This is a genomic window from Streptomyces nogalater (assembly GCF_039532885.1).
GTDB lineage: Bacteria > Actinomycetota > Actinomycetes > Streptomycetales > Streptomycetaceae > Streptomyces > Streptomyces nogalater.
Genome location: NZ_BAAASM010000010.1, coordinates 1 through 48,556 on the forward strand (window position 1 = coordinate 1; position 48,556 = coordinate 48,556).

36 protein-coding genes and 1 tRNA gene are annotated in these 48,556 nt (G+C 71.9%); 23 read left to right on the forward strand and 14 right to left on the reverse strand.

Annotated elements, in window-relative coordinates; translation table 11 throughout:
- The first annotated feature begins 175 nt into the window (after nucleotides 1–175).
- Complete coding sequence (locus tag ABD350_RS09750; protein ID WP_344347641.1) at nucleotides 176–838, forward strand: DegT/DnrJ/EryC1/StrS family aminotransferase; 663 nt, start codon at nucleotides 176–178, stop codon at nucleotides 836–838.
- Nucleotides 839–921: 83 nt separating this feature from the next.
- Nucleotides 922–994, forward strand: a tRNA-Thr gene (locus ABD350_RS09755).
- A 47-nt stretch (nucleotides 995–1,041) separates the two neighbouring features.
- Here ABD350_RS09755 and ABD350_RS09760 read toward each other — a convergent pair.
- On the reverse strand, nucleotides 1,042–3,801 hold the full coding sequence (locus ABD350_RS09760; RefSeq protein ID WP_344347459.1) for a SpoIIE family protein phosphatase: 2,760 nt from the start codon (nucleotides 3,799–3,801) through the stop codon (nucleotides 1,042–1,044).
- A 411-nt stretch (nucleotides 3,802–4,212) separates the two neighbouring features.
- On the opposite strand from ABD350_RS09760, the gene ABD350_RS09765 reads away from it, so the two are divergent.
- The 10 genes from ABD350_RS09765 to ABD350_RS09810 all read left to right on the forward strand — a co-directional run bounded on the left by ABD350_RS09765 (nucleotide 4,213) and on the right by ABD350_RS09810 (nucleotide 19,056).
- The gene (locus ABD350_RS09765; RefSeq protein ID WP_344347460.1) at nucleotides 4,213–9,666 is read left to right on the forward strand and encodes a HAMP domain-containing protein; all 5,454 of its coding nucleotides are present in this window, start codon (nucleotides 4,213–4,215) and stop codon (nucleotides 9,664–9,666) included.
- A gap of 283 nt (nucleotides 9,667–9,949) precedes the next feature.
- Entirely contained in the window at nucleotides 9,950–10,630 is a 681-nt protein-coding gene (locus ABD350_RS09770; RefSeq protein ID WP_030785604.1) for a response regulator, read from the forward strand.
- A 123-nt stretch (nucleotides 10,631–10,753) separates the two neighbouring features.
- Entirely contained in the window at nucleotides 10,754–13,513 is a 2,760-nt protein-coding gene (locus ABD350_RS09775; RefSeq protein WP_344347461.1) for a DNA translocase FtsK, read from the forward strand.
- 279 nt (nucleotides 13,514–13,792) lie between these two features.
- Nucleotides 13,793–14,635 (forward strand): helix-turn-helix domain-containing protein, encoded by an 843-nt coding sequence (locus ABD350_RS09780; protein WP_344347462.1) that lies wholly within the window; start codon nucleotides 13,793–13,795, stop codon nucleotides 14,633–14,635.
- A gap of 92 nt (nucleotides 14,636–14,727) precedes the next feature.
- Complete coding sequence (gene rimO / locus ABD350_RS09785; RefSeq protein ID WP_344347463.1) at nucleotides 14,728–16,200, forward strand: 30S ribosomal protein S12 methylthiotransferase RimO; 1,473 nt, start codon at nucleotides 14,728–14,730, stop codon at nucleotides 16,198–16,200.
- A complete protein-coding gene (pgsA, locus tag ABD350_RS09790; protein ID WP_344347465.1) occupies nucleotides 16,197–16,958 on the forward strand; it encodes a CDP-diacylglycerol--glycerol-3-phosphate 3-phosphatidyltransferase in 762 nt (253 codons plus the stop codon). The genes rimO and pgsA overlap by 4 nt, the downstream gene beginning before the upstream one ends.
- Nucleotides 16,955–17,500 carry a CinA family protein gene (locus ABD350_RS09795; RefSeq protein ID WP_344347466.1) on the forward strand — a complete coding sequence of 182 codons (546 nt, stop codon included), beginning with the start codon at nucleotides 16,955–16,957 and terminating at the stop codon, nucleotides 17,498–17,500. The genes pgsA and ABD350_RS09795 overlap by 4 nt, the downstream gene beginning before the upstream one ends.
- Before the next feature lie 109 nt (nucleotides 17,501–17,609).
- Nucleotides 17,610–17,975, forward strand: a complete 366-nt coding sequence (locus ABD350_RS09800) for a helix-turn-helix domain-containing protein (RefSeq protein ID WP_030608842.1) — start codon at nucleotides 17,610–17,612, stop codon at nucleotides 17,973–17,975.
- 202 nt (nucleotides 17,976–18,177) lie between these two features.
- The gene (locus ABD350_RS09805; RefSeq protein WP_344347467.1) at nucleotides 18,178–18,648 is read left to right on the forward strand and encodes a Dps family protein; all 471 of its coding nucleotides are present in this window, start codon (nucleotides 18,178–18,180) and stop codon (nucleotides 18,646–18,648) included.
- Between the two features lie 129 nt (nucleotides 18,649–18,777).
- Entirely contained in the window at nucleotides 18,778–19,056 is a 279-nt protein-coding gene (locus tag ABD350_RS09810) for a hypothetical protein (RefSeq protein ID WP_344347468.1), read from the forward strand.
- A gap of 402 nt (nucleotides 19,057–19,458) precedes the next feature.
- Here ABD350_RS09810 and ABD350_RS09815 read toward each other — a convergent pair whose 3' ends face one another.
- Both ABD350_RS09815 and ABD350_RS09820 read right to left on the reverse strand, forming a co-directional pair.
- Nucleotides 19,459–20,310: an Fpg/Nei family DNA glycosylase gene (locus tag ABD350_RS09815; protein ID WP_344347469.1), complete on the reverse strand. Its 852-nt coding sequence runs from the start codon at nucleotides 20,308–20,310 to the stop codon at nucleotides 19,459–19,461.
- Nucleotides 20,311–20,468: 158 nt separating this feature from the next.
- Nucleotides 20,469–25,610: an ATP-dependent helicase gene (locus ABD350_RS09820; protein WP_344347470.1), complete on the reverse strand. Its 5,142-nt coding sequence runs from the start codon at nucleotides 25,608–25,610 to the stop codon at nucleotides 20,469–20,471.
- Nucleotides 25,611–25,956: 346 nt separating this feature from the next.
- Between ABD350_RS09820 and ABD350_RS09825 the strand changes: the two genes are divergently transcribed.
- The 3 genes from ABD350_RS09825 to ABD350_RS09835 are packed head-to-tail and all read left to right on the forward strand — an operon-like array spanning nucleotide 25,957 to nucleotide 27,973.
- Nucleotides 25,957–26,862 (forward strand): AraC family transcriptional regulator, encoded by a 906-nt coding sequence (locus ABD350_RS09825; RefSeq protein WP_344347471.1) that lies wholly within the window; start codon nucleotides 25,957–25,959, stop codon nucleotides 26,860–26,862.
- Entirely contained in the window at nucleotides 26,859–27,668 is an 810-nt protein-coding gene (locus ABD350_RS09830; RefSeq protein ID WP_344347472.1) for an AzlC family ABC transporter permease, read from the forward strand. The genes ABD350_RS09825 and ABD350_RS09830 overlap by 4 nt, the downstream gene beginning before the upstream one ends.
- On the forward strand, nucleotides 27,665–27,973 hold the full coding sequence (locus ABD350_RS09835; protein ID WP_344347473.1) for an AzlD domain-containing protein: 309 nt from the start codon (nucleotides 27,665–27,667) through the stop codon (nucleotides 27,971–27,973). The genes ABD350_RS09830 and ABD350_RS09835 overlap by 4 nt, the downstream gene beginning before the upstream one ends.
- Before the next feature lie 44 nt (nucleotides 27,974–28,017).
- On the opposite strand, the gene ABD350_RS09840 is transcribed toward ABD350_RS09835, so the two are convergent.
- Nucleotides 28,018–28,962: a hypothetical protein gene (locus tag ABD350_RS09840; RefSeq protein WP_344347474.1), complete on the reverse strand. Its 945-nt coding sequence runs from the start codon at nucleotides 28,960–28,962 to the stop codon at nucleotides 28,018–28,020.
- Between the two features lie 79 nt (nucleotides 28,963–29,041).
- Between ABD350_RS09840 and ABD350_RS09845 the strand changes: the two genes are divergently transcribed.
- The 5 genes from ABD350_RS09845 (at nucleotide 29,042) to ABD350_RS09865 (ending at nucleotide 35,703) form a co-directional block, all read left to right on the forward strand.
- A complete protein-coding gene (locus ABD350_RS09845) occupies nucleotides 29,042–29,236 on the forward strand; it encodes a DUF3046 domain-containing protein (RefSeq protein ID WP_344347475.1) in 195 nt (64 codons plus the stop codon).
- Between the two features lie 153 nt (nucleotides 29,237–29,389).
- Nucleotides 29,390–30,664, forward strand: coding sequence for an AI-2E family transporter (locus ABD350_RS09850; protein ID WP_425584185.1), 1,275 nt, complete (start codon nucleotides 29,390–29,392; stop codon nucleotides 30,662–30,664).
- A gap of 233 nt (nucleotides 30,665–30,897) precedes the next feature.
- Nucleotides 30,898–32,028 carry a recombinase RecA gene (gene recA, locus ABD350_RS09855; protein WP_344347476.1) on the forward strand — a complete coding sequence of 377 codons (1,131 nt, stop codon included), beginning with the start codon at nucleotides 30,898–30,900 and terminating at the stop codon, nucleotides 32,026–32,028.
- A gap of 3 nt (nucleotides 32,029–32,031) precedes the next feature.
- A complete protein-coding gene (gene recX / locus ABD350_RS09860; protein WP_344347477.1) occupies nucleotides 32,032–32,982 on the forward strand; it encodes a recombination regulator RecX in 951 nt (316 codons plus the stop codon).
- Nucleotides 32,983–33,174: 192 nt separating this feature from the next.
- Nucleotides 33,175–35,703, forward strand: a complete 2,529-nt coding sequence (locus tag ABD350_RS09865) for an ABC transporter permease (protein ID WP_344347478.1) — start codon at nucleotides 33,175–33,177, stop codon at nucleotides 35,701–35,703.
- A 69-nt stretch (nucleotides 35,704–35,772) separates the two neighbouring features.
- On the opposite strand, the gene ABD350_RS09870 is transcribed toward ABD350_RS09865, so the two are convergent.
- The 8 genes from ABD350_RS09870 to ABD350_RS09900 all read right to left on the reverse strand — a co-directional run bounded on the left by ABD350_RS09870 (nucleotide 35,773) and on the right by ABD350_RS09900 (nucleotide 42,565).
- The gene (locus tag ABD350_RS09870; protein WP_344347479.1) at nucleotides 35,773–36,213 is read right to left on the reverse strand and encodes a rhodanese-like domain-containing protein; all 441 of its coding nucleotides are present in this window, start codon (nucleotides 36,211–36,213) and stop codon (nucleotides 35,773–35,775) included.
- Nucleotides 36,210–36,752 (reverse strand): cupin domain-containing protein, encoded by a 543-nt coding sequence (locus ABD350_RS09875; protein WP_344347480.1) that lies wholly within the window; start codon nucleotides 36,750–36,752, stop codon nucleotides 36,210–36,212. The genes ABD350_RS09870 and ABD350_RS09875 overlap by 4 nt, the downstream gene beginning before the upstream one ends.
- A gap of 68 nt (nucleotides 36,753–36,820) precedes the next feature.
- Nucleotides 36,821–36,934, reverse strand: coding sequence for a putative leader peptide (locus ABD350_RS37940; protein ID WP_382466787.1), 114 nt, complete (start codon nucleotides 36,932–36,934; stop codon nucleotides 36,821–36,823).
- Nucleotides 36,935–37,350: 416 nt separating this feature from the next.
- On the reverse strand, nucleotides 37,351–39,081 hold the full coding sequence (locus ABD350_RS09880) for an FAD-dependent monooxygenase (protein WP_344347481.1): 1,731 nt from the start codon (nucleotides 39,079–39,081) through the stop codon (nucleotides 37,351–37,353).
- Nucleotides 39,082–39,258: 177 nt separating this feature from the next.
- Nucleotides 39,259–40,155, reverse strand: coding sequence for an amino acid ABC transporter permease (locus ABD350_RS09885; RefSeq protein WP_344347482.1), 897 nt, complete (start codon nucleotides 40,153–40,155; stop codon nucleotides 39,259–39,261).
- Nucleotides 40,152–40,820 (reverse strand): amino acid ABC transporter permease, encoded by a 669-nt coding sequence (locus ABD350_RS09890; protein WP_344347483.1) that lies wholly within the window; start codon nucleotides 40,818–40,820, stop codon nucleotides 40,152–40,154. Before ABD350_RS09890 ends, ABD350_RS09885 begins: the two co-directional genes overlap by 4 nt.
- Before the next feature lie 75 nt (nucleotides 40,821–40,895).
- Nucleotides 40,896–41,723, reverse strand: coding sequence for a glutamate ABC transporter substrate-binding protein (locus tag ABD350_RS09895; RefSeq protein WP_344347484.1), 828 nt, complete (start codon nucleotides 41,721–41,723; stop codon nucleotides 40,896–40,898).
- 65 nt (nucleotides 41,724–41,788) lie between these two features.
- The gene (locus tag ABD350_RS09900) at nucleotides 41,789–42,565 is read right to left on the reverse strand and encodes an amino acid ABC transporter ATP-binding protein (RefSeq protein ID WP_318200929.1); all 777 of its coding nucleotides are present in this window, start codon (nucleotides 42,563–42,565) and stop codon (nucleotides 41,789–41,791) included.
- Between the two features lie 297 nt (nucleotides 42,566–42,862).
- Here ABD350_RS09900 and ABD350_RS09905 point away from each other — a divergent pair, with 297 nt between their 5' ends.
- Together ABD350_RS09905 and ABD350_RS09910 are read left to right on the forward strand one after the other, a co-directional pair.
- Nucleotides 42,863–43,549, forward strand: coding sequence for a response regulator transcription factor (locus tag ABD350_RS09905; protein WP_344347485.1), 687 nt, complete (start codon nucleotides 42,863–42,865; stop codon nucleotides 43,547–43,549).
- 9 nt (nucleotides 43,550–43,558) lie between these two features.
- Nucleotides 43,559–44,989 carry a sensor histidine kinase gene (locus ABD350_RS09910; RefSeq protein WP_344347486.1) on the forward strand — a complete coding sequence of 477 codons (1,431 nt, stop codon included), beginning with the start codon at nucleotides 43,559–43,561 and terminating at the stop codon, nucleotides 44,987–44,989.
- 306 nt (nucleotides 44,990–45,295) lie between these two features.
- Here the strand turns inward: ABD350_RS09910 and ABD350_RS09915 are convergent, their stop codons facing one another.
- Nucleotides 45,296–46,294: a TAXI family TRAP transporter solute-binding subunit gene (locus tag ABD350_RS09915; RefSeq protein WP_344347487.1), complete on the reverse strand. Its 999-nt coding sequence runs from the start codon at nucleotides 46,292–46,294 to the stop codon at nucleotides 45,296–45,298.
- Nucleotides 46,295–46,393: 99 nt separating this feature from the next.
- Here ABD350_RS09915 and ABD350_RS09920 point away from each other — a divergent pair, with 99 nt between their 5' ends.
- Nucleotides 46,394–46,804 carry a pyrophosphohydrolase domain-containing protein gene (locus ABD350_RS09920; RefSeq protein ID WP_344347488.1) on the forward strand — a complete coding sequence of 137 codons (411 nt, stop codon included), beginning with the start codon at nucleotides 46,394–46,396 and terminating at the stop codon, nucleotides 46,802–46,804.
- 304 nt (nucleotides 46,805–47,108) lie between these two features.
- Here the strand turns inward: ABD350_RS09920 and ABD350_RS09925 are convergent, their stop codons facing one another.
- Nucleotides 47,109–48,368 (reverse strand): cation:proton antiporter domain-containing protein, encoded by a 1,260-nt coding sequence (locus tag ABD350_RS09925; protein WP_344347489.1) that lies wholly within the window; start codon nucleotides 48,366–48,368, stop codon nucleotides 47,109–47,111.
- Nucleotides 48,369–48,556 lie beyond the last annotated feature (188 nt).

The following is a 48,556-nucleotide window of genomic DNA, read 5'->3' on the forward strand; positions in this document are numbered from 1 at the left end:
CCTCACAGCGCCGATGGTACTGCAGGGGGGACCCTGTGGGAGAGTAGGACGCCGCCGAACAATTTTTGATAAAGGTCGGATCCTGAACTTCGGTTCAGGGTCCGACCTTTTTCTGTTCTGCGTAACGTGTCGTTCACGTTCCGAGCACAGCATCCCGGACATGGGAACTTCAGCGATGCTCAGGGCCGCCGGAGTCGGAGTCGGTGACGAGGTCGTCGTACCGGCCTTCGGGAACGTCGAAGTCGCCGAGGCCGTGGTCCTGGCGGGCGCGCTCCCGGTGTTCGCCGACATAGACCCGGTGACCTACTGCCTCGCCCCGGACGCGGTCGAGGCTGCCGTAACTTCCCATACCGTGGCGGTCGTTGTCGTGCACCGCTTCGGACGGCGGGCCGACATCGGACGGTTGCGCGAGCTGGGGCGGCGGCACGGACTGCTGGTGCTGGAGCAGGGCGAGTCCGAGGCGCCGTACGACGAGATAGCCCAGCGCCGGCAGCGGGCCGCCTATCTCGACGCCAAACTCAAGGGCGTGGACACGCCGGACGGCGGGGACGGGCACACCTACCAGCAGTACGTCGTGCGGGTACCGGGGAACGGCCGGCCGGACCGTGACGCCTTCGCACGTGCGCTGCGGGCCAGGGGAGTGGAGTGCCGGGTGCCCGTGAAGACGCCCGTGCACCGGCTGCCGGCCTTCCGCCGGTACGTATCGCTGCCGGAGACCGAGCGGGCCGCCGACGAGACACTCGCGCTGCCCGTGGACGCCGCGCTCACCAAGCGCGACATGCAGCGGACGGCCGCCGCCTGCAACGCCCTCGGCGGCCTGCTTCAGCCGGCCTTCTGACCAGGCCCGAACGAATTTGGGAACCAAGCCCTGTTCGGGGTACAGTTTCTCTGTCGCCGCGAGGGAAACCTCGAAAACGACAGGCCCCTATAGCTCAGTCGGCAGAGCGTCTCCATGGTAAGGAGAAGGTCAACGGTTCGATTCCGTTTGGGGGCTCCGCAAAAAGGCCCCGCCCTTCCGGGTGGGGCCTTTTCCGTGCTTCCTCACACCTCCTGATGAATGCCCGGGACGCGCATTGCCAGAATCGCCATGTCGTCGGACGGAGCGTCCGAGGCGAAACGCTCGACGGCGCGCATGATGCGTGCCGCGACCGCACCCGCCGTCAGACCCGTGCAGGTGGTGAGGACATCGGCGAGGCCGTCGTCGCCCAGCATGCGCGACCCCTCACGGCGTTCGGTGACCCCGTCCGTGACGCAGAGCAGCACATCCCCCGGGTCGAGGGTGACCGTCTCCTCGTACAGCTCCAGGTCCTCGATGACGCCCAGCAGCGGCTGCGGTTCGGCCGCGGCCGTCACCGTGCCGTCCTGGCGCAGGCGCAGCGGCAGCGGGTGGCCGGCGCAGACCACCTTCAACTCGGCGCTGCCGTCCACCTGGGTCCGCAACTCGCCGTAGAGCAGCGTCAGGAAGCGGCTGCGGTCCCCCTCGTCGAGGATCGCGGAGTTCAGGCGCTGCAGGACCGCCGGGCCGGACAGGCCCTCGCGGGCCAGCAGGCGCAGGGCGTGCCGGGCCAGGCCGGTGACCGCCGCCGCGTTGGGGCCCGTACCGCAGACGTCTCCGATGGCGAAGCCGTACGCGCCGTTGCCGATGGGGAAGACGTCGTAGAAGTCGCCGCCGACCTCGTTGCCCTCGCCCGCCGCGCGGTAGATGACCTCCACCTCGACGCCGTCGATGTGCGGCAGGCCCGGCGGGAGCAGGCTGCGCTGGAGGGACTGGCTGATGGCCGTCCGCTCCGAGTACAGGCGGGCGTTGTCCAGGGCGAGGGCGGCCCGGCGGCTCAGGTCCTCGGCCAGTTCCAGGATCTCCTGGCGGAAGTGCTCGTCGGTGGGCTTGCCGAGGGTCAGCATGCCGATGACGCGGTTGCGGGCGACGAGCGGCAGGACCACCGTCTCCCCGCCGACCGCGGACGCCGTCGCGAGCGTCGGGCCGATGCCGGAGGCGATCCGGTGGGTGGGCCCGCCGGCCAGGCCCAGGCTCCGCATGGAGGAGCGCAGGGCCGCCTGGTGGGCGACCTCGCCCGGGGCCGTCCAGACCCGGGCGCCGGGCGTCGGCACCGGGTCCGGCGGCGGGATCTTCGACAGCAACGACTTGATGCCGTCGATGAGTTCCTCGTCCTCGTGCAGGACGTACGACAGATACGGTTCGGACGCCTGGTCGGCGATCGTGTACACCGCGCACCAGGTGGCCAGGGTCGGGACCGTCATCTGGGCCATCAGGGCCAGCGTCTGGTCCCGGTCCAGGGTGCCCGCCAGCAGGTCTGAGGCCTCCACCAGGAAGCTGAGCGAGCCGCGGCGCAGCCGTTCCAGCTCGCCGAGGCGGGCCGACTCGACGGCCAGGGCGATCCGGTCGGCGGCGAACTGCAGGCGCAGCGCCTCCTCGTTGGTGTACCGGCCGGGGGCCTCGGCGGCGACGCCCAGGGAGCCGGTGAGGCGGCCCTCGACCTTCAGTGGGACGGTGACGACCGAGCGCATGCCGGTGCCGGCGAGCAGTGGTACGGCTCCGGGGACGGCGGCCAGGTCGTCGTGGACGGCGGGCATGCGGGCGGAGCCGTAGCGGCCGGGGCCCGCCTCGACCGGCACGCGCGCGAAGCGCTGGCGGGCGGAGGGCAGTCCGGTGGAGGCGCGGACCTCCAGCTCGGTCTCGTCGTCGGTGGCCAGCAGCAGGAAGGCGGAGTCGCCGTCGAGCATGTCGCGGGCGCGTTCCACGGTGCGCTGGAGCAGTCCGTCGAGGTCGTCCGGGGCGGGGGAGCCGATGAACACCTCGAAGGGGTCGGTGCTCTGGCCGTCGGAGGACGGGTTCTGGTCGCCGGCCGGGACGCGGGGCGGCGTCTGCAGGACGGCGCGTTCGTGGTCGCGGACCAGCAGGCAGACGGTCGAGGGTTCGCCGCCGGTGTCACGGACCCGCAGATGGGAGGCGTACACCTGGGCCACCCGGCCGTCGGCGCGGCGGATGCCGTAGGTGCCCTCCCAGCGGGAGAGCTGGAGCGCCTCGGCGATGCCGGTGCCGGTGCCGGGGGTGTGCGGCCAGGCGGCCAGCTCGGTCAAGGGTTTGCCGATGACGTCGGAGGCCGGGTAGCCGAACAGCTCCTCGGCGTCCTCGTTCCAGGCGCTGATGCCGCCCTTGCGGTCGATCTGGAGGACGGCGACGCGGACCCGGCCGTCGGCCAGCGGCAGCAGGTCGGCGGGCAGGGCGGGCCCGGCGGTGCGGGTGCCGACCGGGCGTTCCGGCAGGTTGAGCTGGAACCAGACGCTCTTGTGGGTGGGGGTGTAGTCGACGCCCCAGCGGGTGGCCAGGGCCGCGCAGAGCTGGAGCCCCCGGCCGCCCTCGCGGTCCGGGCTGCCCATGGAGACGGCGGAGCTCTGGAGGGGGACCTCGCGCTCCGGGTAGCGGTCGGAGACCTCGACGCGCACGCCGTCCTCGGTGCGCAGGCACAACACGTCCGCGTGCGTGCCCGCGTGGACGACGGCGTTGGTCACCAGCTCGCTGGTCAGGACGACCGCGTCGTCGACGATGTCGGCGAATCCCCAGCCCTGGAGGGTGTCGCGGACGAAGGACCGGGCGGTCGCGACGGATCGCCCGACGGGCTCGAAACTGGCGGCCGCACGCGCGGTGATCACAGAACTCCTCGGCCGGTTGTCGGCATGCAGGGCTGTCCCGACGGCCGGCTCGCGCCGCTGCTGCGGCATCGGCTCGCCCGTCGGCTGTGACTCCGGGGGCTGCCCCCCGGGGATCAGTCCGGTGGTCATGATGTCCGGCCGCCCCTCCGATGCCCGCTCGTACTCGTGCCACCGCCCAGGCCGGACGGACCGGTGCGGCTGGACAGCCGCATGCAAGGTTACTTACCTTCGCGGTCCGAGCGGATGCCGGTCTTCGGTGTTTACGCCCTCAGGGTGTGCGGACGATGTGCGAAGCTGCCGAACTGTTATGGCCGGGTTCGGCCGGGGTGAAACACTGGGCAAGCTTCTGATGAAGGTCGGGCCGGGCCGCGTGTGCCGGGCACACGGCGGGCAGCAGCCCTTGGTGTGGCCGGATCCCGTCTGGCGGACATGCGCAGAAGCAACCGGTACGCGGACGCGGTCGGTATGCCGGTGACCGGCACACCGGGGCCGAAGCGGCCGGGTACAGCAGCAATGGTCTACCCCTCCGGGAGGGACACAGTGGAGTCTGGCGCGGCGACGCGAGGCACGAAGACGCGCGCGAAAGGCGGACCGTCCCTGGGCAGGAGCGGCGGCACCACCACGGTGGACACGGCCGCCCTGAACCGGCTGCTGGCGGCCCTCGTGTCGATGCGGGACGGGAACTTCCGCAAGCGGCTGACGGTCTCCGGGGACGGCGTGATGTCGGAGATCGCGGCCGTCTTCAATGAGGTGGCCGACCGGAATCTGCATCTGACCGGTGAGCTGTCCCGGGTGCGGCGCATGGTGGGGCGTGAGGGAAAACTCACGGAACGGCTGGAGACGGGTGCCTGCGAGGGCTCCTGGGCCACCGCCATCGAGCATTCCAACGCGCTGGTGGACGATCTGGTCTGGCCCGTCTCGGAGGTCAGCCGGGTGCTCACGGCGGTCGCCGAGGGTGACCTGTCGCCGCGCATGGAGCTGCGGACGCAGGCGCCGGACGGCGGTACGGGGCATCCGCTGCGCGGGGAGTTCCTGAAGGTCGGCCGGACCGTCAACAACCTGGTGGACCAGTTGTCGACGTTCACGGACGAGGTCACGCGCGTGGCCAGCGAGGTCGGCACCGAGGGCAAGCTCGGCGGGCAGGCCCGGGTGCGCGGGATGTCGGGTTCGTGGAAGGACCTGACCGAGTCGGTCAACACGATGGCGGACCGGCTGACCGCCCAGGTGCGGGACATCGCCCTGGTGACCACGGCGGTCGCCAAGGGCGATCTGTCCCGCAAGGTGACCGTGCACGTGGCCGGCGAGATGCTGGAGCTGAAGAACACCGTCAACACGATGGTGGACCAGCTTTCGGCCTTCTCCTCCGAGGTGACCCGGGTGGCCCGGGAGGTGGGCACCGAGGGCATCCTGGGCGGCCGGGCGCAGGTGCCCGGGGTGGCCGGCGTGTGGAAGGAGCTGACCGACTCCGTCAACACCATGGCGGGCAACCTGACCGCGCAGGTGCGGGGGATCTCGCAGGTCACGACGGCCGTCGCGAGCGGTGACCTGTCGCAGAAGGTGACGGTGCCGGCGCGGGGCGAGGTGGCGCGGCTCGCCGAGACGATCAACCAGATGACCGAGACGCTGCGGATCTTCGCGGACGAGGTCACCCGGGTGGCGAACGAGGTCGGTGCGGAGGGCCGGCTCGGCGGGCAGGCGAACGTGCCGGGCGCGGCCGGTACCTGGAAGGACCTGACGGACTCCGTCAACACGGTCTTCCGGAACCTGACGACGCAGGTGCGGGACATCGCCACGGTGACGACGGCGGTGGCCAACGGTGATCTGTCGCAGAAGGTCACCGTGGACGTGGCCGGCGAGATGCTGGAGTTGAAGAACACCGTCAACGGCATGGTGGACCAGCTGTCGTCGTTCGGTGCCGAGGTGACGCGGGTCGCGCGGGAGGTCGGTGTCGAGGGTGAGCTGGGCGGCCAGGCGCAGGTGCCGGGCGCGGCGGGCACGTGGAAGGACTTGACGGACTCCGTCAACACCGCGTTCCGCAACCTGACCGGTCAGGTGCGCAACATCGCCCAGGTGACGACGGCGGTGGCGAACGGTGATCTGTCGCAGAAGGTCACCGTGGACGTCTCGGGTGAGATGCTCCAGCTGAAGAACACCGTGAACACCATGGTGGACCAGCTGTCGAGCTTCGCCGACCAGGTCACGCGGATGGCCCGGGACGTGGGTACGGAGGGCCGGCTGGGCGGTCAGGCCCGGGTGGACGGCGTTTCGGGTACGTGGAAGGAGTTGACGGATTCCGTCAACTTCATGGCCGGCAACCTTACGTCGCAGGTGCGGCAGATCGCCCAGGTGACGACGGCGGTGGCGCGCGGTGACCTGTCGCAGAAGATCGATGTCGACGCGCGCGGCGAGATCCTTGAGCTGAAGAACACGATCAACACGATGGTGGACCAGCTGTCCGCCTTCGCCGACCAGGTGACCAGGGTCGCGCGGGACGTGGGTACCGAGGGGCGTCTCGGCGGGCAGGCGCAGGTCCCCGGTGTCGCCGGTGTCTGGCGGGACCTGACCGACTCCGTGAACGGCATGGCGGGCAACCTGACGGCCCAGGTGCGCAATATCGCGCAGGTCGCCACCGCCGTGGCGCGCGGTGACCTGTCCCAGAAGATCACCGTGGACGCGCGCGGGGAGATCCTGGAGCTGAAGAACACGCTGAACACGATGGTGGACCAGCTGTCGTCGTTCGCCGACCAGGTCACCCGGGTGGCCCGTGAGGTGGGTACGGAGGGCATTCTCGGCGGTCAGGCCGAGGTGCAGGGGGTCTCCGGCACCTGGAAGGACCTCACGCAGTCCGTGAACTTCATGGCGAACAACCTGACGATCCAGGTGCGCAACATCGCCGAGGTCACGACGGCGGTCGCGAAGGGTGATCTGTCGAAGAAGATCACTGTTGACGCGAAGGGCGAGATCCTTGAGCTCGTCACGACGGTCAACACCATGGTTGATCAACTCTCAAGCTTCGCCGAGCAGGTGACCCGGGTGGCCCGTGAGGTGGGCACCGAGGGCATCCTGGGCGGCCAGGCGCACGTGCCCGGAGTCACGGGCATCTGGAAGGACCTCAGCAACAACGTCAACCTGATGGCCAACAACCTGACCATGCAGGTGCGCAACATCTCGCAGGTGGCCGCGGCCGTCGCCAACGGCGATCTGACGCGGCAGGTGACGATCGAGGCGCGCGGTGAGGTGGCGCAGCTCGCCGACACCATCAACACCATGGTCAAGACGCTGAGTTCGTTCGCCGACCAGGTCACCAAGGTGGCCCGCGAGGTGGGCACGGACGGCATCCTGGGCGGTCAGGCGCATGTCCCGGGTGTGGCCGGTACCTGGAAGGACCTCACCGAGTCGGTGAACCAGATGGCGTCCAACCTGACCGGTCAGGTGCGCAACATCGCCATGGTCACCACGGCCATCGCCAAGGGTGACTTGACGAAGAAGATCGACATTGACGCCCGCGGCGAGATCCTCGAACTGAAGACGACGATCAACACGATGGTTGACCAGCTGTCCAGCTTCGCCGAGGAGGTCACGCGGGTGGCCCGCGAGGTGGGCACGGAGGGCCAGCTGGGCGGCCAGGCACGCGTGCGCGACGTGGACGGCACCTGGCGCGACCTGACCGAGTCCGTGAACGAGATGGCCGGGAACCTGACCCGGCAGGTGCGGGCCATCGCGCGCGTGGCGACGGCGGTGACCCGGGGCGACCTGAACCTGAAGATCGACGTGGACGCGGCCGGCGAGATCCAGGAGTTGCAGGACTACATCAACAAGATGATCGCCAACCTGCGCGACACCACGATCGCCAACAAGGAGCAGGACTGGCTCAAGGGCAACCTGGCCCGTATCTCCGCCCTGATGCAGGGCCGCCGGGACCTGGAGGACGTGGCCTCGCTGATCATGAGTGAGCTGACGCCGGTGGTGTCCGCGCAGCACGGCGCGTTCTTCCTGGCGATGCCGCTGATGGAGGGCAAGGGCGTCGGCAACGGCGAGGACGACTACGAGCTGCGGATGCTGGGCTCGTACGGCTACTCGATGGGCTCCATGCCGACGTCGTTCCGGCCCGGTGAGGCGCTGATCGGCACGGCCGCCCAGGAGAAGCGCACGATCCTGGTGGACAAGGCGCCCAACGGCTATCTGAAGATCTCCTCCGGGCTCGGCGAGGCCCCGCCCGCGCAGGTGATCGTGTTGCCGGTGCTGTTCGAGGGCAAGGTGCTCGGTGTGATCGAGCTGGCGTCGTTCACGCCGTTCACGCAGATCCAGCGGGACTTCCTCAACCAGATCGCCGAGATGATCGCGACCAGCGTCAACACCATCTCGGTCAACACCAAGACCGAGAAGCTGCTCAAGCAGTCGCAGGAGCTGACCGAGCAACTGCGAGAGCGGTCGGCCGAGCTGGAGAACCGGCAGAAGGCGCTGCAGGCCTCCAACGCCGAACTGGAGGAGAAGGCCGAGCTGCTGGCCCGGCAGAACCGGGACATCGAGGTGAAGAACACCGAGATCGAGGAGGCCCGGCAGGTCCTGGAGGAGCGTGCCGAGCAGCTCGCGGTGTCGATGCGCTACAAGAGCGAGTTCCTCGCCAACATGTCGCACGAGCTGCGCACGCCGCTCAACTCGCTGCTGATCCTGGCGAAGCTGCTCGCGGACAACGCCGAGGGCAATCTCTCGCCGAAGCAGGTGGAGTTCGCCGAGACCATCCACGGCGCGGGCTCCGACCTGCTCCAGCTGATCAACGACATCCTGGACCTGTCGAAGGTCGAGGCGGGCAAGATGGACGTCTCCCCGACCCGGATCGCGCTCGTCCAGCTCGTGGACTACGTGGAGGCCACCTTCCGGCCGCTGACAGCGGAGAAGGGCCTGGACCTGTCCGTGCGGGTCTCCCCGGAGCTGCCGGCGACCCTGCACACCGACGAGCAGCGGTTGTTGCAGGTGCTGCGCAACCTGCTGTCCAACGCGGTGAAGTTCACCGACTCCGGTTCGGTGGAGCTGGTGATCCGGCCCGCCGGCGCCGATGTGCCGGATTCCATCCGTGAGCAGTTGCTGGAGGCCGGTTCGCTGGCCGATCCGGACGGCGAGCTGATCGCGTTCTCGGTGACGGACACCGGCATCGGCATCGCGGCCAGCAAGATGCGGGTCATCTTCGAGGCGTTCAAGCAGGCGGACGGCACCACCAGCCGCAAGTACGGCGGTACCGGACTCGGGCTGTCGATCTCGCGGGAGATCGCGCAGTTGCTCGGCGGTGAGATCCACGCGCAGAGCGAGCCCGGGCGCGGCTCGACGTTCACGCTCTACCTGCCGCTGCACATGAGCGAACTGCCGCCGCAGGGCTACCAGCAGTCCGCGCCCGCGCTGGAGGCCGGCGACCTGGTCGCCTCCGAGGCGCATCTGTCCTCGGAGCTGTCCGCGGTGGAGATCGAGACGCCGGCCGAGGTGAAGTCGTACCAGGAGACGCAGCACGGTCCCGCCGCGCTCTTCCGGCGCCGGCGGCGCACCCTGCCGCGCGAGACGCAGCGGGCCGAGCAGTGGACGGCCGTCCCCGAGCAGGAGCAGCCCGCGCCGCCGACGGTGCGGTTCGGCGGGGAGAAGGTGCTGATCGTCGACGACGACATCCGTAACGTGTTCGCGCTCACCAGCGTGCTGGAGCAGCACGGGCTGTCGGTGCTGTACGCCGAGAACGGACGGGAGGGCATCGAGGTCCTGGAGCAGCACGACGATGTGGCGGTGGTGCTGATGGACATCATGATGCCGGAGATGGACGGGTACGCGACGACCACGGCGATCCGCCGGATGCCGCAGTTCGCGGGCCTGCCGATCATCGCGTTGACCGCGAAGGCGATGAAGGGCGACCGGGAGAAGGCGATCCAGTCGGGCGCCTCCGACTACGTCACCAAGCCCGTCGACCCCGACCACCTGCTGTCGGTGATGAGTCAGTGGATGAGGCCGGAGTGAGCCGGGCGGGACGGCCCGGCCGGGTGCGCCGGGACGCCGGGGGAACCCGCGGCGCGTGCGGGGAGTTGCTGCATGATGGGGGTCGGGACCACGCGGGAGTCCGGGATTCCGGGAACCATTCGGGATCTCGCCGCGTTTCCGGTACGTGCACAGTGACATCGCGGTGACAGGGTGTGGCGACAGGCGGGGTGCGGCTACGATGACCGGCACAAGGACGGGCGACGAAAGGGAGTCGTCCCCTGGGGCGGCGCCCGGTGTACCGCCGGGGCGAGGAGGGCGGGCCATGGTGCAGAAGGCCAAGATCCTCCTGGTCGATGACCGGCCGGAGAATCTGCTGGCGCTGGAGGCGATCCTCTCGGCGCTCGATCAGACACTGGTGCGGGCATCGTCCGGGGAGGAAGCGCTCAAGGCACTGCTCACGGACGATTTCGCGGTCATCCTGCTGGATGTCCAGATGCCGGGCATGGACGGTTTCGAGACCGCCGCGCACATCAAGCGGCGGGAGCGGACGAGGGACATCCCGATCATCTTCCTCACGGCCATCAACCACGGCCCGCACCACACTTTCCGGGGCTACGCGGCGGGCGCGGTGGACTACATCTCCAAGCCGTTCGACCCGTGGGTGCTGCGCGCGAAGGTCTCGGTGTTCGTCGAGCTGTACATGAAGAACTGCCAGCTGCGGGAGCAGGCGGCGCTGTTGCGGCTCCAGTTGGAGGGCGGCGGCAAGGGCGGGGTGGCCGGCAAGGAGTCGGCCGGGCTGCTCGCCGAGCTGTCCGCGCGGCTCGCGGCCGTCGAGGAGCAGGCGGAGGCGCTGTCCAAGCAACTGGACGACGATTCCGCGGACGCGGCGGCGGTGGCGACGGCGGCCCATCTGGAGCGCAAACTCACCGGCTTGCGCCGTGCCCTGGACGCGCTGGAGCCGGGCACGGGCGGCAGCGGTGCCTCGGTGCCCTCGCAGAACTGACCGAGCCCGTTCCGCAGATGCGGCTGAGTGCGCGTCAATTTCGCTCCTCCGCAGGCACGACACGAACGGGTGAAGCTATGGGCACACGTGTCCGCTGTCGTCTCCCCCGGTAACCTCACACCCATGGCCTCACGTCCCTCCGCAGCCAAGAAGCAGCCCGCCAAGAAGGCGGCCGCTCCCGCGAAGGCTCCGGCGAAGAAGGCCGTCGCGAAGAAGGCACCGGCCAAGAAGGCGCCCGCGAAGAAGGCCGTGGTGCGGAGGTCCGCGCCGCCGAAGCCGGTGCCCAGCCCCACGGGGGGCGTCTACCGGGTGGTGCGCGCCCTGTGGCTGGGCCTCGCGCACGCCGTCGGCGCCGTCTTCCGCGGCATAGGGCAGGGCGCGAAGAACCTCGACCCGGCCCATCGCAAGGACGGTGTCGCGCTGCTGCTGCTCGGCATCGCGCTGATCGTCGCCGCGGGTACCTGGGCGGACCTGCGCGGACCCGTCGGCGACCTGGTGGAGATCCTGGTCACCGGCGCCTTCGGCCGGCTCGACCTGCTGGTGCCGATACTGCTCGCGGTGATCGCCGTACGGTTCATCCGCCACCCGGAGAAGCCGGAGGCCAACGGACGGATCGTGATCGGCCTGTCCGCGCTCACCGTCGGCGTGCTCGGCCAGGTCCACATCGCCTGCGGCTCACCCGCGCGCAGCGTCGGCATGCAGGGCATAAGGGACGCCGGCGGCCTCATCGGCTGGGCGGCGGCCACTCCGCTGACGTACGCCATGACCGAGATGCTCGCCGTACCCCTGCTGGTGCTGCTGACGATCTTCGGGCTGCTCGTGGTGACCGCCACCCCGGTCAACGCCGTCCCGCAGCGGCTGCGGCGGCTCGGCGTAGTGCTGGGCGTGCTGCACGACCACGAGGCGGACCGGTTCGCCGCCGAGGAGGGGTCCTACGACGAGCAGTGGCGGGAGGAGGCGCCCGCGCGCCCGCGCAGGCGCTCCGGCGGCCCTCGGGCGTACGACCCCGAAGGCGCCGAGGCCGCGGCCCTCGCGCAGCGCCGCGGGCGCCCCAGGCGCTCCGCGGTGCCCCAGCCGGATCCGCGGCGGCACCCGGACGCCGTGGACGTCGCCGCGGCGGCCGCCGCCGCGCTGGACGGTGCCGTGCTGCACGGCATGCCGCCCTCCCCGCTGGTCGCCGACCTCACCCAGGGCGTGGGCGAGCGCGAGGACACCACCCCGGTGCCCGCCTCCGCCCCCGCCGCCGTACCCGAGCCGGCGCCGGTGCCCGCCGCCCGCCCGAAGCGGGAGAAGTCCGAGCCCGCGGCCGTACCCGACCTGACCAAGGCCGTACCCGACCTGACGAAGAAGGCCCCCGAGGCGCCCCGGGAGCTGCCCGCGCGCGCGGAGCAGCTCCAGCTGTCCGGGGACATCACTTATGCGCTGCCCTCCCTGGAGCTGCTCCGGCGGGGCGGTCCCGGCAAGGCGCGCAGCGCCGCCAACGACGCGGTCGTCGCCTCGCTCACCCAGGTCTTCACCGAGTTCAAGGTCGACGCGGCCGTCACCGGCTTCACCCGGGGCCCGACGGTCACCCGCTACGAGGTGGAGCTGGGCCCCGCCGTGAAGGTCGAGCGGATCACCGCGCTGACCAAGAACATCGCCTACGCGGTGGCCAGCCCGGACGTGCGGATCATCAGCCCCATCCCCGGCAAGTCCGCGGTCGGCATCGAGATCCCCAACACCGACCGGGAGATGGTCAACCTCGGCGACGTGCTGCGCCTGGCGGAGTCCGCCGAGGACGACGACCCGATGCTGGTCGCCTTCGGCAAGGACGTCGAGGGCGGGTACGTCATGCACTCGCTGGCGAAGATGCCGCACATGCTGGTCGCCGGTGCCACCGGCTCCGGCAAGTCGTCCTGCATCAACTGCCTGATCACCTCGGTGATGATGCGGGCGACCCCCGAGGACGTCCGAATGATCCTGGTCGACCCCAAGCGCGTGGAGCTGACCGCCTACGAGGGCATCCCGCACCTGATCACGCCGATCATCACCAACCCCAAGCGGGCCGCCGAGGCGCTGCAGTGGGTGGTCCGCGAGATGGACCTCAGGTACGACGACCTGGCCGCCTACGGCTACCGGCACATCGACGACTTCAACCGCGCGGTGCGCGAGGGCAAGGTCGAGTCGCCGCCGGGCAGCGAGCGCGAGCTCCAGCCGTACCCGTACCTGCTGGTGATCGTGGACGAGCTGGCGGACCTGATGATGGTCGCCCCGCGCGACGTCGAGGACGCCATCGTGCGCATCACGCAGCTCGCGCGCGCGGCCGGCATCCATCTGGTGCTCGCCACCCAGCGCCCGTCGGTCGACGTGGTCACCGGTCTGATCAAGGCCAACGTGCCCTCCCGGCTGGCGTTCGCCACCTCCTCGCTGGCCGACTCGCGGGTCATCCTCGACCAGCCGGGCGCCGAGAAGCTGATCGGCAAGGGTGACGGCCTGTTCCTGCCGATGGGCGCGAACAAGCCGACCCGTATGCAGGGCGCGTTCGTGACCGAGGAGGAGGTCGCGGCCGTCGTCCGGCACTGCAAGGAGCAGATGGCGCCCGTCTTCCGGGACGACGTCACCGTGGGCAGCAAGCAGAAGAAGGAGATCGACGAGGACATCGGCGACGACCTCGACCTGCTGTGCCAGGCCGCCGAGCTGGTCGTCTCCACCCAGTTCGGGTCGACGTCGATGCTCCAGCGCAAGCTGCGCGTCGGCTTCGCCAAGGCGGGGCGGCTGATGGACCTCATGGAGTCCCGCAACATCGTGGGACCGAGCGAGGGCTCCAAGGCGCGGGACGTCCTGGTGAAACCGGACGAGCTGGACGGTGTGCTCGCGATGATCCGCGGGGAGACCGAGGGGTGACACCAAGGGCCGTTCGGCCCAGCCCGGTTACGCCGGGTGGCCGAGCGGCCGTGACCCACCCGTTAGGGCGCATGGGGCAACCGTTTGGGTTTGGCGTACGTCCAGTTGAGCGAAAGGTCAGGTAAGGACCTCGCCCTGGGGTACCTGCTTGTCCGACCATCGGCATGTCGTGCCAATCCGTTGGCGTACAAAGTCATACCGTCCGGTTGCCCCACCCTTTCGTCACCCCCCTAGACTGAGCTTCCAGCACAGGTGGCTACACGCTCGAAAGGCGCCCCCGTGTCCATCGGCAACTCCCCTGAAGACGAGCGTCCGTTCCAAGACGAGTCCCAGGAAGCCCGACCCTCCGTGGGCCGCGTCCTGAAGCAGGCGCGGATCGCGGCCGGGCTGACCGTGGACGACGTCAGCACCGCCACTCGTGTCCGTATCGCCATCGTGCACGCCATCGAGGCGGACGACTTCGCCCCCTGCGGCGGCGACGTGTACGCCCGTGGGCACATCCGCACGCTGGCCAGGGCCGTCCACCTCGACCCCGAGCCGCTGATCGCGCAGTACGACGCCGAGCACGGCGGCCGTCCCGCGCCCACCCCCGCCGCGCCGCTGTTCGAGGCGGAGCGGATCCGGCCCGAGCGGCGCGGCCCGAACTGGACGGCGGCGATGGTCGCCGCCATCGTCGTCGTGATCGGGTTCGTCGGGTTCACCGCGTTCAAGGGCGGCTCCTCCTCCGGCGACTCCAAGTCCCAGGTCGCCGAGGGCGCCCCGGCCGGCGCCGGCGAGAGCGCCACGGCCCCGCCGAAGAAGGACAAGCCGGCCGAGCCATCCGGCGAGCCCTCCGACAGCGCCATCGCCGCCGCGCCCCAGGACAAGGTGACCGTCCAGGTCAGCGCGCCCAACGGACGCAGCTGGATCTCCGCCAAGGACCACAACGGCCGGATGCTCTTCGACGGGTTGCTGAAGCAGGGCCAGTCCAAGACCTTCCAGGACAGCTCCAAGATCAACCTCATCCTCGGCGACGCGGGCGCGATCGAGCTGTACGTCAACGGCAAGAAGATCGAGGACACCTTCCGGCCCGGTGCGGTGGAGCGTCTCACCTACACCAAGGGCGACCCCGTGGCGGGCTGACCGGCTGTGTTTCGCCGGGTGTGACGGAGTCGGCCGGGCCCGGCCAACCCCGTCGACGAGGGCTGTCGGCGAGACAAAGTAGTCTTGAGCACATGCCTGAACGCCGTACCGTCGCACTCGTCACTCTCGGCTGCGCTCGTAACGAGGTGGATTCCGAGGAGCTCGCAGGCCGTTTGGAGGCGGACGGCTGGCAGCTCGTGGACGACGCCGCGGACGCCGACGTCGCCGTGGTCAACACCTGTGGCTTCGTGGAGGCCGCCAAGAAGGACTCCGTCGACGCCCTGCTGGAGGCCAACGATCTCAAGGGCCACGGGAGAACCCAGGCCGTCGTGGCGGTGGGCTGCATGGCCGAGCGGTACGGCAAGGAACTGGCCGAGGCGCTGCCCGAAGCCGACGGTGTGCTCGGCTTCGACGACTACACGGACATCTCCGACCGCCTGCAGACCATCCTGTCCGGCGGCATCCACGCCTCCCACACCCCGCGCGACCGGCGCAAGCTGCTGCCGATCAGCCCGGCCGAACGACAGGAATCGGCCGCGTCCGTGGCGCTGCCCGGGCACGCCCCGGCCGACCTGCCCGAGGGCGTCGCCCCCGCCTCCGGGCCCCGCGCGCCGCTGCGCCGCCGCCTGGACGGCTCCCCGGTCGCCTCGGTCAAGGTCGCCTCGGGCTGCGACCGGCGCTGCTCCTTCTGCGCCATCCCGTCCTTCCGCGGTTCCTTCATCTCCCGCCGCCCCAGCGACGTCCTGAACGAGACCCGCTGGCTGGCCGAGCAGGGCGTGAAGGAGATCATGCTGGTCTCCGAGAACAACACCTCCTACGGCAAGGACCTGGGCGACATCCGTCTGCTGGAGTCCCTGCTGCCGGAGCTGGCCGCCGTGGACGGCATCGAGCGGGTCCGGGTGAGCTACCTCCAGCCGGCCGAGATGCGCCCCGGGCTGATCGACGTGTTGACCTCGACGCCCAAGGTCGCCCCGTACTTCGACCTGTCCTTCCAGCACTCCGCGCCGAACGTGCTGCGCGCCATGCGCCGCTTCGGCGACACCGACCGGTTCCTGGAGCTGCTGGACACCATCCGCGGCAAGGCGCCCGAGGCCGGCGTGCGGTCCAACTTCATCGTCGGCTTCCCCGGCGAGACCGAGTCGGACCTGGCCGAACTGGAGCGCTTCCTGAACGGCGCCCGGCTGGACGCCATCGGCGTCTTCGGCTACTCCGACGAGGAGGGCACGGAAGCGGCGACCTACGACACCAAGCTGGACGAGGATGTCGTCGCCGAGCGCCTGGCCCACATCTCCCGACTGGCCGAGGAACTCGTCTCCCAGCGCGCCGAGGAGCGCGTCGGCGAGACCGTGCGGGTCCTGGTGGAGTCGGTGGACGAGGAGGAGGGCGTCCACGGCCGTGCCGCGCACCAGGCGCCGGAGACCGACGGCCAGGTGCTGCTCACGAGCGGCGAGGGCCTGAGCGTCGGACGTATGGTCGAGGCGAAGGTGGTCGGTACGGAAGGTGTCGACCTGGTGGCCGAGCCGCTGGCCGGCTCGCTCGCGTGTAGTGAGGAGGCGGGCAGATGACCGGAGTCCCGGCATCCGCCGCGGGCGGCTCCTCCGGCGCGCACCGCGCCCGGGGTTCCGCCGCCGCTGCCGACGGCGCCCGGACCGAGGTCCCCGGTTCTGCTTCCGATCCCGCCGACGAGGGCGGCAAGGCCGCCCGTGGCGGCAAGATCACGGCTGCGGCCGTCAACCAGGCCAGTGTCTGGAACGTCGCCAACCTGCTGACCATGCTGCGGCTGCTGCTGGTGCCCGGCTTCGTGGCGCTGATGCTGGCGGACGGCGGCTACGACCCGGCCTGGCGCTCGCTGGCCTGGGCCGCCTTCGCCATCGCCATGATCACCGATCTGTTCGACGGGCATCTGGCGCGGACGTACAACCTGGTCACCGACTTCGGGAAGATCGCCGACCCCATCGCCGACAAGGCGATCATGGGGGCGGCGCTCGTCTGTCTGTCGGCGCTGGGCGATCTGCCCTGGTGGGTGACGGCCGTGATCCTCGGCCGGGAACTCGGCATCACCCTGCTGCGTTTTCTGGTCATTCGCTACGGCGTGATCCCCGCCAGCCGCGGCGGCAAGCTGAAGACCCTCACCCAGGGCGTGGCCGTCGGCATGTACGTCCTGGCGCTGACGGGCTGGCTGGCCACTCTGAGGTTCTGGGTGATGGCCGCGGCGGTCGTCCTCACGGTCGCAACGGGCCTCGACTACGTAAGACAAGCCATTGTGCTGCGCCGGCGGGGAATCGCCGAGCGCGCGGCGGCGTTGGAGGAGAAGGACGCGTGAGCTCCCAGGCCACCGAACTGGTGCGACTACTGACCGTGAGGGGCGAGACCCTTGCCGTCGCCGAGTCGCTGACCGGTGGCCTGGTGGCGGCGGAGATCACTGGGGTACCCGGGGCGTCCCGGGTGTTCCGGGGCTCGGTCACCGCCTACGCCACCGAGCTGAAGCACGGCCTGCTGGGTGTCGACGGTTCCCTGCTGGCCCAGCACGGTGCGGTGGATCCGCAGGTCGCGGGCCAGATGGCGGCCGGAGTCCGCACGCTTCTCGGCGCCGACTGGGGGATCGCCACCACCGGAGTGGCAGGCCCCGACCCGCAGGACGGCAAGCCCGTCGGGACGGTCTTCGTGGCCGTGGACGGGCCCCTTGCCGACCGGTCCGGTTCTGCCGGTGGCGGAAAAGTCCGGGCCCTGCGGTTGAACGGCGGCCGTGCGGAAATTCGTATGGAGAGTGTACGGAGCGTACTCGCAGTGCTTCTGGAGCAGCTTGCGGGCGAACAGACTGGGAATGAGCGGGCACAGGATACGGAACGGAACGGGGGGTTTTGATGTTTGCAGCCCTGAGTGAACACGACATCGCTCCCCGCACGGCCGCGGCGCGAGGCGGTACGGTGGGGCGAGAAGGATGCGGCTACGCGGTCCGAGGAGGGAGCCACCGATGATTCTGCTCCGTCGCCTGCTGGGTGACGTGCTGCGTCGGCAGCGCCAACGCCAGGGCCGTACTCTGCGCGAAGTCTCCTCGTCCGCCCGAGTCTCACTCGGCTATCTCTCCGAGGTGGAGCGGGGGCAGAAGGAGGCTTCCTCCGAACTGCTCGCCGCTATCTGCGACGCGCTGGACGTACGGATGTCGGAACTCATGCGGGAAGTGAGCGACGAGCTGGCGCTCGCCGAACTCGCCCAGTCCGCCCGCGCCACCGAGCCTGTGCCCACGCCGGTCCGACCGATGCTGGGCTCCGTGTCGGTGACCGGTGTGCCACCGGAACGGGTGACCATCAAGGCGCCCGCGGACGTGGTCGCCGCGTGAGCTACGCGCGCGCGGCCTGACGACCCCGAACGAACGAAGCCCCGGCCGGGCCTCTCCGGATTCCTCCGGACAGCCCGGCCGGGGCTTCTTGCCTGCCAGTGCGGCTTTTCTTCCCATATTTTCTGTAGTTCCCGTTTGCCGGGGTTGTGTGGTGCGGTCATCGTGGGAGGGACGTGACGGCGCCGAAGCACCGGAGGAAGCGATGTACGTCGTGAAGAGCCCGTTGGCCGACGCGGACCTGAAGATCGTGGCCGAGGCGCTCCAGGGCGCCCTCATGGACCTGGTGGACCTCGCGCTGACCGGCAAGCAGATCCACTGGAACATCGTCGGCCCCCGGTTCCGCTCCATCCACCTCCAGCTGGACGAGGTCGTCGCCTCCGCCCGCGCCCACTCCGACACGGTAGCCGAGCGGGCGTCGGCCCTGGGCGTACCGCCCGACGGCCGTGCCACCACGGTGGCCTCCGGCAGCGGCATCAAGACGGCACCGGCGGGGTGGATCAAGGACACGGACGCGGTCTCCGCGATGGTGGACGCGCTGGGCTCGGTGATCACCCGGATGCGTGAACGGGTGACCGCGACCGAGGCGCCCGACCCGGTCTCCCAGGACCTCCTCATCGCGATCACCGCGGACCTGGAGAAACACCACTGGATGTTCCAGGCGGAGAACGCCTAGCGGGGGAGGCCGGGGCGCTCCACGGTTTCCCCGCGCCCGAGTGGTCCGGTGGTGCATCGGTGAGCCCGTGGTGCGCCTCCCGCGCGGGGCGGGCGGCGGTCTAGCGTCCGGCTGGAGGTGATGGCGGGCATGGCAGGACGCATAGTGCGCTGGGGGGTCGCGCTCGGGCTCGGGGCCCTGTGGTGGTGGGCCGTGCTGCGGCTGGCCGCGGGGGAGGGCTCGGGCGTGCTGGAGGGGGCCGTCGCGGCCGGCGGCTGGGGGCTGAGCCTGCTGCCCGTGCACTGTGTCCCCAAGGCGCGTGCGACCGGGGCCGTGCCGGCGGGGCGCTGGGTGGCCGCCTGGCGGGCCGGGGACGTCGCCAGAGCATCGCCACACCCCCGTTCGGGCGAAGCGCCCGACCCGTCGTGAACCCCGGCGCGCTCGCTGCCGGGTACTACAGCACCGCGGACGCCACGCGCCGTCCGGCTCGCCGACCTGGCCCGGTGGTGTCATGCGGGTCGCCACAGCCTCGGGGTTGTGCCTGGGTCGTGCGGTCTTGCGTGCGGGGGCGGTCCTGGGGGTGCTGTGGCGGGTTGTCGTGGCGGGCTGTCGTGGGGTGCGGATGCGGTGCCGTCCGGACCGTCGGCGTCCCGGTCGGTGCGGGGCGCCCTCGTTGCGCGCCTCGGTGAGCAGGACGGCACAGGTCCGGCGATGGCGCCGGCGGCTCTGGTGGGGGAGACGGTGCGTCCGTTGACGTCGTAGGCGCTCAGGGGCATGCCGGGGACGGCGCGAGGGGCTCTGGCCGGGCGTCGATCGGGCCGGGCGGATCGCTCAGGGGGTACGCGGGCGGCGGGGGTACTTCTCCCGCCAGCGCTGGGGCGAGCCCGGAGCCGGAGCGGGGCCTAGCTGACAGGTGGGGCACCAGTAGGTGGGGCGTTCCTGGGAACCGTCGCCCTGGTCGGCCACCCGGACGGAGGTGTGGCAGCGCAGGCATGGCCGGGGCGCTCGGCCGTAGACGAACAGGTCGTGCCGGTGCACGCCGGTGGTCTGCCGGACCGGGCGGTCGCGGTTCGCCTCCAGCAGCCGCTTGGCCAGGCCGGGCAGCTTCTCGGCGCGGTCGGCGGGCAGTGCGCCGACGGGCAGCCACGGGGTCACGCCGAGCAGGAAGCACAGCTCGCTCTTGTAGATGTTGCCGATGCCGGCCAGATTGCGCTGATCCAGCAGGGCCTCGCCGAGCGGACGGGTAGGGTCGGCCAGGAGGTTGGCCAGGGCACGCTCGGGATCCCAGTCCGGGCCGAGCAGGTCGGGGCCCAGATGGCCGACGACCCGCTCCTCGTCGGCCGTGCGCAGCAGCTCCAGGACCTGAAGGCGATAGCCGACGGCCGCGTGGTCGGCGGTGGACAGGACGGCGCGGATCTGGTGGGCGGGCCCGCCCCGCCAGCGCTCGCCCGCGCCGTACACCTTCCACGCGCCCTCCATCCGCAGATGGGTGTGCAGGGTCAGATCGCCTTCGAAGCGGGTCAGCAGGTGCTTGCCGCGCGGGATCGTGCTCAGCACCCTGCGGCCGGCCAGGTCCACCGTCGCGTACTTCGGCACGCGGAAGTCGCTGCGGGTCAGCGCCTTGCCCGCGAGAGCCTCGTGCAGCCGCCGCGCGGCCTGCCAGACCGTGTCACCTTCGGGCATGCCTCAAGCGTGCCATGTGGGGGTCGGGGGGTGGCGGTGTGCCGGAGTAGGGCCGGCCGGGGTGCTTGCCCGTGTGTGACGGCGCCGCGAGGCGCCGGCACGCTGTCGGGCCTGGGGCGCGGGGTGCCCGGGACGTGCCGGGTGGTGCTTCGGTCGCCTCACGGTCTCAGGCGTAGGCCGCGCGGTGTCGCCACGAAACCGGCCGTCTCCAGCAGGGCGCCTATGGGGGACGTCAGGGCCTGGGCACCGTTGATCCGCTCCACCGTGACCGTGCCGAGCGAGCCGGCGCGGGCCGCCGTGGCCAGCGCCTCGGCGGCCGCGCGCAGCCGGGGGTCGTCCGTCGCGGCGGTGTCCGGGGCGGTGGGCCAGACCAGCAGCGTCTTGCCGCCGCGCTCCATGTAGAGCGTCAGTTCGCCGTCCACCAGCACCACCAGCGAACCCGCCTTCCGGCCCGGCTTGTGGCCGGCCCCGGTCGGCGGCTCCGGCCAGGGCAGCGCGGAGCCGTAGGCGTTCGCGGGGTCGGCCGCGGCGAGGACCACGGCACGGGAACCGGGCGCGGTGGAGCCCGTACGGCCATAGCCGTAGCCGCCGTGGGCGCGGTGCGGGGCGGTACCGGGGGAGGCACCCGGGCCGTAGGCGGTGCTGCCGCCGCGGGGGCCGCCGTAGCCGGGGGAGGCGAACGGGTCCGTGGAGCCGCGGGACGAGAACGGGTCGCCGTCGGCGCCGGTGTGGTCGTCCGGCGGCCAGGTGAAGTCGCCGTCCAGACCGGGGTGGGTGAAGCCGCCGTCGGTTCCGTCGAAGGGGCCGGGGGCGGGGGCGTGGTCGGGCGGGATGCCGTCGCTGCCGTCGCTGCGGTGGGCCGCGTGGGCTCCCCGAGGGCCGTCGAACGGGTCCGGGAAGCCCTGCTCGGCGAAGCCGTTCCCGACGCCTGGGGAGCCGAAGCCGTTCGCCGTGCCGGGGCGGCCGAGGCCGTTCGCGGTTCCGGGGGTGCCGAAGCCGTTCGCCGTGCTCGGGGTGCCGAAGCCGTTCCGGTCGGCCGGGGCGGGCAGGCCCTCGGTGCGCTCGCGGGCGTTCGCCACCGCGCGCAGGCGGTCCACCGCGCCGTCCATCGCGAACTGGGCCGCGCCCAGCCCCTCCACCACATAACCGCGCCGGGCCTGGCCGCTCTCCTCGAACACCGACAACACCCGGTACACCGCCGAGAAGCCGCCCTCGACCCCCTCCGCGGCGACCGCGCCCCGGGTGACCACGCCGTGCCGGTCCAGGAGCGTACGGGCCAGCGCGTGCGCGCGCACGGTGGCATCCGGCTCGGCCGCCGGCAGCAGCGACCAGCGGCCCGCGACGGTCGGCGGCCCGGTACGGGAGGCGGCGCGCGCGGCCGCCGTCAGGGAGCCGTAGCGCCCGCGCGGGACGGCGCGCTTGGCGCGGTGCGCGGTCGAGCCCGCCGTACGGCCGGAGCCCAGCAGGGCGCGCATCGGCGCGAGGGTGTCGTTGGTGAGCCGGCCGGACCAGGCGAGGTCCCACAGGGCGTCGGCCAGCTGGGGATCGGTGACCTCCGGGTGGGTGGTGGCGCGGACCTGGTCGGCGATCTGCCGGAAGAACAGGCCGTACCCACCGCAGAGGGCGTCCAGGACGGACTGGTGGAGCGCGGTCAGCTCCAGCGGGTGCGGTGCCGGGAGCAGCAGCGGGGCCGCGTCCGCCAGATACAGGGAGACCCAGCCGTCCTTGCCGGGCAGGGCGCCCGCGCCGGCCCACACCACCTCGCCCGCGGCGGTCAGCTCGTCGAGCATCGAGGGCGTGTAGCCCGCCACGCGGGAGGGCAGGACCAGTTTCTCCAGCGCGGAGGCGGGCACGGAGGCGCCCTGCATCTGCTCGATGGCCCGCACCAGGCCGTCGACGCCGCGCAGCTCGTGGCCCCTGCCGATGTGCTGCCACTGCGGCAGGAACTGGGCGAGCGCGGCGGGTGGCACCGGCTCCAGCTCGTGCCGCAGGGCCGCCAGGGAGCGGCGGCGCAACCGGCGCAGCACGGCCGCGTCGCACCACTCCTGGCCGATGCCGGCCGGGTGGAACTCTCCCTGGACGACCCGGCCGGCCGCGGCCAGCCGCTGCAGCGCGCCGTCCGTGACCGCGACGCCGAGCCCGAACCGGGCCGCCGCGGTGGCCGAGGTGAACGGGCCGTGCGTACGGGCGTGGCGCGCGAGGAGGTCGCCCAGCGGGTCCTTGACCGGCTCGGTGAACGCCTCGGGGACACCGACCGGCAGCGCCGTGCCGAGCGCGTCGCGCAGCCGGCCCGCGTCCTCCACGGCCGCCCAGTGGTCGGCGCCCGCGATCCGCACCCTGATGGCCCGGCGGGCCCCGGCCAGCTCCCGCGCCCACTCGGGGTCCGCGCCCCGCGCCACCAGCTCCGCGTCGGTCAGCGGGCCGAGCAGCCGGAGCACGTCGGCGACGCCCTCGACGTCCTTGACCCGGCGGTCCTCGGTGAGCCACTGCAGCTCGCGCTCCAGCTCCGTCAGCACGTCGGCATCGAGCAGTTCGCGCAGCTCCGCCTGGCCCAGCAGCTCGGCCAGCAGCCGCGAGTCCAGGGACAGGGCGGCGGCGCGGCGCTCGGCCAGCGGGGAGTCGCCCTCGTACAGGAACTGGGCGACGTACCCGAAGAGCAGGGAACGGGCGAACGGGGACGGCTCGGGGGTGGTGACCTCGACCAGACGCACCTTGCGGGACTCGATGTCGCCCATCAGCTCGACCAGCCCGGGGACGTCGAAGACGTCCTGGAGGCATTCGCGGACCGCCTCCAGGACGATCGGGAACGAGCCGAACTCGCTCGCCACCTGGAGCAGCTGGGCGGCGCGCTGGCGCTGCTGCCACAGCGGGGTGCGCTTGCCGGGGTTGCGGCGCGGCAGCAGCAGCGCGCGGGCGGCGCACTCCCGGAACCGGGAGGCGAACAGTGCCGAGCCGCCGACCTGGTCGGTGACGATCTGGTCGACCTCGCCCTTGTCGAAGGCGACGTCCGCCGCACCGACCGGGGCCTGCTCGCTGTCGTAGGCGGTGCCTGCCTTCGCCGGCTCCTGGTCGAGCAGGTCCAGGCCCAGCAGATCGGCGTCGGGCAGGCGTAGCACGATGCCGTCGTCGGCGTGCATGACCTGCGCGTCCATGCCGTACCGCTCGGACAGGCGGGCGGCGAGGGCGAGTGCCCAGGGGGCGTGGACCTGGGCCCCGAACGGCGAGTGCACGACGACCCGCCAGTCACCCAGCTCGTCGCGGAACCGCTCCACGACGATCGTGCGGTCGTCGGGGACGTGACCACAGGCCTCGCGCTGTTCGCTCAGGTACGACAGCACGTTGTCCGCCGCCCACGCGTCCAGGCCGGCCGCCAGCAGCCGCAGCCGCGCGTCGTCTTGGGGCAGCGAACCGACCTCGCGCAGGAACGCGCCCACCGCGCGGCCCAGCTCCAGCGGGCGGCCCAGCTGGTCGCCCTTCCAGAAGGGCAGCCGGCCCGGCACGCCCGGCGCGGGCGAGACCAGGACGCGGTCGCGCGTGATGTCCTCGATCCGCCAGGAACTCGTGCCCAGCGTGAAGACATCGCCCACGCGGGACTCGTAGACCATCTCCTCGTCCAGCTCGCCGACCCGGCCGCCGCCCTTCTTGGGGTCGGAACCGGCGAGGAAGACCCCGAACAGGCCGCGGTCCGGGATCGTGCCGCCGGAGGTGACGGCCAGGCGCTGGGCGCCCGGGCGGCCGGTGACCGTGCCGGCCACGCGGTCCCACACCACGCGCGGGCGCAGCTCCGCGAACGCGTCGGACGGATAGCGGCCCGCGAGCATGTCCAGCACCGCCGTGAACGCCGACTCGGGCAGCGAGGCGAACGGCGCCGCGCGCCGGACCAGGGCCAGCAGGTCGTCGAACTGCCAGATGTCCAGCGCCGTCATGGCCACCAGCTGCTGCGCGAGCACGTCCAGCGGGTTCGCGGGCACCTTCAGCGACTCGATGGCGCCCGAGCGCATGCGCTCGGTGACCACGGCCGCCTGGACGAGGTCGCCCCGGTACTTCGGGAAGACGACACCGGTTGATACGGCACCCACCTGGTGTCCCGCGCGGCCCACCCTCTGGAGGCCGGAGGCGACCGACGGCGGGGACTCGACCTGCACGACGAGGTCGACGGCACCCATGTCGATGCCCAGTTCCAGGCTGGAGGTGGCCACCACCGCGGGCAGCCGGCCGGCCTTCAGGTCCTCCTCGACCAGGGAGCGCTGCTCCTTGGAGACCGAGCCGTGGTGCGCGCGGGCGATCACCGGCGGCGCGCCCTGGGCCGCGCCCGAGCCGCCCATCAACTGGGCGGGGGCGTGGTGCTCGCCCAGGGGCTCGCCGGTCGCCCGTTCGTACGCGATCTCGTTGAGCCGGTTGCACAGCCGCTCCGCCAGGCGGCGGGAGTTGGCGAAGACGATCGTGGACCGGTGGGCCTGGACCAGGTCGGCGATCCGCTCCTCCACATGCGGCCAGATCGACGGCCGCTCCCCGCCCTCGGCGGCGTCGGTGGCCGGCGAACCTCCCAGCTCACCCATGTCCTCGACCGGGACGACCACGGAGAGGTCGAACTCCTTGCCGGACTCCGGCTGGACGATCTCCACCTTGCGGCGCGGGGACAGATAGCGGGCCACCTCGTCCACCGGGCGTACGGTCGCCGACAGGCCGATCCGGCGGGCGGGCCTCGGCAGCAACTCGTCCAGCCGCTCCAGGGAGAGCGCGAGATGCGCGCCGCGCTTGGTGCCCGCCACCGCGTGCACCTCGTCCAGGATCACCGTCTCCACGCCCGTGAGCGCGTCGCGCGTGGCCGAGGTCAGCATCAGGAACAGCGACTCGGGGGTGGTGATCAGGATGTCCGGTGGGTGGGTGGACAGGGCGCGGCGTTCGGCGGCCGGGGTGTCGCCGGAGCGGATGCCGACCCTGACCTCGGGCTCGGGCAGGCCCAGCCGCACCGACTCCTGGCGGATGCCGGTCAGCGGACTGCGCAGATTGCGCTCCACGTCGACGGCCAGGGCTTTCAGCGGGGACACGTACAGCACCCGGCAGCGTTTCCTGGGGTCGGCCGGGGGCGGCGTCGACGCCAGCTGGTCCAGGGCGGCGAGGAAGGCGGCCAGCGTCTTGCCCGAGCCGGTCGGGGCGACCACCAGCACGTCCGAGCCCTCACGGATGGCCTGCCACGCGCCCGCCTGGGCGGCGGTGGGCGCGGAGAAGGCCCCCGTGAACCAGCCGCGGGTCGCGGGGGAGAAGCCGTCCAGGGCTCGGTGTGCGGAGCTGACCATGCGTCCATCGTGCACCCGCCCACTGACAATCGCCCTGACCTGGGCGAACGGGGGGCGGGGAGTGGGCCGTGGGCCGTGCGTACGGCCGGGCGGACCGCGCTGGGTGAGGGAGGGAGGCGTGCGGGACAGGGGGGCGGGGGTTGTTCAGGGGCCTGGGGGCGAGCGGGCCTGGCGGGATCCGGGGTCGTACCGGCGGGGGCGGGGAGGGCAGGGCGACGGACGGCCGTGGTCCGGCGCGGATGGGACAGACAGGACCGACCTGTGGGTCGGGTGGGATCGGTGGGGAGGAGACCTGGTGGGGCAGGTGGGACAGGTGGGGTGGCGGGTCGGGCGGGACAATGGGCGTATGGCGGGTTCAGGCGAGCGGGCACGGCACTGGCGGTATCCGGAGCTGCCCGGGGTCGACCTGCTGCGGGCCCGCTACATCCGCAAGAACTTCATCCGGCACACCCACGAGAACTTCGTGATCGCGGCCATAGCCGACGGCGTCGAGGTCTTCCACCACCGCGGCTCGGATGTCTCCGCGGGCGCGGGCGCCCTCGCGCTGGTCAACCCGGACACCCCGCACACCGGCCGGGCGGGGGTGCCGGAAGGCTGGCGGTACGGCGCGCTGTACCCCTCGCCCGACGTGGTCGCCGAGATCGCCGCCGAGACCACCACCCTGCGGGGAACGCCCGGCTTCGTCAGCCCGGTCCTCGACGATCCCTACGCCGCCCGTCTGGTCCACCAGGTGCTGCGCGCCACCGACGAGGGCAACGCGCTGGCCGCCGACACGCTCCTGCGGGTCGCCGTGACCAGGCTGCTGCGGCTGAACGGTGGTCCGCTGCCCGAGCGGCGGACCCGGACGGCCGGCGTGCTGATCGCCGCACGCGCGCGTGCGGTGCTGGAAGAGAGGATGGCCCGGCCGCCGACCCTGGAACGGCTGGCCCGGGACCTGGGGACCAGCCCGTTCGCCCTGCTGCGGGCGTTCCGCGACGCCTATGGCATGCCGCCGCACACCTGGCTGACCGACGCCCGGGTGCGCCGCGCCCGGCTGCTGCTGGACGCGGGGACGGCCCCCGCCGAGGCGGCCGTCGCCGTCGGCTTCACCGACCAGCCCCACCTCAACCGGCACTTCACCCGGATCGTCGGCGTGCCCCCGGGCGCGTACCAGCGGGAGCACGTGAACCCGGACGGGCGGGAGCGCGTACCAGGCGGGCGCAAGAACGTACAAGACGCCGGCCGGCCGTCGTCCGTACCGTCCCGGGCGTGACACAGCACATAGCACTCACGGACCGGGCAGCCGACGGCACCCGGAAGCCGGACGCGGCCGTCGTACGGGACGCCCTGGGGGTCGGCGTCGCGGTGGGCCTGTCCGGATTCGCCTTCGGGGTGACCTCGGCCGGCAGTGGACTCGGGCTGCTCCAGACCTGCGCGCTCAGCCTCCTGGTGTTCACCGGCGCCTCGCAGTTCGCCCTCGTCGGGGCGCTGGCCGCCGGCGGCAACCCGTTCACGGCCGTGGCCGGCGCCTTCTTCCTGGGCCTGCGCAACGCCTTCTACGGGCTGCGGCTGTCGCAGTTGCTCGCCCTCCCGCGCGCGGTACGGCCGTTCGCCGCCCAGTGGGTGATCGACGAGACCACCGCGGTGACCCTGGCGCAGCCGACCCGGCGGGCCGCGCGGATCGGCTTCACGGTGACCGGGCTCAGCCTGTACGCACTGTGGAACCTCACCACGTTGCTCGGCGCGCTGGGGGCCGAGGCGATCGGCGACACGCGCGCGTGGGGCCTGGACGCGGCGGGACCCGCGGTGTTCCTGGCACTGCTCGCACCGATGCTGAAGACGGCCACCGAGCGCGCCGTGGCGGGCCTCGCGGTCCTGCTGGGTCTCGGGTTGCTGCCGGTGCTGCCGGCCGGTGTGCCGGTGCTGGTGGCGGCGCTGGCGGCGCCGCTCGCCCTCGTCACCGAGTCCTGGCGCGGCGGCCGTACCGGCGGGCACGCACCGCACGATCCGCCGGGACCGGACGGCCGGTGCGCGCCGGAGGGCCTGGGCGGGACGAACGGCGCGGAGGAGGGCCGGTGACCACCTGGATCGCGATCATCGGGACCGCCGTCGGCTGTTACGCCGTGAAGCTCGCCGGACTGCTCGTCCCGGCGCAGGCCGTCGAGCGGCCTTCGGTGCGGCGGCTGGCCGCCCTGCTGCCGGTCGCCCTGCTCGCCGCGCTCACGGCCCAGCAGACGTTCGCCGACGGGCACACGCTCATGCTGGACGCCCGGGCCGCGGGGCTCGGCGCCGCGGCCGTGGCACTGCTGCTGCGCGCGCCGTTCCTGCTGGTCGTGGCGGCGGCGGTGGTGGTGACGGCGGGCCTGCGGGCCATCGGCGGGTGAGCCGGCCGGGCCCCGTCCGCAAGGCAGGGGCCCGGGGCGGCGGCTCAGCCCACGAAGCGGCCGTAGGCCCGCAGGGTGCGCAGGGCCTCGATCGTCACCAGAGGGCGTGCCTCCAGCGTGGGTGCCGGCGCCCACTGACGCCAGGTGACGGGCCAGCCCCCGTCCTCCTGCTGTCGGGCTGCCAGGTGGTCGAGGGAGCGCGCCATCTCGTCGTCGGTGAACCACGCGCGCGCGAGCGAGTCCGGGCTGCGGGCGAAGTCGTGCGGGAAGTGGTGCTCCCCGGGGGCGTAGCCGGCGGCGACCGGGAACGCGTCGGGACGGTCCGGGTCCAGCGCCGCGAGCCGCTGCTCCCGCACCAGGCGGCCCAGCCGGTCGGCGGCGGCCTCCGCGCGCGGGCGGTCGGGAGCGGCGTCCAGGAAGGCCACGGCGGCCTGCACCTCGTAGGGGTGGGACTTCTCCAGGGACTCCACCGCCTGCCAGCAGTAGTCGGTGGCCCGGAACAGCCAGGCGTGCCACACCTCGTTGCGGTGCAGCAGCCCGACCACCGGGCCGGTGGACAGCAGCTCGCTGGGAGGGTTGTCGACGACCGTGAGGAACGGCGCCGTCGGGTAGCCGCGCTGGCCGGGGTGGACCGCCGGCAGGGCGCCGTCCGGGGTGGAGACGGAGGTCAGATAGCGGCACACGCGTTCCACCCGCTGTCCGCCGCAGCGCCCGACGGCGTCCAGCACGCGCAGGGCGCGCGCGATGTGCAGGGGCTGGCTCACGGGCCCGCGCAGATCGGGCTCCAGCGCGTGCCCGTACCCGCCGTCCTCGTTGCGGTAGGCGTCCAGCGCCGTATCCACGGCCTCCGGGCAGCCGTGCAGGAAGTGGTACGCGAAGAGACGCTGCTCCAGCACGCGCGCGGTGAGCCACACGAACTGTTCGGCGCGGAAGAGCGGGGTGCGCGCCGGGGGCGTGGAGGGGAGTGGGGGGACTCCTGAATCTGCCATGGGTCAGACCGTAGGGCGGAAAGCGGTCCCGGCAGGCGCTCCGGGGCAGGCCCACCCCCGGGGGCGGGATACTGGAGTCATGCGGTTGACGGTCTTCTGGCAGCGAATGGCGGAACACTTCGGTCCGGGGTACGCCGAAACCTTCGCGCGCGATCACGTGATGTCCGAACTGGGCGGACGCACGGTGAACGAGGCGCTGGACGCGGGCTGGGAGGCCAAGGACGTGTGGCGCGTGGTCTGCGCGGTCATGAACGTGCCGGGCGAGAGGCGCTGAGGCGGGCCGACCCGGACACCGGGCGCGCCACGGACCGCTGGAACACCGGAATTGTCACTGTATGTCGGTTGGAAAATCGACAGTACGGTTTCGATCCGTCACGAAGATCGCGCGCGGGCTCCGGTTGTCGGTGGCGTGGGTGAGACTGGGCGGGTGGCACCCACTGACGAGGAATCCCTGGCATCCACCGCCGAGGACGGCGCGCCGTTCGTCCGGCAGGCAGCACCGGCCGCGACGACCCCGCCCGGCCGGCCCCCGCTCGCCGGCGCGGTCGCGCCGGGCGGCCGGATGCCGCGCTGGCTGCCCCGCGCCATGGTGCTCGCGCTCGCGCTGATCGCCGCGTTCCAGCTGGGCAGCTGGGCCTTCCATCAGCTGACCGGACTGTTGATCAACATATTGATCGCGTTCTTCCTGGCTCTCGCGGTCGAGCCGGCGGTGAGCCGGATGGCGGCCCGTGGCATGCGCAGGGGGCTCGCCACGTTCCTGGTCTTCTTCGGGCTGACCATCGTCATAGCCGGGTTCGTCACCCTGCTCGGCTCGATGCTGGCCGGCCAGATCATCAAGATGATCGAGGGCTTCCCGGAGTACCTTGACTCGCTGATCAACTGGATCAACCAGACCTTCCACACCGAGCTGAAACGGGTGGACATCCAGGAGGGGCTGCTCCACTCCGACTGGCTGCGCAAGTACGTGCAGAACAGCGCGGCAGGCGTCCTCGACGTGTCCACCCAGGTGCTCGGCGGGCTCTTCCAGCTGCTCACGGTCGGCCTGTTCTCGTTCTACTTCGCCGCGGACGGCCCCCGGCTGCGCCGCGCCCTGTGCTCCGTCCTGCCGCCCGCGCGGCAGGCCGAGGTGCTGCGCGCCTGGGAGATCGCCGTCGACAAGACGGGCGGCTACCTCTACTCGCGCGGTCTCATGGCGCTCATCTCCGGGGTCGCGCACTACATCCTGCTGGAGGTCATGGGCGTGCCGTACGCGCCCGTGCTCGGGGTCTGGGTGGGCCTGGTCTCCCAGTTCATCCCCACCATCGGGACCTACCTCGCGGGCGCGCTGCCGATGCTGATCGCGTTCACCGTCGACCCCTGGTACGCGGTGTGGGTGCTGGGCTTCGTCGTGATCTACCAGCAATTCGAGAACTACATGCTCCAGCCCAAACTGACCGCCAAGACCGTCGACATCCACCCGGCGGTCGCCTTCGGCTCGGTCGTCGCCGGCACCGCGCTGCTGGGCGCGGTGGGCGCGCTGATCGCCATCCCGGCGGTGGCCACCCTCCAGGCGTTCCTCGGGGCGTACGTGAAGCGGTACGCCGTCACGGACGACCCCCGGGTGCACGGGCACCGCAGCAGAACGCCGTCCGGTCCCGGGGCGCTCACACGAGCGCGACGCCTGTGGGCCGGCCGTCGCCCCGGCGGGCGGAAGCAGTCGTAGGACACTCGCGCGGGCCGACGACGCGGCAGCGCGCCGGTCCGCTTGACACAAAAATCGAACATCTATTCTTATGGGGGCTCAGGCGAGGCTGTTGGTCGGGGTCTTTGCCCCGGTATGACGGGAAATGTCCCACGGTTATCCACAGGCCGGGCCTGCGTCGGGGCGCATTGTCAGTGGCAGGCGTTAGCGTCTTTGACGTGAAGCGATCGACTCAAGCAAACCGGGTGGAACCCATGGCAGGAACCGACCGCGAGAAGGCGCTCGACGCCGCGCTCGCGCAGATTGAACGGCAATTCGGCAAGGGCGCGGTCATGCGCATGGGCGAGCGGTCGAAGGAGCCCATCGAGGTCATCCCGACCGGCTCGACCGCGCTCGACGTCGCCCTCGGCGTGGGTGGCCTGCCGCGCGGCCGTGTCGTGGAGATCTACGGACCGGAGTCCTCCGGTAAGACGACCCTGACCCTGCACGCCGTGGCGAACGCGCAGAAGGCCGGCGGCCAGGTCGCCTTCGTGGACGCCGAGCACGCCCTCGACCCCGAGTACGCGCGCAAGCTCGGCGTCGACATCGACAACCTGATCCTCTCCCAGCCCGACAACGGCGAGCAGGCGCTGGAGATCGTGGACATGCTGGTCCGCTCCGGCGCCCTCGACCTCATCGTCATCGACTCGGTCGCCGCGCTCGTCCCGCGCGCGGAGATCGAGGGTGAGATGGGCGACAGCCACGTCGGTCTGCAGGCCCGCCTGATGAGCCAGGCGCTGCGGAAGATCACCAGCGCGCTCAACCAGTCCAAGACCACCGCCATCTTCATCAACCAGCTCCGCGAGAAGATCGGCGTGATGTTCGGTTCCCCCGAGACCACGACCGGTGGCCGGGCGCTGAAGTTCTACGCCTCGGTGCGCATCGACATCCGCCGCATCGAGACCCTGAAGGACGGCACGGAGGCGGTCGGCAACCGCACCCGCTGCAAGGTCGTCAAGAACAAGGTCGCGCCGCCCTTCAAGCAGGCCGAGTTCGACATCCTCTACGGCCAGGGCATCAGCCGCGAGGGCGGCCTGATCGACATGGGCGTGGAGCACGGCTTCGTGCGCAAGGCCGGCGCCTGGTACACGTACGAGGGCGACCAGCTCGGCCAGGGCAAGGAGAACGCGCGCAACTTCCTCAAGGACAACCCCGACCTGGCCAACGAGATCGAGAAGAAGATCAAGGAGAAGCTGGGCGTGGGCGTCCGGCCGAAGGAGCCCGCCGCCGAGCCGGGCGCCGACGCGGCGGTCTCCCCCGCGGCGGCCGGGGACGCCGCCAAGTCCGCAGCCGTCCCGGCAGCCGCCAAGGCCACCAAGCCCAAGGCCGCCGCAGCCAAGAGCTGACCCGTGACACGGCGAACCGACTGGGCCGAGTACGAGTACGCCACGCCCGGCGCCCCACGGGGGAGGGGCACCGGGGCCTACCCGGACTCCGCCCCGGACGGTGACGACGGACACCGGGACGGCGAGTACGGCGAGCGCGGCGACCACGGGGGACGCAAGCGGCGAGGGCGGCAGGAGTACGAGGGACCCGGCGCCCACGGCGGATCCGATCCCTACGACGGCACCGGCGGGTACGGGGGTGACGGCGGGTACGGGGCCGGTGGTGGCCCGGACCCGGGCGACATGGGTGGTGAGCCGTACGGGGGCGGTTCACCACGCGGCCGTGGCCCCGGGGGAACCGATGGCGCCCGGGGCGGGGGCCGCCGGCGTGGTCGGCGGCGCGGTTTCGGGGACGCGCCCGGTGAGGACGAAGGCGCCCCCTCCTCGGCGAGGGACGAGCGGGGAGAGTCTTCAGGGGACCCGGCTGAGCGGGCCCGGGCGATCTGCCTGCGCCTGCTCACCGGGACCCCGCGCACCCGCAAGCAGCTCGCGGACGCCCTGCGCAAACGGGAGATCCCCGAGGACGTCGCCCAGGAGGTGCTGGACCGGTTCGAGGAGGTCGGGCTCATCGACGACGGTGCCTTCGCGGATGCCTGGGTGGAGTCCCGGCACCACGGGCGGGGACTCGCCCGCCGCGCCCTCGCCCGGGAACTGCGGACCAAGGGCGTCGACTCGGCGCTGATCGAGGACGCCGTCGCCCAGCTCGACTCCGAGCAGGAGGAGGCGACCGCCCGGGAACTCGTCGCGCGCAAGCTGCGTGCCACCCGTGGCCTGGACCGTGACAAGCGGCTCCGCCGGCTCGCGGGCATGCTCGCCCGCAAGGGCTACCCCGAGGGCATGGCCCTCCGCGTCGTACGCCAGGCGCTGGAGGAAGAGGGCGAGGACACCGAGTTCCTCGGGGACGGACATTGGTGAACCGGCGCCGGCGTCGGCGTCGGCCCGGTGTCGGGGTGGGGTTAACCCCCGCCCCGCGAGGGCGGGGCGCCCCCTGCCGGGACGCCGGGTCGCCGCAATGCCCTGCCACCCCCTGACCGGCGACTGTTGTACGCGCGCCCTGCGCACGCGACCGACGCGTGCGCGCGTACAACAGAAGAGAGCCCGTCCCCCATGATGCTGCGATACGCCCTGCGGACCGTCCGGGCCCGGAAGGCCGGCTTTCTCGGCACCTTCCTCGCCTTGATGTGCGCGGCGGCCCTGATCACCGCTTGCGGCACCCTTCTCGACACCGGCCTGCGCGGCACCGTCCGGACCGAGCGCTATGCCGCCGCCCCCGTCGTGGTCACCGCGGACCAGCAGGTGCACCGGGTCACCGTCGAGCACAAGCACGGCAAGACCAAGGTCAAGCACAAGGCGAAGCCCATCGCCGAGCGCGCCTGGCTTCCCGGGCAGCTGCGCGACACGCTCGCCCGCACCCCCGGCGTGGCCCGGGTGGTTCCCGAACTGACCTTCCTCGCCCAGCCGACGACGCCGGGCGGCACCGGTGGCCGTACCGGTTACGGCCATGCCTGGGACTCCGCCGCGCTCACCCCGTACCGGCTGACCGCGGGCCGCGCCCCCGCGGCCTCCGGTGACCTCGTCATCGACGCCGATCTCGCCGCACGGGCCCGGCTCCGGCCCGGTGAGCGGCTCACCGTGCAGTCCACGCGGGCCCCGAGGAGCTACCGGATCACCGGTATCGCCATCCCGGACCTCCCCGCGCGCCACCAGACCTCCCTGTTCTTCACCGCCGCCGAGGCCCGTCGACTGGCCGCGCACCCCGGGCAGGTCACCGCGTTCGGCGTGCTGCCGGCCAAGGGGGCGGACCCCGAGCGGGTGCGCCGGGCCGTGGCGCGGGCGCTGCACGGCACCACGGCCCGGGTCAGCACCGGCGACGCCCGCGGGCCCGTCGAGTTCCTGGACGCGGCTGCCGCCCGCACCCGGCTGATCAGCATGGGCGCGGCGATGGGCGGCACCTCTGTGCTGGTCGCGGTGCTCGTGGTCGTCGGCACCTTCGCGCTCACCATCCGGCAGCGCCACCGCGAACTCGCCCTGCTCCGGGCCGTCGCCGCCACCTCCGGACAGATCCGCGGGCTGCTCGGCCGGGAGGCGCTGATCGTCGGCGCGGCGGCGGGCGCGGCCGGTGCGCTGCTCGGGCTGCCGTTGGGCGGCCGGCTGTTCTCCCGGTTCGTCGCGCTGGGCGCCGTACCCGACACGCTCGAACGGACCACCGGTGTCCTCCCGCCGCTCGTCGCGCTCGCCGTCACCCTGCTCGCCGCCTGGGCGGCGGCCCGGATCGCCGGCCACAGGATCGCCCGGATCCGCCCCGCCGAGGCCCTGACCGAAGCCGGGAACGAGCGCGCCAGGCCCGCCCTCGGCCGGATCGCCGCCGGGCTGCTGCTCCTGGCCGGCGGAGCCGTCCTCGTCGCCGTCCTCACCTCCCTGCGCACCGAGCCTGCCTCCACTCCCGTGACCTTCCTCGCCGTCGTCGTCCTGTCCACCTCCGTGGCCCTGCTCGGTCCGCTCCTGGTCAGGGCCGCCGTGCTGCTGCTGGCCGGTCCGCTCCGGCTCACCGGGCACGGCGGCCGGCTCGCCACCGCCAACCTGCGCGGCAACGCCGCCCGCATGGCCTCCGTCGTCACCCCCCTCGCCCTGCTCGTCGGCATGACCTGCACCGTCCTGTTCGTCCGGACCACCCTCCAGGACGCCGCCCGGACCCAGGTCCGCGAAGGCGTCCGGGCCGACTGGGTAGTGACCGCCCAGGGGCCCGGAGTACCAGGCGAGGCCGCCGAACGGCTGCGCGCGCGGCACGACACGGTCACCGAGGTGGTCCGCACGACCGTCCGCGTCGGCCTGGACAAGTACCCCGCGCAGGGTGTCACCCCGGCGGGTCTGACCCGCACCTGGGACCCCGAGGTCACCGCCGGCTCCCTCGGCCGGCTCGGCCCCGGCACCGTCGCCGTCAGCGAAGTGGCCGCGGACCAGCGGCATCTGGCGCCGGGCAGTACCCTGAAAGTCACGCTCGGCGACGGCACGCCCGTCACGCTCACCGTCGCCGCCGTCTACGCCAGGGGTCTCGGCTTCGGTGACCTCACCTTCGACCACGACCTCGTGGCCCGCCACGTCGACAACCCGCTCGCCTCCTCCGTCCTCGTCGGCACGAGCCGTACACAGGGAGAACTGGCGACCACCCTCCGTGAGTTCCCGGGTGTGCGGGTTCTTTCACCGGCCGCCGCCGATGCCCTCCAGGCCGCGCAGGACGAGACGAACGCCGAGGTCGACTATCTCGCCATGGGACTGGTCCTGGCCTTCACCGCCATCGCCGTCGGCAACACGCTCGCCATGTCGGTCGCCGAGCGCGTGCGGGAGTTCGCGCTGCTCCGCCTCGCCGGCGCGACCCGGCGGCAGGTCCTGCGGATGCTGCGCACCGAGACGCTGGCCGTGCTGTTCCTTGCCACCTTCCTCGGCAGCTCGATCGCCCTCGCCGTACTCACCGCGTTCAGCCTCGGCATGACGGGCCGGGCCGCACCCACGGTCGCCCCGCTGCTCTACGTCGGCGTCGTCGGGTTCGCCGGTGTCCTCGCGCTGGTGGCCAGTGCCGTGCCGGGCCGCACGGCACTGCGGGTGCGGCCGGTGACGGTGGCCACGGCGAAGGAGTGACACCGGCAACCGGGGTGGGTGCCCACGACCGGGGGGGCGTGCCCATGTCCTCGGCGTGTGCCGCTGCCTTCAGGCCGTCGCCGGCTCCACCGGCAGGCCCTCCGCCCGCCACGCCTGGAAACCGCCCACCAGGTCCGTCGCCCGGTGCAGGCCCAGTTGGTGGAGGGAAGCCGCGGCGAGGCTGGAGGCGTACCCCTCGTTGCAGATCACCACGATGCGCAGGTCGTGTCCGGTGGCCTCGGGGAGACGGTGGCTGCCCTGGGGATCGAGACGCCACTCCAGCTCGTTGCGCTCGACCACGACGGCACCCGGGATGAGCCCGTCCCGTTCGCGCAGGGCCGCGTACCGGATGTCGACCAGCAGCGCGTCCCCGGTGAGAGCCGCCTCGTGTGCCTCCCGTGCCTCGATGCGCCGGTAGCCCGCGCGGACCCGCTCCAGCAGCTCGTCGATGCCAAGCGGCCGTTCGCCGGTCGCTTCGGCCGCCGTCGGCTGTTCGCCGGTGCCGCTCACTGCCAGTCCTCCGGGCGCTCGACCTGCTCCAGGCGCAGGACCTGGCCGGTGCGGCTGTAACGGCGGATGTGGGGGAGCGGTGGGTAGTAGGCGTGGACCGAGATCGCGTGTCGCTCCGTGGACTCGTTGAGTACCTCGTGCACATGGTGGCGGCCGAAGGCGCGGCCCTGTCCGGTGGACAGCCGGCGTACGCGGTCCACGCCGTCGGTGAGTTCCAGGGTCTTCCAGCCGTCGGTGGGCAGCCGGGCGGCGAGGGAGTTCTCGGTCAGCTCGCCCGAGGCGGTGAGGAAGGCGCCGACCGAGTCGGCGTGGTCGTGCCAGCCGGTGCCGGTGCCGGGCGGCCAGCCGATCAGCCAGGCCTCGCTGCCGCCGGGCCCCTCCAGCCGCACCCAGGTGCGGCCCTCCGGATCGAGCGGGAGGGAGGCGATCAGTTCGGCGTCGGCCGCCGTGCGCCGGACGAAGTCGAGGAGGTCCGCCTGCGTGGGCGCCGTGGCGGCGGCAGCGGACACGGGGGAGGGCAGGGAGGAGGGGACAGACACGGGCACCGTCCTGGAAGTTCGCGGAAACGGGCGCGCGACGGCGCCCGGTGAGAAAAAGGGAGGCGAATTCAGCGGGACGGGCGACACACGCAGCCCGCGTAGCGGACGAGGTCCATGTGGACCCTCCGCCACAGGCGCACGTAGGTGTCGTTCACGATCGGGAGTACAGCATGCCGGATCACCCTGGTCAACCGAGTGTCACCTCATGGACGGGGAACGGGAGCGCGAATCAGCGCAGGTCGCAGACGAACGACTCCCATCCGGCGCCCGGCGTGTTCAAGGGGGCCGGGCACCCTCGCTCGCGCCCGGCGCGTTCGGGGTTCGGCCACCTTCGCTCACGCCCGGCGCAGGTCGCAAACGGGCGCCTCGGTGCCGGTGTCCGGCGCGTGCGGAGGTGGGCGCCGCACCGCCCGCCCCTTGGCGCCGGCGCGCGGCCGCCCGGCGCGCGGCCCGGGTTCGGGCGCCGTCCTTGGCGCCTGGGATGGGCGGCCTCCCTTTCCGCACCCGGCGTGAGCCGCACCCACCCGTCTCCCGGGCGCGTCCGGCGCGGAGGTTCCGTACGGAGCCGGGCTTTTCCCGGTCCGCTCCGTACGGTAGGTCAGCGCAGGCCCGAGCCCGCTTCCGCCGTCGCCGCCTGCTCACTCATCCGTTCCGCTTCCCGTTCCGCTTCCCGTTCTGCTTCCCGTTCCTCTTTCCGTTCGGCGTTCCGTGCTTCTTCCCGCTCCTCCTCCGCCACCGGCTCCGCCACCGGCTCCGCCTCCGGTGCCGAGCCGCCCAGCGTGGCCTCCGCCGCCGCGTACAGGTCGGCCGGGCGGACCCCGCTGAACGCGGTGACCAGGTGGCCGTCGGGGCGTACCAGCAGCACGCTGTGCGCCGGCGCGCCCGGGTAGCTCTCGGCGACCAGCAGTTCGGCGGGGTGCGGCAGCGCGGTCACGGCCGCCGCGAGCCGGGGCATCACCCCGGCGGACACCCAGTGCTTGCGGTCCCACACGCCCGTACCGGGCGCGATCAGCACGACCAGCAGCGCGCCCCTGTCGAGCCGGTCGCGCAGCCGGACGAAGGAGCCGTCCTCCGCCGTGACCCGGACATCGGTCACCTGGGCGCCGGGCGGGGTGTCGACGGCGATCTCCGCCTCCAGGCGCCGGGGCGTGAGCGGTGAGCCGGCGTAGGTGCCGGGCGCGCCCAGCGCACCGCGCCCCAGGTGGCCGTCGGTGAACTGCGCGTCCTGCCCACGGGCCGCGCCCGGGACGATGCCGCGCAGTCCGCCGCCGCGCAGCACCGGCAGCGCCTGGTCGGCGGCGCGCAGCCGGGCGGCGACCACCGCGCGCCGCTCGGTCTGGTAGCTGTCCAGCAGGTCCTCGTGCGGGCCGTGGTGCCAGGCCGTGGCCAACTTCCAGGCGAGGTTGTCGGCGTCCCGCAGGCCCTCGTCGAGCCCCTGCGTGCCGAACGCGCCGAGCAGATGGGCCGCGTCCCCGGCGAGGAAGACCCGGCCGGCGCGCCACCGGCGGGCCAGCCGGTGGTGCACCGTGTGGACACCGGTGTCGAGCAGGTCGTACGCCGGTGCGGCGCTGCCCGTCCAGCCCGTGAGGGTCTCGTGGATGCGGGTCAGCAGGAGCTCGGGCGTGACCAGGTCCTTTCCCGGTGGCAGCAGCCAGTCCAGCCGCCAGGTGCCGTCCGGAAGGGGGCGGGCGGTCACCTCCCCGGCCGAGGGCCCGGACGACCGCCACGGCGGCATCCGGTGGAGCATCGCCTGGCCCTCCCAGGGAAGTTCCGTCCGCAGCGTGGCGACCGCGTGCCGTTCCACCGCCGTACGGCCCGGGAAGCGGATGTCCTGGAGCTTGCGCACGGTCGAGCGGGGGCCGTCGCAGCCGACCAGGTAACTGCCGCGCCACCACGTCGCCTTCGGGGCCCGGGTGTGCGCGGTGACGCCGGACCGCTCCTGCTCGACGGCGTCCAGGCGGCTGTCGGTGGCCACCTCGGCCAGCGGCTCGCCGGCGAGGGCCGCGCGCAGGGCGTTCGTCACGATGTGCTGGGCGATGTGCAGCGGGGCGGCGGGATCGTCCTCGGTGAAGGCGATCTCGGTCATCACCTGCTTGCGCCTGACGGACCGCCATCCGGCCCAGCGCGCGCCGTGCGCGCCGAGCGCCACCCCGGTCAGCCGTTCCAGCAGGGCGGCCGTGTCCTCGCGCAGGACGACGGTGCGCGCCGGGCGGGGTTCGTCCTTGCCGGGGCCCTCGTCCAGGACGACGACGGGCACCTTCTGACGGGTCAGCAGCAGGGCGAGCGTGAGTCCGACGGGTCCCGCTCCGACGATGATCACCGGGTCCATGGTGCGACGCCCCCTGCCCGTGACGATGCCCTGACGGAGACAAGTGAACAGGAAGGAGGAGCGGGGTGCACGATCACAAAACGTATGCAACCCATTGGCAGAGTTCGCGTCAAGCGACCGGGGGCAGTGGCGATCACGTCACTGCCCCCGGGTGGTGCGTTCGGCCCTGACCTGCCGTCAGGCCGGGGTTCCGGTCCCCGCCTGGTCCGGGATGTCGGTCGTCTTCTCGACGCTCAGCACCGCGCCGGTCGACTTCTTGCGCCGCCGCAGCCGGCCCTCCAGCCAGCTCGCGAACGAGGTCAGCGCGAAGTTGATGATCAGGTAGATCACGGCGACGATCGTGAACGAGGCGATGGTGTTGGCGCCGTAGTAGGCGCTCATGGTGCTCGCCGAGGAGAGCAGCTCGGGGAAGGTGAGGACGGCGCCGCCGAGCGCGGTGTCCTTCACGATGACCACCAGCTGGCTGACGATCGCCGGGAGCATCGCGGTGACCGCCTGCGGCAGCAGGATGACCCGCATCACCTGCCCCTTGCGCAGACCGATCGCCATGGCCGCCTCGGACTGGCCCTTCGGCAGGGCGAGGATGCCCGCGCGCACGATCTCGGCGAGGACGGACGCGTTGTACAGCACCAGGCCGGTGACGACCGCGTAGAACGGACGGTCGTCCGAGCTCACGTCGGAGTACTGGGAGAAGAGCGCCAGCCCGAAGATCATCAGGACCAGGACGGGGATCGCGCGGAAGAACTCCACGACGACCGCCGCCGGAACCCGCACCCAGACGTGGTCCGACAGCCGGGCGATACCGAGGACGGCGCCCAGGGGCAGCGCGATGACCATCGACAGCGCGGCCGCCTTCAGCGTGTTCTCCAGACCGGGCCATATGTACGTCGAGTACGCCTCGGTGCCGCCGCCCAGATACGGCTTCCACAGCGCCCAGTCCAGCTGGTTCTTCTCGTCCAGGGAGGCGTACAACCACCATGCGAGGGCCGCCAGCGCGACCAGGAAGACCACCGTGTAGAGGATGTTGCGCCGCTTGGCGCGCGGCCCCTGGGCGTCGTACAGGACCGAAGTCATCGCTTCACCGCCACCTTCTTGCCCACCCAGCCGAGGATCAGACCGGTCGGCAGGGTCAGGCAGCAGAAGCCGAAGGCGATGATCGCCGAGATCAGCAGCAGCTGCGCCTCCTTCTCGACCATGTCCTTCATCACCAGTGCCGCCTCGGCGACGCCGATCGCCGCCGCCACCGTCGTGTTCTTCGTCAACGCGATCAGTACGTTGGCCAGCGGGCCGACGGCCGCCCGGAACGCCTGCGGCAGCACGACCAGGAACAGCACCTGGGTGAAGCTCAGGCCGATGGCGCGCGCGGCCTCCGCCTGACCGACCGGCACCGTGTTGATGCCGGACCGGATCGCCTCGCACACGAAGGCCGACGTGTAGACGATCAGTCCGAGGACGGCCAGCCGGAAGTTGGCCGTGTCCACGATGTCGCCGGCACCGAGACTGATCCTCAGCGTCTGGTACAGGCCGAGCGAGGAGAACAGAATGATCACCGTGAGCGGGATGTTCCGCACGATGTTCACGTAGGCGGTGCCGAAGCCGCGCATCAACGGCACCGGGCCCACCCGCATGGCGGCCAGCAGGGTGCCCCAGATCAGGGAGCCCACGGCGGACAGCAAGGTCAGCTGCACCGTCGTCCAGAAGGCGCCCAGTACGTCGTAGTCGTCAAGAAAGTCGAACACGTTCTCCCGCGCTTCCGCGTGTAGGGATGCCCGGGTGCGCCGCCCTCACGGACGGCGCACCCGCCGGGCGTTGCCTCAGCTCTTGATCTCGCCGATCTTCGGGGCACGCTCGTTCTTGTAGCCGGCCGGACCGAGGTTCTTGTCCACGGCCTTCTGCCAGGAGCCGTCGGAGACCATCGCCTCAAGGGCCTTGTTGATCTTGTCCTTGAGGTCGCTGCCCTTCTTGACGCCGATGCCGTAGTTCTCGTTCGTCAGCTTCAGGCCGCCGAGCTTGAACTTGCCCTTGAACTGGGACTGCGAGGCATAGCCGGCGAGGATCGAGTCGTCCGTGGTCAGGGCGTCGATCGCCTTGTTCTGCAGCCCGGTCAGACAGGCGGAGTACGTCGGGTACTTCTGGAGCTGCGCCTTGGGGGCCAGCTTCTCCTTGACGTTCTGCGCCGAGGTGGAGCCGGTGACCGAACACAGCCGGGCCTTGTTCAGGTCCTGCGCCGTCTTGATGGAGGTGTCGTCCGCGCGGACCAGCACGTCCTGGTGGGCCAGCAGGTACGGGCCGGCGAAGTCGACCAGCTTCTGGCGCTCGGGGGTGATCGAGTAGGACGCGGTGATGAAGTCGACGTCGCCGCGCTGGAGCATGGTCTCGCGGTCGGCGCTCTTCGACTCCCTCCACTCGATCTGGTCCTCGTTGTAACCGAGCTTCTTGGCGACATAGGTGGCCACGTCGACGTCGAGACCCGAGTAGCCCTTCGGCGTCTTCTGGCCGATGCCCGGCTGGTCGAACTTGATGCCGATGGTGATCTTCTTGCCGCCGGAGCCCTTGTCGTCCTTGTCACCGCCGCACGCGGTGGCGGCCACGGACAGGGCGAGGAGGACGGCCGAGGCGGCGGTGACCTTGCGGAGCTTCATCGTGAACATCCTTCTGAGTGGTGAGGAACGAGTCCCTGGGGCGCGGGCGGCGGGGGCCGGGCCGGTCAGTGGTGCAGGATCTTGGACAGGAAGTCCTTGGCCCGGTCGCTGCGCGGGTTGCTGAAGAACTGATCGGGCGAGGATTGTTCAACGATCCGGCCATCCGCCATGAAGACGACCCGGTTCGCGGCCGACCGCGCGAAACCCATCTCGTGCGTGACGACGATCATCGTCATGCCCTCGCGCGCGAGCTGCTGCATGACCTCCAGGACCTCGTTGATCATCTCGGGGTCGAGGGCGGAGGTCGGCTCGTCGAACAGCATGACCTTCGGGTCCATCGCCAGCGCCCGCGCGATCGCCACCCGCTGCTGCTGACCACCGGACAGCTGGGCGGGGTACTTGTCGGCCTGGGTGCCCACGCCGACCCGGTCCAGCAGCGACCGGGCCTTCTCCTCGGCCTGCTTCTTGTCCGCCTTGCGGACCTTGACCTGACCCAGCATCACGTTTTCGAGCACGGTCTTGTGCGCGAACAGGTTGAACGACTGGAACACCATCCCGACGTCCGCCCGCAGCCGGGCCAGCTCCCGGCCCTCGTGCGGCAGGGGCTTGCCGTCGATCGTGATCGTGCCCGAGTCGATCGTCTCCAGGCGGTTGATGGTGCGGCACAGCGTCGACTTACCGGACCCGGAGGGCCCGATGACCACGACGACCTCGCCGCGGGCGATCGTCAGGTCGATGTCCTGGAGCACGTGCAACGCGCCGAAGTGCTTGTTGACGCTCTTCAGGACGACCAGTTCGTCGGACGCGGCCACGTCTTCCTTGGCCACCGTTACTTTGGTCATCGCTCTCGGGCTCCGTCCTCCTCGGGTTTCCGACGGACACTAATGAGGGGCTGTGACCTGCGTCATCACATCTGAGGGAGATCTGAGCATCACGATCCGGTAGCAAACGGACACGGGTCGTAGCACTTGGGGGCCGCGCGCGTATCGGCCGGATAACGGAAGAGATGGGCAACCTGAAGCCTCTTGACGCCGTCCTGGTCCATCGGCGTCACTGCCATGGTGCACGCGCGCGTGCCGGTGATCTACAAGAACGACGGAAACCCAGACCGTACGACCGCTGAACCGGAGGGGGCCGGAATGAGACTGCTGCTCGTCGAGGACGACAACCACGTCGCCGCGGCCCTGTCCGCCGTCCTGGCGCGCCACGGCTTCCAGGTCACCCACGCGCGCAGCGGCGAGGAGGCCCTCCAGGCGCTCGTCCCCGAGGGCGACGGCTTCGGCGTCGTGCTGCTCGACCTCGGCCTGCCCGACCAGGACGGCTACGAGGTCTGCGGCAAGATCCGCAAGCGCACCGGCACCCCGGTGATCATGGTCACCGCCCGCGCCGACGTCCGCTCCCGCATCCACGGCCTCAACCTGGGCGCCGACGACTACGTGGTCAAGCCGTACGACACCGGGGAACTGCTCGCCCGGATCCACGCCGTCAGCCGGCGCACCGTCCACGAGGACCCCGTCACCGGCGGCGAGAGCGCCCTGCTGCTCGGCCCCGTCCGGATCGAACTGCCCACCCGCCAGGTCAGCGTGGACGGCGCGGTGGTCCAGCTGACCCGCAAGGAGTTCGATCTGCTCGCCCTGCTCGCGCAGCGGCCCGGCGTCGTTTTCCGGCGGGAGCAGATCATCAGCGAGGTCTGGCGCACCAGTTGGGAGGGCACCGGCCGCACCCTGGAGGTGCACGTCGCCTCCCTGCGCGCCAAACTGCGCCTGCCCGCGCTGATCGAGACCGTACGCGGCGTCGGCTACCGGCTCGTCGCCCCGGCCGCCTAGCGGGGACGGGTGCGCACACGCCTCCTTCCGCTGCTCATCGTGCTGCTGACGGCCGTCCTGCTCGCACTCGGCATCCCGCTCGCCGGCAGCCTGGCCGCCGCCCAGCAGCAACGGGTCGTCGTCGACCGGATGGACGACGCGGCCCGGTTCGCCGCGCTCGCCCAGTTCGTCACCGACGGGCCCGGCGGATCGCGCCGCATCACCACGGACGAGCGTCGGGAGGGCCTGCGCAGCGAACTGGAGAGCTACTACGACGTCTACGGCATACGCGCGGGCGTCTTCTACCGCAACGGTACGGAGGCGATGGCCAACGCGCCCGGCGACTGGTTCGTCCCGAGCACGGGTGAGGTACGCCGGGCGTTCGACGAGGCGCTGCTCAGCCGGCGCAGCCACGACCCGCCGCAGGCCTGGCCCTGGCAGCACAGCCGGCTCGTCGTCGCCTCACCGGTGATCCGGGACGGGGACGTGGTCGCCGTCGTGGTCACCGACTCGCCCACCGAGCAGCTGCGCAAGCGGATCCTGCGCGGCTGGCTGGTCATCGGCGCCGGCGAGATCGCCGCCATGCTGCTCGCCGTGGGCGCCGCGCTCCGGCTGACCGGCTGGGTGCTCAAGCCGGTCAGGGTCCTGGACGCCACCACGCACGACATCGCCACCGGGCGGCTCAAATCCCGCGTCGCGGTGTCCGGCGGGCCGCCGGAACTCAGACGGCTGGCCCGTTCGTTCAACGAGATGGCGGACAACGTCGAGGAGGTGCTGGAGCAGCAGCGTGCCTTCGTCGCCGACGCCTCGCACCAGTTGCGCAACCCGCTCGCCGCGCTGCTGCTGCGCATCGAACTGCTCGCTCTCGAACTCCCCGAGGGAAACGCGGAGATCGCCTCGGTGCGCGCCGAGGGCAAGCGCCTCGCGCAAGTCCTGGACGACCTGCTCGACCTGGCGCTGGCCGAGCACGCCGAGGCCGACCTGGGGCTGACCGACATCGGCGCGCTGGCCGGGGAGCGGGTGGCCGCCTGGGCACCGGCCGCCCGGGCCAAGGGCGTGAGCCTGACCGGCGACTGCCCGCCCACCACCGCCTGGGCCGACCCGATCGCCCTGTCCAGCGCCCTGGACGCGGTGATCGACAACGCCGTGAAGTTCACCCCGGAGGGCGGCACGGTCGAGGTCGCCGTCTCCGCCGACGGCGACACCACCACGGTCGTCGTCACGGACACCGGGCCCGGCCTCACCGACGAGGAACTCGCGCGCGTGGGCGACCGCTTCTGGCGCAGCGGCCGGCACCAGAACGTCAAGGGTTCGGGCCTGGGCCTGTCCATCACCCGCGCCCTGCTCGCGGCGGGCGGCGGCTCGGTCGACTTCACCCACCACGAGCCGCGGGGACTGCGGGTCACCGTCAGCGTGCCACGACACCCGACGACCGCCGAACCACCCCCGGGTGCGCGGTAGGCGTACCGCGCACGCGGAACCGACTTCGGGTGCGCGCTAGACAGGACTGCGCACGCGGAACCGACTTCGGGTGCGCGCTGGGTGTGCCGCGCATGCCGAACTGAACCCCGGGCCGGCGCTAGACGTGCGGCGCGTGCCGAACCCGCCCTGGGGCCCGTCAGAGGTACGGCCCACGCCGAACCCACCCCGGGCGCCCGTCAGGCATGCGGCGCACGCCGGGCCCGCGTCAGGCGGCCGCGGGGCGTGCCGCGCACGCTGAACGCACTCCGGGCGCGTGCCGGGCGGGCCGCGTACGCCGGTTGCCCGTCAGGGCTTCACCGACCGGTAGTAGCGCCGGGCGCCCTCCTGGAGCGGCAGCGGGCCGGTGTAGATGGCGGTGCGCAGGTCGACCAGCTGGGCGGAGTGGACATGGGCGCCGATGCCGTCCCGGCTCTTGATCACCGTGCGGGTCACCCACTCGGTCAGCCGGGGATCGACATCGGTACGGGTCATCAGCACGTTGGACACGGCGATCGTCGGCACCTCGGCCCCCCGCTGCACGTTCGGGTAGGCCGACTCGGGGATCTTCGTCGACCGGTAGTAACGCGCCCACTCGCCCTGGCCGTGCAGCCGGGCAACCAGGGTGTCGTCTATCGGCACGAACCGGAAGGCGCCCTTCTGCGCCAGCGTCGCCAGCCCCTTCGTGGGCAGCCCGCCGGACCAGAAGAAGGCATCGATCTTCCCCTCCCGCAACCGCGCCGGCCCGGTGTCGATGCCGTCCCCCGCCGGGATGATGTCCTCGCGCGGATCGATACCGGCGGCCCGGAGCACCCGCTCGGCTATCAACCGCACCCCCGAATTCGGCAGTCCGATCGCCACCCGCTTGTGCCGCAGGTCCGCGACGTCGCTGATGTCGGAGTCCGGGGCCACGATGAGCTGCACATAGTCGTCGTAGAGCCGGGCCACCCCGCGCAGCCGCCCGGCGCCCTCGCCCTGCCGCAGCTCGTACGCCGCCACCGCGTCGGCCGCCGCGATGGTGAAGTCCGCCCGACCGGTCGCCACCCGCTCCACGTTCTCCTGGGAACCGGCGCTGTGCAGCAGCTTCACCGTCAGCTCCGGCATGTCCTCGCCCATCTCGGTGCGCAGGCGCTCGCCGTACTCCTGGTACACCCCGTGGGGCGTACCGGTGCTGAACACGATCGTCCCGCCCGGCGGCTTCTCGCCGAGCGGCAGCAGCCACCACAACAGCAGCCCGAGGGCCACGACACCGACGGCCGCGCCTCGCAGCGCCGCGTGCCTGCCGACCCGGGGAAACCTCTTGGACATGCGGTGATCCTGCCAGCAGGGCTACGGCGCTGACCAGGGCCGGGCGCACAGCGATCGCGGTCGGCGGGCGTTGCCGGTGCCGCCCGTTAGAGTCGACGCATGAGCACTTCGCCCGCCCGTCTGGTCCACGAGTTCCACAGCGCCTTCGGCCTCGACGTCCGCGACACGCCGACGGAGGTGGACCCCGGCCTGGCCGCCCACCGGGGGGAACTGCTTGCCGAGGAGGCCGCGGAGGTCGCCGAGGTCGCGGTCGAGGGCCCGCTGGACCGGCTCGCGCACGAGCTGGCCGACGTGGTGTACGTGGCCTACGGCACGGCCCTGGTGCACGGCATCGATCTCGACGAGGTGATCGCCGAGATCCACCGCGCCAACATGAGCAAGCTCGGCCCCGACGGACAGGTCGCCCGCCGGGCCGACGGCAAGGTGCTCAAGGGGGAGCACTACCGAGCCCCGGACGTCTCCGCCGTACTGCGCCGCCAGGGCTGGATACCGGGCACCGACGGATCCTGACCCACCCGCGCGGCGGCTACGAGGCACCGGGCCACGCGGGCGCGGCTACGAGGCACCGGCACCCGGGCGGCCACTAGGCACCGGGTCGCGCGGGCCCGTGCTTCGTCCCGGGAAGCGCCCGGCTCGGGTGGACTGTAGGCAGGGCGGGCCGGGAACCTCCATCCGGTTTCCGGGAAGTCGCCGGGCGAGGTCCGGGCCGGCCGTTCACTCGCTCACGCAGGCACGCGACGCGACGACGCGACCAGTACCGGGGCGTGCGCGCCGGGGCCCGGACCCCTGCCGGTTCCGTGTTCGCCCTGCCGGTTCAGCGCTTGGTGGCCGGCGGCTGGGCGTCCCGGAGCGGGATGACGGGGTCCTGGTCGGCCGGGGTGCGTGGCCGGAGGACGGCGAGCAGCGGACCGGCCATCGCCGTCGTCACGACCGCCATCACGACCATCAAGGAGTACAATCGCTCGTCCAGGACGCCGAGTTGCAGTCCGGCGGTCAGGATGATCAGTTCCGTCAGCCCCCTGGTGTTCATCAGCGTGGCGAGAACCGCCGACTGGCGCGCCGTGACGCGAAAGGCCCGGGCGCTCAGGAACGCGCCGACGAATTTACCGGTGACCGCGACGAGCAGGATGAGCGCGAAGTCCAGCCAGCCGGACCCGCCCAGGTCGGACAGGTCCACTTTCAGACCCACGATGATGAAGAAGACCGGTTGCAGCAACTGCCCGCTCACATCGCCGATCCGGTCGATGATGTCCGCGCGGAGCCGCTCGGTGGATTCCTTCGGCATCACCACCCCGAAAAGGAACGCGCCGAAAATGAAGTGCAGGCCGATCCGCTCGGTGATCGCCCCCGAGACGAGAAGCCCCGCGAGGACGACCGTCAGCACCGCCGGGGTCAGCCGGGAGCCGCCGGCGGCGACCATTCTGCGCAGCAGCGGACGGACCACCCACATCATCACACCGGCGTACGGCAGGAGCAGCAGCAGAAGCCACTGGTCGCCACCCCCTCCGCCGACCAGGACCACCACGGCGGCGAGCATGCACCAGGCGAGCACGTCACCGATCGCGGCGCAGGCCAGCGCCAGCCCGCCGATCGGGGTGTGCTGCATCCCCCGGTCCGTGAGGATCCGGGCCAGCACCGGGAAGGCGGTCACCGACATCGCCGTACCCATGAAGAGCACGAAACCCAGCCGGTGCCCCGGGGCGTGGTCGTCGACCAGCGTCAGGGCGAGCAGCGTGCCGAGCCCGAACGGCAGCACGATGCAGGAGACCGCCACGGTGACGGCCAGCCGTCCGGTGCCGCGCAGGATCTTCCGGTCCAGTTCCAGACCCACGATGAACATGAAAACGGCCATGCCCACATCGGCGAGCGCGGTGAGCATCGGCCGTATGTCGAGGGGAAACAGGAACTCCGGCACGGAATGGCCCAGGAAGGTCGGGCCGAGCAGAATACCCGCGAGCACCTCGCCGATGACCGCGGGCTGGGATAAGCGCTGTGCAACGGCGCCCAGTATGCGGGCGAGCACGATAATGAGAGCTAGGTCGCAAAAGAGCGCGAACAGTTGGTTCGTAGTCATCGGTACCTGCCTTGATGGCGGGCCGCGTACGCCGCCCGGGGAGCATTGAGGTGCCGTAGACGTGCCCAGCAATGCTTTGTGGTGTGCACCTGCCTTGTCAATGTCCCCATCCGGCTGGCCGGAACAGGACGCGGGTACCGATGGATGCGCTCACGTCCGCCGGACGCGGCAAACGGAAGGCGCCGCCT

Coding starts and splice junctions, on each gene's coding strand:
- ABD350_RS09750 (WP_344347641.1), top strand. CDS start 176: ATGCTCAGGGCCGCCGGAGTCGGAGTCGGTGACGAGGTCGTCGTACCG.
- ABD350_RS09760 (WP_344347459.1), bottom strand. CDS start 3,801: ATGACCACCGGACTGATCCCCGGGGGGCAGCCCCCGGAGTCACAGCCG.
- ABD350_RS09770 (WP_030785604.1), top strand. CDS start 9,950: ATGGTGCAGAAGGCCAAGATCCTCCTGGTCGATGACCGGCCGGAGAAT.
- ABD350_RS09775 (WP_344347461.1), top strand. CDS start 10,754: ATGGCCTCACGTCCCTCCGCAGCCAAGAAGCAGCCCGCCAAGAAGGCG.
- rimO (WP_344347463.1), top strand. CDS start 14,728: ATGCCTGAACGCCGTACCGTCGCACTCGTCACTCTCGGCTGCGCTCGT.
- pgsA (WP_344347465.1), top strand. CDS start 16,197: ATGACCGGAGTCCCGGCATCCGCCGCGGGCGGCTCCTCCGGCGCGCAC.
- ABD350_RS09800 (WP_030608842.1), top strand. CDS start 17,610: ATGATTCTGCTCCGTCGCCTGCTGGGTGACGTGCTGCGTCGGCAGCGC.
- ABD350_RS09805 (WP_344347467.1), top strand. CDS start 18,178: ATGTACGTCGTGAAGAGCCCGTTGGCCGACGCGGACCTGAAGATCGTG.
- ABD350_RS09810 (WP_344347468.1), top strand. CDS start 18,778: ATGGCAGGACGCATAGTGCGCTGGGGGGTCGCGCTCGGGCTCGGGGCC.
- ABD350_RS09815 (WP_344347469.1), bottom strand. CDS start 20,310: ATGCCCGAAGGTGACACGGTCTGGCAGGCCGCGCGGCGGCTGCACGAG.
- ABD350_RS09820 (WP_344347470.1), bottom strand. CDS start 25,610: ATGGTCAGCTCCGCACACCGAGCCCTGGACGGCTTCTCCCCCGCGACC.
- ABD350_RS09825 (WP_344347471.1), top strand. CDS start 25,957: ATGGCGGGTTCAGGCGAGCGGGCACGGCACTGGCGGTATCCGGAGCTG.
- ABD350_RS09840 (WP_344347474.1), bottom strand. CDS start 28,962: ATGGCAGATTCAGGAGTCCCCCCACTCCCCTCCACGCCCCCGGCGCGC.
- ABD350_RS09845 (WP_344347475.1), top strand. CDS start 29,042: ATGCGGTTGACGGTCTTCTGGCAGCGAATGGCGGAACACTTCGGTCCG.
- recA (WP_344347476.1), top strand. CDS start 30,898: ATGGCAGGAACCGACCGCGAGAAGGCGCTCGACGCCGCGCTCGCGCAG.
- ABD350_RS09865 (WP_344347478.1), top strand. CDS start 33,175: ATGATGCTGCGATACGCCCTGCGGACCGTCCGGGCCCGGAAGGCCGGC.
- ABD350_RS09880 (WP_344347481.1), bottom strand. CDS start 39,081: ATGGACCCGGTGATCATCGTCGGAGCGGGACCCGTCGGACTCACGCTC.
- ABD350_RS09885 (WP_344347482.1), bottom strand. CDS start 40,155: ATGACTTCGGTCCTGTACGACGCCCAGGGGCCGCGCGCCAAGCGGCGC.
- ABD350_RS09895 (WP_344347484.1), bottom strand. CDS start 41,723: ATGAAGCTCCGCAAGGTCACCGCCGCCTCGGCCGTCCTCCTCGCCCTG.
- ABD350_RS09900 (WP_318200929.1), bottom strand. CDS start 42,565: ATGACCAAAGTAACGGTGGCCAAGGAAGACGTGGCCGCGTCCGACGAA.
- ABD350_RS09905 (WP_344347485.1), top strand. CDS start 42,863: ATGAGACTGCTGCTCGTCGAGGACGACAACCACGTCGCCGCGGCCCTG.
- ABD350_RS09915 (WP_344347487.1), bottom strand. CDS start 46,294: ATGTCCAAGAGGTTTCCCCGGGTCGGCAGGCACGCGGCGCTGCGAGGC.
- ABD350_RS09920 (WP_344347488.1), top strand. CDS start 46,394: ATGAGCACTTCGCCCGCCCGTCTGGTCCACGAGTTCCACAGCGCCTTC.
- ABD350_RS09925 (WP_344347489.1), bottom strand. CDS start 48,368: ATGACTACGAACCAACTGTTCGCGCTCTTTTGCGACCTAGCTCTCATT.